The organism is Saccharopolyspora montiporae (genome assembly GCF_015209505.1).
GTDB classification, from domain to species: Bacteria; Actinomycetota; Actinomycetes; order Mycobacteriales; family Pseudonocardiaceae; genus Saccharopolyspora; species Saccharopolyspora montiporae.
In genome coordinates this window covers 56,636-112,618 of the sequence record NZ_JADEYC010000005.1, presented here as the reverse complement: position 1 = coordinate 112,618, position 55,983 = coordinate 56,636, and the positions used below count along the sequence as shown (strand labels likewise).

53 protein-coding genes and 1 pseudogene (2 of these 54 only partly in view) are annotated in these 55,983 nt (G+C 71.6%); 18 read left to right on the top strand and 36 right to left on the bottom strand.

What is annotated here, in order from left to right; translation table 11 throughout:
- Positions 1–807, top strand: partial view of a hypothetical protein gene (locus IQ251_RS02910; RefSeq protein WP_193926840.1) — the 3' portion only. It extends 210 nt beyond the left edge of the window; 807 of the gene's 1,017 nt are visible here — the last part of the coding sequence; the start codon falls outside the window, past its left edge; its stop codon occupies positions 805–807.
- A 191-nt stretch (positions 808–998) separates the two neighbouring features.
- Here the strand turns inward: IQ251_RS02910 and IQ251_RS02905 are convergent, their stop codons facing one another.
- Positions 999–2,072 (bottom strand): Rv2578c family radical SAM protein, encoded by a 1,074-nt coding sequence (locus IQ251_RS02905; RefSeq protein ID WP_193926839.1) that lies wholly within the window; start codon positions 2,070–2,072, stop codon positions 999–1,001.
- Between the two features lie 495 nt (positions 2,073–2,567).
- Between IQ251_RS02905 and IQ251_RS02900 the strand changes: the two genes are divergently transcribed.
- Both IQ251_RS02900 and IQ251_RS02895 read left to right on the top strand, forming a co-directional pair.
- Complete coding sequence (locus IQ251_RS02900) at positions 2,568–3,764, top strand: YibE/F family protein (RefSeq protein ID WP_228046019.1); 1,197 nt, start codon at positions 2,568–2,570, stop codon at positions 3,762–3,764.
- A 51-nt stretch (positions 3,765–3,815) separates the two neighbouring features.
- On the top strand, positions 3,816–4,295 hold the full coding sequence (locus tag IQ251_RS02895; RefSeq protein WP_193926838.1) for a hypothetical protein: 480 nt from the start codon (positions 3,816–3,818) through the stop codon (positions 4,293–4,295).
- Between the two features lie 2 nt (positions 4,296–4,297).
- On the opposite strand, the gene IQ251_RS02890 is transcribed toward IQ251_RS02895, so the two are convergent.
- Genes IQ251_RS02890 through IQ251_RS02880 form a run of 3 tightly spaced genes read right to left on the bottom strand, consistent with a single transcriptional unit; the run spans position 4,298 to position 6,911 of the window.
- Positions 4,298–4,930, bottom strand: coding sequence for a hypothetical protein (locus IQ251_RS02890; protein WP_370591180.1), 633 nt, complete (start codon positions 4,928–4,930; stop codon positions 4,298–4,300).
- Entirely contained in the window at positions 4,930–6,210 is a 1,281-nt protein-coding gene (gene hisS / locus IQ251_RS02885) for a histidine--tRNA ligase (protein WP_193926836.1), read from the bottom strand. Before hisS ends, IQ251_RS02890 begins: the two co-directional genes overlap by 1 nt.
- 20 nt (positions 6,211–6,230) lie before the next feature.
- On the bottom strand, positions 6,231–6,911 hold the full coding sequence (locus IQ251_RS02880; protein WP_193926835.1) for an MBL fold metallo-hydrolase: 681 nt from the start codon (positions 6,909–6,911) through the stop codon (positions 6,231–6,233).
- A gap of 233 nt (positions 6,912–7,144) precedes the next feature.
- Here IQ251_RS02880 and IQ251_RS02875 point away from each other — a divergent pair, with 233 nt between their 5' ends.
- The gene (locus IQ251_RS02875) at positions 7,145–8,029 is read left to right on the top strand and encodes a peptidylprolyl isomerase (protein ID WP_193926834.1); all 885 of its coding nucleotides are present in this window, start codon (positions 7,145–7,147) and stop codon (positions 8,027–8,029) included.
- 46 nt (positions 8,030–8,075) lie between these two features.
- Here IQ251_RS02875 and IQ251_RS02870 read toward each other — a convergent pair whose 3' ends face one another.
- The 9 genes from IQ251_RS02870 to IQ251_RS02830 form a co-directional block, all read right to left on the bottom strand.
- Complete coding sequence (locus IQ251_RS02870; RefSeq protein WP_193926833.1) at positions 8,076–10,394, bottom strand: RelA/SpoT family protein; 2,319 nt, start codon at positions 10,392–10,394, stop codon at positions 8,076–8,078.
- 175 nt (positions 10,395–10,569) lie between these two features.
- Complete coding sequence (locus IQ251_RS02865; RefSeq protein WP_193926832.1) at positions 10,570–11,097, bottom strand: adenine phosphoribosyltransferase; 528 nt, start codon at positions 11,095–11,097, stop codon at positions 10,570–10,572.
- Between the two features lie 30 nt (positions 11,098–11,127).
- Positions 11,128–12,387: a protein translocase subunit SecF gene (secF, locus tag IQ251_RS02860; RefSeq protein ID WP_193926831.1), complete on the bottom strand. Its 1,260-nt coding sequence runs from the start codon at positions 12,385–12,387 to the stop codon at positions 11,128–11,130.
- Positions 12,384–13,964, bottom strand: a complete 1,581-nt coding sequence (secD, locus tag IQ251_RS02855) for a protein translocase subunit SecD (RefSeq protein WP_193926830.1) — start codon at positions 13,962–13,964, stop codon at positions 12,384–12,386. The genes secF and secD overlap by 4 nt, the downstream gene beginning before the upstream one ends.
- 278 nt (positions 13,965–14,242) lie before the next feature.
- Positions 14,243–14,626, bottom strand: coding sequence for a preprotein translocase subunit YajC (gene yajC / locus IQ251_RS02850; protein WP_193926829.1), 384 nt, complete (start codon positions 14,624–14,626; stop codon positions 14,243–14,245).
- Between the two features lie 145 nt (positions 14,627–14,771).
- Positions 14,772–15,821, bottom strand: coding sequence for a Holliday junction branch migration DNA helicase RuvB (gene ruvB / locus IQ251_RS02845; RefSeq protein WP_193926828.1), 1,050 nt, complete (start codon positions 15,819–15,821; stop codon positions 14,772–14,774).
- A 5-nt stretch (positions 15,822–15,826) separates the two neighbouring features.
- A complete protein-coding gene (ruvA, locus tag IQ251_RS02840) occupies positions 15,827–16,432 on the bottom strand; it encodes a Holliday junction branch migration protein RuvA (RefSeq protein ID WP_193926827.1) in 606 nt (201 codons plus the stop codon).
- Positions 16,433–16,507: 75 nt separating this feature from the next.
- Complete coding sequence (gene ruvC, locus IQ251_RS02835) at positions 16,508–17,092, bottom strand: crossover junction endodeoxyribonuclease RuvC (RefSeq protein WP_193926964.1); 585 nt, start codon at positions 17,090–17,092, stop codon at positions 16,508–16,510.
- A 107-nt stretch (positions 17,093–17,199) separates the two neighbouring features.
- Complete coding sequence (locus IQ251_RS02830) at positions 17,200–17,700, bottom strand: DUF4262 domain-containing protein (RefSeq protein ID WP_193926826.1); 501 nt, start codon at positions 17,698–17,700, stop codon at positions 17,200–17,202.
- Positions 17,701–17,909: 209 nt separating this feature from the next.
- On the opposite strand from IQ251_RS02830, the gene IQ251_RS02825 reads away from it, so the two are divergent.
- Entirely contained in the window at positions 17,910–18,479 is a 570-nt protein-coding gene (locus tag IQ251_RS02825) for a DUF5655 domain-containing protein (protein ID WP_370591167.1), read from the top strand.
- Between the two features lie 60 nt (positions 18,480–18,539).
- On the opposite strand, the gene IQ251_RS02820 is transcribed toward IQ251_RS02825, so the two are convergent.
- From IQ251_RS02820 to IQ251_RS02805, 4 genes are read right to left on the bottom strand one after another with little or no spacing between them, the layout of a single operon-like run.
- Positions 18,540–19,289: a YebC/PmpR family DNA-binding transcriptional regulator gene (locus IQ251_RS02820; RefSeq protein ID WP_193926825.1), complete on the bottom strand. Its 750-nt coding sequence runs from the start codon at positions 19,287–19,289 to the stop codon at positions 18,540–18,542.
- Positions 19,290–19,322: 33 nt separating this feature from the next.
- Positions 19,323–19,937, bottom strand: a complete 615-nt coding sequence (gene pdxT / locus IQ251_RS02815) for a pyridoxal 5'-phosphate synthase glutaminase subunit PdxT (RefSeq protein ID WP_193926824.1) — start codon at positions 19,935–19,937, stop codon at positions 19,323–19,325.
- An 18-nt stretch (positions 19,938–19,955) separates the two neighbouring features.
- Entirely contained in the window at positions 19,956–20,264 is a 309-nt protein-coding gene (locus IQ251_RS02810) for an AzlD domain-containing protein (protein WP_193926823.1), read from the bottom strand.
- Positions 20,261–20,962: an AzlC family ABC transporter permease gene (locus IQ251_RS02805; protein ID WP_193926822.1), complete on the bottom strand. Its 702-nt coding sequence runs from the start codon at positions 20,960–20,962 to the stop codon at positions 20,261–20,263. Before IQ251_RS02805 ends, IQ251_RS02810 begins: the two co-directional genes overlap by 4 nt.
- Before the next feature lie 70 nt (positions 20,963–21,032).
- Between IQ251_RS02805 and IQ251_RS02800 the strand changes: the two genes are divergently transcribed.
- Entirely contained in the window at positions 21,033–21,593 is a 561-nt protein-coding gene (locus IQ251_RS02800) for a helix-turn-helix domain-containing protein (protein WP_193926821.1), read from the top strand.
- Positions 21,594–21,609: 16 nt separating this feature from the next.
- On the opposite strand, the gene pdxS is transcribed toward IQ251_RS02800, so the two are convergent.
- The gene (gene pdxS / locus IQ251_RS02795) at positions 21,610–22,518 is read right to left on the bottom strand and encodes a pyridoxal 5'-phosphate synthase lyase subunit PdxS (protein WP_370591166.1); all 909 of its coding nucleotides are present in this window, start codon (positions 22,516–22,518) and stop codon (positions 21,610–21,612) included.
- Between the two features lie 191 nt (positions 22,519–22,709).
- Here pdxS and IQ251_RS02790 point away from each other — a divergent pair, with 191 nt between their 5' ends.
- Positions 22,710–24,806 carry an elongation factor G-like protein EF-G2 gene (locus IQ251_RS02790; RefSeq protein ID WP_193926819.1) on the top strand — a complete coding sequence of 699 codons (2,097 nt, stop codon included), beginning with the start codon at positions 22,710–22,712 and terminating at the stop codon, positions 24,804–24,806.
- 4 nt (positions 24,807–24,810) lie between these two features.
- On the opposite strand, the gene pgsA is transcribed toward IQ251_RS02790, so the two are convergent.
- On the bottom strand, positions 24,811–25,413 hold the full coding sequence (gene pgsA / locus IQ251_RS02785; protein WP_193926818.1) for a phosphatidylinositol phosphate synthase: 603 nt from the start codon (positions 25,411–25,413) through the stop codon (positions 24,811–24,813).
- 180 nt (positions 25,414–25,593) lie between these two features.
- Here pgsA and IQ251_RS02780 point away from each other — a divergent pair, with 180 nt between their 5' ends.
- Positions 25,594–26,130, top strand: coding sequence for a YceI family protein (locus IQ251_RS02780; protein ID WP_193926817.1), 537 nt, complete (start codon positions 25,594–25,596; stop codon positions 26,128–26,130).
- Positions 26,131–26,200: 70 nt separating this feature from the next.
- On the opposite strand, the gene IQ251_RS02775 is transcribed toward IQ251_RS02780, so the two are convergent.
- From IQ251_RS02775 to IQ251_RS02760, 4 genes are all read right to left on the bottom strand, one after another.
- Positions 26,201–26,773 (bottom strand): HIT family protein, encoded by a 573-nt coding sequence (locus tag IQ251_RS02775; RefSeq protein WP_193926816.1) that lies wholly within the window; start codon positions 26,771–26,773, stop codon positions 26,201–26,203.
- Positions 26,770–28,785, bottom strand: a complete 2,016-nt coding sequence (gene thrS, locus IQ251_RS02770; RefSeq protein WP_193926962.1) for a threonine--tRNA ligase — start codon at positions 28,783–28,785, stop codon at positions 26,770–26,772. The genes IQ251_RS02775 and thrS overlap by 4 nt, the downstream gene beginning before the upstream one ends.
- A 154-nt stretch (positions 28,786–28,939) precedes the next feature.
- On the bottom strand, positions 28,940–31,030 hold the full coding sequence (locus tag IQ251_RS02765) for a putative bifunctional diguanylate cyclase/phosphodiesterase (RefSeq protein ID WP_193926815.1): 2,091 nt from the start codon (positions 31,028–31,030) through the stop codon (positions 28,940–28,942).
- 4 nt (positions 31,031–31,034) lie between these two features.
- Positions 31,035–31,844: an SAM-dependent methyltransferase gene (locus tag IQ251_RS02760; protein WP_193926814.1), complete on the bottom strand. Its 810-nt coding sequence runs from the start codon at positions 31,842–31,844 to the stop codon at positions 31,035–31,037.
- Between the two features lie 369 nt (positions 31,845–32,213).
- Between IQ251_RS02760 and IQ251_RS02755 the strand changes: the two genes are divergently transcribed.
- Both IQ251_RS02755 and IQ251_RS02750 read left to right on the top strand, forming a co-directional pair.
- A complete protein-coding gene (locus tag IQ251_RS02755; RefSeq protein WP_193926813.1) occupies positions 32,214–33,566 on the top strand; it encodes an FAD-dependent oxidoreductase in 1,353 nt (450 codons plus the stop codon).
- A 118-nt stretch (positions 33,567–33,684) separates the two neighbouring features.
- Positions 33,685–35,145: an aldehyde dehydrogenase (NADP(+)) gene (locus IQ251_RS02750; protein WP_193926812.1), complete on the top strand. Its 1,461-nt coding sequence runs from the start codon at positions 33,685–33,687 to the stop codon at positions 35,143–35,145.
- Positions 35,146–35,147: 2 nt separating this feature from the next.
- Here IQ251_RS02750 and IQ251_RS02745 read toward each other — a convergent pair whose 3' ends face one another.
- Positions 35,148–35,975, bottom strand: coding sequence for a putative RNA methyltransferase (locus IQ251_RS02745; protein WP_370591165.1), 828 nt, complete (start codon positions 35,973–35,975; stop codon positions 35,148–35,150).
- A 62-nt stretch (positions 35,976–36,037) separates the two neighbouring features.
- Between IQ251_RS02745 and IQ251_RS02740 the strand changes: the two genes are divergently transcribed.
- The 3 genes from IQ251_RS02740 to IQ251_RS02730 all read left to right on the top strand — a co-directional run bounded on the left by IQ251_RS02740 (position 36,038) and on the right by IQ251_RS02730 (position 38,913).
- A complete protein-coding gene (locus IQ251_RS02740; protein WP_193926811.1) occupies positions 36,038–37,459 on the top strand; it encodes a lipase maturation factor family protein in 1,422 nt (473 codons plus the stop codon).
- Positions 37,460–37,711: 252 nt separating this feature from the next.
- On the top strand, positions 37,712–38,221 hold the full coding sequence (locus tag IQ251_RS02735; RefSeq protein WP_193926810.1) for a hypothetical protein: 510 nt from the start codon (positions 37,712–37,714) through the stop codon (positions 38,219–38,221).
- Between the two features lie 140 nt (positions 38,222–38,361).
- Complete coding sequence (locus IQ251_RS02730; protein ID WP_193926809.1) at positions 38,362–38,913, top strand: hypothetical protein; 552 nt, start codon at positions 38,362–38,364, stop codon at positions 38,911–38,913.
- Positions 38,914–39,503: 590 nt separating this feature from the next.
- Here IQ251_RS02730 and IQ251_RS02725 read toward each other — a convergent pair.
- The 5 genes from IQ251_RS02725 to IQ251_RS02705 all read right to left on the bottom strand — a co-directional run bounded on the left by IQ251_RS02725 (position 39,504) and on the right by IQ251_RS02705 (position 44,313).
- Positions 39,504–39,977, bottom strand: a complete 474-nt coding sequence (locus IQ251_RS02725) for a VOC family protein (protein ID WP_193926808.1) — start codon at positions 39,975–39,977, stop codon at positions 39,504–39,506.
- An 80-nt stretch (positions 39,978–40,057) separates the two neighbouring features.
- On the bottom strand, positions 40,058–41,287 hold the full coding sequence (locus tag IQ251_RS02720; RefSeq protein ID WP_193926960.1) for an SAM-dependent methyltransferase: 1,230 nt from the start codon (positions 41,285–41,287) through the stop codon (positions 40,058–40,060).
- A 20-nt stretch (positions 41,288–41,307) separates the two neighbouring features.
- Positions 41,308–42,687 carry an FAD-binding oxidoreductase gene (locus IQ251_RS02715; protein WP_193926807.1) on the bottom strand — a complete coding sequence of 460 codons (1,380 nt, stop codon included), beginning with the start codon at positions 42,685–42,687 and terminating at the stop codon, positions 41,308–41,310.
- 218 nt (positions 42,688–42,905) lie between these two features.
- The gene (locus tag IQ251_RS02710; RefSeq protein WP_228046017.1) at positions 42,906–43,880 is read right to left on the bottom strand and encodes an adenylate/guanylate cyclase domain-containing protein; all 975 of its coding nucleotides are present in this window, start codon (positions 43,878–43,880) and stop codon (positions 42,906–42,908) included.
- Positions 43,861–44,313 carry a universal stress protein gene (locus IQ251_RS02705; RefSeq protein WP_193926805.1) on the bottom strand — a complete coding sequence of 151 codons (453 nt, stop codon included), beginning with the start codon at positions 44,311–44,313 and terminating at the stop codon, positions 43,861–43,863. Before IQ251_RS02705 ends, IQ251_RS02710 begins: the two co-directional genes overlap by 20 nt.
- Before the next feature lie 370 nt (positions 44,314–44,683).
- On the opposite strand from IQ251_RS02705, the gene coaA reads away from it, so the two are divergent.
- Entirely contained in the window at positions 44,684–45,616 is a 933-nt protein-coding gene (coaA, locus tag IQ251_RS02700) for a type I pantothenate kinase (RefSeq protein ID WP_193926804.1), read from the top strand.
- Between the two features lie 134 nt (positions 45,617–45,750).
- Here coaA and IQ251_RS02695 read toward each other — a convergent pair whose 3' ends face one another.
- Positions 45,751–47,376: a PucR family transcriptional regulator gene (locus IQ251_RS02695; protein WP_193926803.1), complete on the bottom strand. Its 1,626-nt coding sequence runs from the start codon at positions 47,374–47,376 to the stop codon at positions 45,751–45,753.
- A gap of 169 nt (positions 47,377–47,545) precedes the next feature.
- Between IQ251_RS02695 and pruA the strand changes: the two genes are divergently transcribed.
- Complete coding sequence (pruA, locus tag IQ251_RS02690) at positions 47,546–49,174, top strand: L-glutamate gamma-semialdehyde dehydrogenase (protein WP_193926802.1); 1,629 nt, start codon at positions 47,546–47,548, stop codon at positions 49,172–49,174.
- A gap of 34 nt (positions 49,175–49,208) precedes the next feature.
- Positions 49,209–50,138 (top strand): proline dehydrogenase family protein, encoded by a 930-nt coding sequence (locus IQ251_RS02685; RefSeq protein ID WP_193926801.1) that lies wholly within the window; start codon positions 49,209–49,211, stop codon positions 50,136–50,138.
- Between the two features lie 434 nt (positions 50,139–50,572).
- On the opposite strand, the gene IQ251_RS02680 is transcribed toward IQ251_RS02685, so the two are convergent.
- The 6 genes and pseudogenes from IQ251_RS02680 to IQ251_RS19585 all read right to left on the bottom strand — a co-directional run.
- Positions 50,573–50,815, bottom strand: coding sequence for a hypothetical protein (locus IQ251_RS02680; protein ID WP_193926800.1), 243 nt, complete (start codon positions 50,813–50,815; stop codon positions 50,573–50,575).
- A gap of 112 nt (positions 50,816–50,927) precedes the next feature.
- Positions 50,928–51,704, bottom strand: coding sequence for an enoyl-CoA hydratase (locus tag IQ251_RS02675; protein ID WP_193926799.1), 777 nt, complete (start codon positions 51,702–51,704; stop codon positions 50,928–50,930).
- 77 nt (positions 51,705–51,781) lie between these two features.
- Positions 51,782–54,016 (bottom strand): heavy metal translocating P-type ATPase, encoded by a 2,235-nt coding sequence (locus IQ251_RS02670; protein WP_193926798.1) that lies wholly within the window; start codon positions 54,014–54,016, stop codon positions 51,782–51,784.
- 36 nt (positions 54,017–54,052) lie between these two features.
- The gene (locus tag IQ251_RS02665) at positions 54,053–54,256 is read right to left on the bottom strand and encodes a heavy-metal-associated domain-containing protein (protein ID WP_193926797.1); all 204 of its coding nucleotides are present in this window, start codon (positions 54,254–54,256) and stop codon (positions 54,053–54,055) included.
- A 153-nt stretch (positions 54,257–54,409) separates the two neighbouring features.
- Entirely contained in the window at positions 54,410–54,868 is a 459-nt protein-coding gene (locus tag IQ251_RS02660) for a MarR family winged helix-turn-helix transcriptional regulator (RefSeq protein WP_193926796.1), read from the bottom strand.
- A gap of 37 nt (positions 54,869–54,905) precedes the next feature.
- Positions 54,906–55,271: pseudogene (locus IQ251_RS19585) on the bottom strand (hypothetical protein); the annotation flags it as partial.
- A gap of 223 nt (positions 55,272–55,494) precedes the next feature.
- Between IQ251_RS19585 and IQ251_RS02655 the strand changes: the two are divergent.
- Entirely contained in the window at positions 55,495–55,893 is a 399-nt protein-coding gene (locus tag IQ251_RS02655) for a pyridoxamine 5'-phosphate oxidase family protein (protein ID WP_193926795.1), read from the top strand.
- Positions 55,893–55,983 carry the 5' portion of a precorrin-6y C5,15-methyltransferase (decarboxylating) subunit CbiE gene (cbiE, locus tag IQ251_RS02650; RefSeq protein ID WP_193926794.1) on the top strand. 1,112 nt of this gene lie beyond the right edge of the window, so the window shows 91 of its 1,203 coding nt (coding positions 1–91); the start codon lies at positions 55,893–55,895; its stop codon lies off the right edge, out of view. The genes IQ251_RS02655 and cbiE overlap by 1 nt, the downstream gene beginning before the upstream one ends.

The window sequence follows — 55,983 nt, the reverse complement described above, 5'->3', positions numbered from 1 at the left end:
GCGCTGAGCTACTGGCAATCGGGCCGCCGCCGCCCGGAACGGCCGGATTCCCTGCTGGCACTGCGTGAGTTGGAAAACGTGCTGTCCGTTCCGGACGGATCGTTGTCCGCACTGCTGGGGCCGCCGCGCCCGCGCGGGCGCACCCGGCAGGCGGTGTCCGACGCCCCGCCGCTGAGCTCGTTGTGGGCGGAGAACGCATCGGCCGAGGAACTGCTCACCAAGATCGATACGACGCAGGACAGCCAGCTCACCAGGTTGAACCACCACGACATCGTGCACGTCGACCGGTCGGGTGAGCTGACCAGGATCCGCACCCGAAAACTGGTGCGGTCGGAGGCGAACGGCGTCGACCGCTGCGTGATCATGTTCGACGGGGCGTCCACTTCGGACACCGATCCGGTGATCCGGCCGATCCGGTCGGTGCGGTTGGGCAAGGTCCTCACCGATCACGCCCGCGATCTGGTCGTCGCCGAGCTCGTGTTCGACCGGACGCTGGAGCGCGGGGACACGGTGCTGTTCGAGTACGAGATCGCCGACCCGCCGACGCCGGAGAACGAGGTGGAGCACAGCTTCGCGCGGCTGTTCCGGCTGCCGGTGCGCCAGTACGTGGTGGAGTTGCAGTTCGATCCGGCGCATCCGCCGCGGCGCACGGAGAGCTACGTGGGCGATTCGACCACTCAGGAGATCGAACCGCCGAAACCGCTCGTGGTGGACCGGTTCGGCCGCACGCACGCGGTGGCACTGGACTTCGGGATGGGCGTGTTCGGGGTGCGCTGGGATCCGGACCTGGGCGATTCCGGGCGGTGATCACGCCCCGGGTTCGGGATTCCGTCCCGAGTTCAGGATTTCCGGGCGCCGCGGGCCGGATGCGCCCGCGGGCGGATACCCGCGGGGGCGGAATTGTCCGGTGCGACACGCGGGAACGGTACCGTGCAACCGCCCGCGATCGGCCGGACTCGATTCCCGGTGCGCGATGAATCGGACGTGCGGAGTGGAATTCAGAGCAGGCTGAGCTGGGCGGCCTCCGAAGTGGACTCGGCGGGCGGCTGCGGCCCCACCGCGCGGAATTCTCCGCCGGGATCCGGGTGCCGCTCGTGGTGGCGCTGCTGAGCTTCGGCTACCGCGGCCAGCACTTCGCGCTGGTACGACTGCGGCGCGTAGGAGCGGTCCCGGTACAGCCGGGAGTACAGGTCGAGCAGGTCGGGCCGCGTCTCGGTGAGCCACTTGCGGTACCACTCGCGCGCCCCTGGCCGCAGGTGCAGCACGATCGGCGTGATGCCGGTCGCTCCCGCCTCGGTGAGCGCGGCGACGGTCTCGTCGATCTGCTCGGCGGAGTCGCTGAGCCCGGGCAGCACCGGGGCCATCAGCACCGAGCAGCCGATACCGACTTCGACGAACTGCCGGACGACGTCCAGCCTGCGCAGCGGGGACGGCGTGCCGGGTTCGACCTCGCGCCACAGCTGCTCGTCGACCGAGCCGATGGACACCGCCACGGAGACCTCGCAGCGCTGCGCGGCCTGCTGGAACAGGTCCAGGTCGCGCAGGATCAGCGTGCCCTTGGTGAGCACCGAGAACGGGTTGGCGCGGTCGCGCAGGGCGCCGAGGATCCCGCGCATCAGCCGGTAGCGGCCCTCCGCGCGCTGGTACGGGTCGGTGTTCGTGCCCATCGCGATCGGATCGCCTCGCCAGCGCGGATGCGCGAGTTCCCGGCGCAGCAGTTCCGCCGCGTTGACCTTGACCACGATCTTGCTGTCGAAGTCGTGGCCGGCGTCCAGGTCCAGGTAGGTGTGCGTGCCGCGCGCGAAGCAGTACCGGCACGCGTGCCCGCAGCCGCGGTACGGGTTGACGGTGTGCGCGAACGGCACGTGCGACTCCCCCGGGACCCGGTTGATGATCGACTTCGCCCGGATCTCGATGGCGTAAGCGTCCTCGGTGCCGGACTCGATCGGCACCGGGTCCGGCAGGCGCAGACCGCCCCGGCCGCCGCCGCGCGCCACCTGCGGTTCCGGCAGGTCCAGTGGCAGCTCGGCCGCGGCCGCCGGAGGCGCTACCCGCTGCTGTTCCCAACGCATGACCCTATTCGAACACGGATTCGAATCCTTGTCGAGCTGCTCCACCCTCCCGAGTGACCCGCAGGGAGGCGGTGCAGCCGGCCGGGCAATCGGCCGCGATGGGCGAGGAAGTCGCCCGCAACACCGCGGACGCGGCCACCACTTCACCGGGATCCGCGCGCTACACAAGCAGGATGGCGCTTTCGACGTGTGGCTGCTGACCGGTCGAACCGCGCCGTGGGAGCAGATCTGGTCCGAACGCCGCTCGCTGGACGTCGACTGACCGCACCCGCGAGCACGCACCCGCAGTTGTCCATAATCGTCCGCGTGACCGACAGCAGCCAGACCGGAAACGGGAACACCCCGCCGCCCGGACGCCGGCGGCCACGCGCACCCGGATCCGCGCGGCCGTCCGTGAACACCGGCGCCGGCACACCCGCCGAAGCCCCCTCCGCCGGTCACGGTCACGGACATGGGCGCTCGGCAGCACCGGCCTCGCGGCAGGCCAAGCGGCTCTTGGCGGCGCTGCTGATCCCGTTCGCGCTCGCCGTGGTGGCCGGGGCGGCGCTGCTCTACCCCTACGGCGAAAACCCGCGCGGCGGAACGGACCTCGGGTTCGGGCAGCACCCGGTCAACGCCACCGTGCAGTCGGCGACGGCCAGCTCGTGCACGCAGGACCCCTCCGGGAGCGGCTGCGCCACGCTCGGGGTGCTGATGCAGGACGGACCGCGTCCCGACACGCAGATCGAGCTGCTGGTACCCACCAGCGATCCGGGGATTCCGCGGTTCGCCGTCGGCGACGACATCGTGCTCAGCTACGCGGGATCGGACCCGGCCGAACCCTCCTCCTACGAGGTGGTCGACTACCAGCGCGGCGCACCGCTGCTCGTGCTCGGGCTGGTGTTCGCCGCCGCCGTGGTGGTGCTCGGCCGGATGCAGGGCGTCCGGGCGCTCACCGCGCTCGGGATCAGCTTCCTCGTGCTCGTCGGGTTCGTGCTGCCGGCGATCCTGGCCGGGCAGGCCCCGCTGCTGGTGGCCGTGGTCGGCGCGGGTCTGATCATGTTCGCGGCGCTGTACCTCACGCACGGGTTCTCCGCGCGCACCTCGACCGCCGTGCTCGGCACGCTGCTGAGCCTGGCGCTGATCGGCGCGCTCAGCGCGCTGTTCGCGGCCACCGCGAAGCTCACCGGGCTCGACGAGGAGGCCTCCGGACTGCTCGGCGCGCTCGGACCGGGCATCGACACCCGCGGACTGCTGCTGGCCGGCATCGTCATCGGTGCGCTCGGCGTGCTCGACGATGTCACCGTCACGCAGACCAGCGCGGTCTGGGAGCTGCGCAGCGCCAACCCCGCGCTCAGCTGGCGCCAGCTCTACCGGGCGGGGCTGCGCATCGGTCGGGACCACGTCGCCTCCGCGGTCAACACCCTGGTACTCGCCTACGCAGGTGCCGCGCTGCCGCTGCTGCTGGCGTATTCGCTGTCCGGCAGCGGTTTCCAGCAGGTCATCACCACGCAGGCCGTCGCGCAGGAAGTGGTGCGCACCCTCGTGGGCAGCATCGGGCTGGTGGCGGCCGTGCCCATCACCACCGCGATCGCCGCGGCCGTGGCGGTGCGCGAACCCGCGACGCCGCAGCCCGCGCAGCCGTCCGTGGCCGACCGGATCGGTGAAGCCGCCGCGGGCAGCGCGGGCACGGCGATCCTGCGCCGCAGCTGAGCTCGACCGAAGGACTGTCGAGCGGCGGCCGGGTCCAGCAGACTGGCGGCCATGCGAACGCGAGCCGACACCGGCGCACCGTTACCCGCCCTCGCCACCGCGGCCACCGCCCCGGTCGTCCTGGTCAGCGGGCTGGTCACCGCGGGCGTGCGGGCCGCGCGGGAAACCGGGGCCGTGCTGTCCGCGATCCAGAGCCTGCCGGACCTGGTCCGGGCACTGGACCGGCTGGCACCGGCGGCCGATGCGCTGGCGCAGCTGGCCGAGGCCCGCAGCACCCTCGACGAACTCGCCGCACAGGTCCGCCACCTGCCGGAAACGCTGGAACAGCTGCGGATGCTGCACGAACAGGTCGTGGCGGTGGCCTGCGACCTGCGCGCACTCGAACCGGAGATCCAGGGACTGGCCGAGACCACCGCCGCGTTGGACGAGTCGATCCGGGTGCTGGCCGGTGCGCTCGGGCCGCTGCAGGGCACCACCGAGCGCGTCGGGCGGCTCGTCGACCGGTTGCCGGAACGCCGCAGGCGGCCGTGAGCTCAGCCGTCCAGTTCGGCGACGAACCGGGCCACCGCCTCGGGTTTGAGCTGCTGCGCCACCCGGCCCTCCGGTGCGAGCGAAGCCAACCGGTACAGCGGGCGGTCCGGGGCGCCGTCACCCCGGGCTTCGGCGCGCAGCTGCGCCACGATCAGCTCGGAGAGCACCAGCGCCTGCGCACTCCCGGTAGACGCCAGCGCGTCCGCGAGCCTGCGCAGCTCGTAGATGCCCAGCTCACGTCCCCCGGTCCCGGCGTACATCGCCAGCGAGACGGTCAACGCGCGGCGGGACCGCCCGCGCACCAGCAGGTTCACCGTGCGGGCGCCGCGCAGGTCGGTGACGATCACGTCCAGCCGCTCGGCGCTGCCCAGCGCAACGCTGCGGGTGCCCAGCGCGCGCACCGACACGGTGCCGTCCTGCAGGAACGTCGTCTTGCGCGCCTCGGTGACCGCCAGCAGCAGGAACGGCAGCGCGATCACCAGCCCGGCGATCGCGAACCCGGTGACCCCGGCGAACAGGCCGAAAACACCGCCCACCGCGGCACCCAGCACGACCGCCGCGATCGCGACGTTGCGCGCGCGGGTGCGCACCGTGCTGCGGTCGAGCAGGTTGAGCTCGATCCGGCCCTGGTCGATCACGGCGCCACCTCGGACGCACCGGACACCGCCGCGCGGATCTCGTCCACCGCGGAGTCCAGCGCGATCGGGCGCTGCTCCCCGCTGCCGAGGTCCTTGAGCTGGGCGGAGCCCTCCTCGATGTCCCGCTCGCCCAACACCACCGCGTACCGGGCGCCGGAGCGATCGGCCGCCTTCATCGCGCCCTTCAGCCCCTTGCCGCCGTAGGAGAGGTCCACCCGCACCCCGGCCGCGCGCAGCGCACCCGCCACCGACACCAGGCGCCGCTTGGCCGGCTCGCCCAGCGGGACGCAGTACACCTCGCAGCGCGCCTGGTCGCCGACGGACAGCCCCTCGGTCCGGCAGGCCAGCAGCGTGCGGTCCACGCCCAGCCCGAACCCGACGCCGGAGAACTCCTGCCCGCCCAGTTCGGCCATGAGCCCGTCGTAGCGGCCGCCACCGCCGATCCCGGACTGCGAACCGAGCCCGTCGTGCACGAACTCGAACGTCGTCTTGGTGTAGTAGTCCAATCCCCGCACCAGCCGCGGGTTCTCGGTGAACGGCACCCCGAGGTCGGCCAGGTGCGCCTTGACTGCCTCGTAGTGCTCGCGGGCCGTGTCGGAGAGGTGGTCGATCATCAGCGGGACGCCGGTGAGCTGCTCCTGCACTTCCGGCCGCTTGTCGTCGAGCACCCGCAGCGGGTTGATCTCCACCCGGTTGCGGGTGTCCTCGTCCAGCGACAGGCCGCGCAGGAACTCCTGCAGCCGGGCGCGGTATTCGGGTCGGCAGGTCTCGTCGCCGAGCGAGGTGAGCTCGATGCGGTGCCCGGTCAGCCCCAGCCGCCGGTAGCCCTCGTCGGCGACGGCGATGACCTCGGCGTCCAGCGCCGGGTCGTCCACCCCGATCGCCTCGACGCCGACCTGCTGCAGCTGGCGGTAGCGACCGGCCTGCGGGCGCTCGTAGCGGAAGAACGCGCCGCCGTAGTACAGCTTCACCGGCAGCTGGCCGCGGTCCAGGCCGTTCTCGATGACCGAGCGCATCACGCCCGCGGTGCCCTCGGGGCGCAGCGTGACCGACCGGCCGCCGCGGTCGGCGAAGGTGTACATCTCCTTGCTGACCACGTCGGTGGACTCGCCGACGCCGCGGGCGAACAGCGCGGTGTCCTCGAACAGCGGCAGCTCGATGTAGCCGTAACCGGCCCGGCGGGCCGCGTCGGCGAGCGTGTCGCGGACCGCGAGGAACCCTGCGGATTCGGGCGGGTAGTACTCCGGGATGCCCTTGGGGGCGGTGAACGTGCTCATGCCGGTTGGTTCAGTCCTCGTCAGGAGAAGGCGCCGGGCGCGGGCAGTTCCTGCAGGAACGGATTGCTCGCGCGCTCGCGCCCGATGGTGGTCGTGGGCCCGTGGCCCGGCAGCACGACGGTCTCGTCGTCCAGCGGCAGCAGCGCGCTCAGCGAGCGCTGCATCTGCGCGTGGTCGCCGCCGGGCAGGTCGGTGCGCCCGATGGCACCGGCGAACAGGGTGTCCCCGGCCAGCAGCAGCCGGCCGCCCTCGTCCGTTCCCGCGCCGAACAGCACCGACCCGCCGGTATGGCCCGGGCTGTGCGTGACCTCGAACCGCATCCCGGCCACGTCCAGCTGCTGACCGTCGGCGAGATCGCGCACGTCGTCCGGGACTTGCGCGGCCGGACCGTCGCCGAACAGCTCCTTGCCCGCCGGACCGAGCGCGGCGCCCGGATCGTCGAGCATGTACCGGTCGGCCGGGTGCACCCAAGCGGGGCAGCCGTGCTCGGCGGTCACCGGTCCCGCGGAGAGCACGTGGTCGAAGTGCCCGTGCGTGAGCAGCACCCCTTCCGGGGTCAGCGAGTACTTGCGCACCTGCTCGCGCACCGGGTCGGCCGCGTCCTGGCCGGGGTCGACGATGACGCACGGCTCGCCCTCGCCGCGCGCGATGAGGTAGCAGTTCGCCTGCAGCGGCCCTGCCGGGAACCCGAGGACAAGCACGGGACGCGACCTTTCGTCGGGGTTGGGCTGGCGCAACGCCCGGGCCCGCGGGCCCGGCGAGGCGGATCGATCCACCCTAGGTTATCGCGCTCGCCCCGCCGTCCGGTGCTGTCCCCGCCGGATCCCGCCCCAGGGCAGGGGCCGACGCGCCGCGGGCTGGAGATCCGCTGCGGCCGCGCACCCCATAAACTCCGCACGAGATCGGTCCGCCGAATTCCGGGGAGGGAGCAGCTTTGCCCAGTAGCGAAGGGCCCAGCAACGGGGGAACCAGCAACGGGGGAACCAGCAGCGGGGGTCCCGGCAACGAACAGCGCCGCCGGGATGCCAAGCGCACGCTCGAAGACCGGCTGGCGCGGCACGCGCAGCAGGCGAAGCGGCGGCGCGTCATCACCGCGGTCGTGGCGGTGGTCGCAGTGGTGGCCGTCGTGGTCGGCGTCGTCTACCTGACCCGCGGCGGGGACGCTCCCGCCGCCGAGGGCGACGGGGCCGCGCAGCAGCCCGCTGCCGATCCCGGGGGCCCGTGCTTCACCCCGAGCCAGGACGGGGCGGCGAAACCCGTCGAGTCGCCCGAGGATCCGGACCCGACCCCGGCCGAGGGAACGGTCCCGGTGTCGCTGGACACCAGCCAGGGCGAGATCGGGCTGACCCTGGACCGCGCACAAGGACCTTGCGCGGTGCAGAGCTTCCAACACCTGGTGCAGGCGCAGTACTTCGACGACACCGCCTGCCACCGGCTCACCACCGGCGAGGGCCTCAAGGTGCTGCAGTGCGGCGATCCGACCGGCTCCGGCAGCGGCGGGCCCGGATACGCGATGCGCGACGAGCCGCCGCAGGACCTGGCCCCGGCCCCCGCCCCCTACGACCGGGGCGGAGCCGTCGTCTACCCGCGCGGCACGCTGGCCATGGCCAAGTCCGCGCAGCCGAACAGCGGCGGCAGCCAGTTCTTCATGGTCTACGAGGACTCCTACCTGCCGCCGGAGTACACCGTCTTCGGCCGGATCGACGAGCCGGGCCTGCGCGCGCTGGACGGCGTAGCGGAGGCCGGCGCCGAAGGCGGCCAGTCCGACGGCGCGCCCCAGCGGCCGGTGCAGATCGCCACGGCGCAGCTCCGCAACTGAGCAGCTGGTCCGGGGTCGCCCGCGGGAGGCCCCGGACCGCCGCAGGTCAGGACGCCGAGGTGACCCGGTAGACGTCGTAGACACCCTCGATGTTGCGCACCGCCTTGAGCACGTGCCCGAGGTGTTTCGGGTCGCCCATCTCGAACGAGAACTTGCTGACCGCCACCCGATCCTTCGAGGTGGTCACCGAGGCGGACAGGATGTTCACCCGCTCGTCGGCCAGCACCTTCGTCACGTCGGACAGCAGCCGGTGCCGGTCCAGCGCCTCCACCTGGATGGCGACCAGGAACACCGAGGACGCCGACGGCGCCCAGTGCACGTCCACCAGCCGCTCCGGCGCCTTGCGCAGGTCGTCGGCGTTGGTGCAGTCGGTGCGGTGCACGCTCACGTAACCGCTGCGCGTGACGAACCCGAGGATGTCGTCGCCGGGGACCGGGGTGCAGCAGCGCGCGAGCTTCGCCCAGACGTCGCCCGCGTCCTGCACCACCACACCCGGATCGCCGCTGCTCTGCCGCTGCTTGCCGCGCAGCGTGGACGGGGTGGAGCGCTCGGCGATCTCGTCCTCGGCCTGCTCGGTGCCACCGATGAACGCGACCAGCCGCTGCACCAGGTGCTGCGCGGAGATCTGCCGCTCGCCGACCGCCGCGTACAGGGCGGTCACGTCGACGTAGTGCAGCTCGCGCGCGACCGCGCCCAGCGTCTCGGCCGAGACCAGCCGCTGTACCGGGAGCCCGAGCCTGCGGATCTCCTTCGCGATCATGTCCTTGCCGGACTCGATCGCCTCCTCGCGGCGCTCCTTGGCGAACCACTGCTTGATCTTGGTCTTGGCGCGCGGCGAGGCCACGAAGGACAGCCAGTCCCGGCTGGGCCCGGAACCCTCCGCTTTGGACGTGAAGATCTCCACGACCTCGCCGTTCTCCAACTTGCGCTCCAGGGCGACCAGCCGGCCGTTGACCCGCGCGCCGATGCAGCGGTGCCCGACCTCGGTGTGCACCGTGTAGGCGAAGTCGACCGGGGTGGACCCGGACGGCAGCGTGATCACATCGCCCTTGGGCGTGAACACGAAGATCTCGCGGGTGGCCAGGTCGTAGCGCAGCGACTCCAGGAACTCGCCCGGGTCGGCGGCCTCGCGCTGCCAGTCCAGCAGCTGGCGCATCCAGGCCATCTCGTCGACCTCGACGCCGCCTTGACCACCGCCGTTGCGCCCCTTGGTCTCCTTGTAGCGCCAGTGCGCGGCGATGCCGTACTCGGCGGTGCGGTGCATCTCGTGCGTGCGGATCTGCACTTCCAGCGGTTTGCCCTCGGGACCGATCACCGTGGTGTGCAGCGACTGGTACACACCGAACCGCGGCTGGGCGATGTAGTCCTTGAACCGCCCCGGCATCGGCTGCCACAGCGCGTGCACCACGCCCATCGCCGCGTAGCAGTCCCGGATCTCGTCCACCAGGATCCGCACGCCCACCAGGTCGTGGATGTCGTCGAAGTCGCGGCCCCGCACGATCATCTTCTGGTGGATCGAGTAGTAGTGCTTCGGCCGTCCCTCCACCTTGGCCGCGAGCCGCGCGGTGTCGAGCTGCTGGGAGAGCTCGTCGATGACGGTGCGCAGGTAGGTGTCCCGGGACGGCGCCCGATTGGCGACCAGGCGCACGATCTCGTCGTACTTCTTGGGCTGCAGGATGGCGAAGGCCAGGTCCTCCAGCTCCCACTTGATCGTGGCCATGCCCAGCCGGTGCGCGAGCGGGGCCAGCACTTCCAGCGTCTCGCGGGCCTTGCGCGCCTGCTTCTCCGGCGGCAGGAAGCGCATGGTGCGCATGTTGTGCAGCCGGTCGGCGAGCTTGATCACCAGCACCCGCGGATCGCGGGCCATGGCGATGACCATCTTGCGGATGGTCTCGGCCTCGGCCGCCGCGCCGAGTTTGACCTTGTCCAGCTTGGTCACCCCGTCGACGAGGTGCGCGACCTCCTCGCCGAAGTCCTCGCTGAGCTTGTCCACCGAGTAGTCGGTGTCCTCCACGGTGTCGTGCAGCAGCCCGGCGATCAGCGTGGTGGTGTCCATGCCGAGTTCGGCCAGGATGGTGGCCACGGCCAGCGGGTGCGTGATGTAGGGGTCGCCGGACTTGCGCTTCTGCTCGCTGTGCTTGTCCTCGGCGACGTTGTAAGCGCGCTGCAGCAACCCCAGATCGGCCTGCGGGTGCAGTTCGCGGTGCACCGTGGCCAGTGGTTCGAGGACTTGTTTGACCTGCGCTCCGCGCTGCGCGGTGATCCGCCTGGCCAGCCGGGCGCGCACCCGCCTGGTCGCGGACGCGGGACGCGGCTCGGCGACCTCGTCGGTCGTCGAGGCCGGGGAATCGACGTTCTGGCTCACCACACGCTCCCGGGCAGGTCGTATCCGTCCCAGGTCCGGGGTTGAAGGACCCGAACACCGAGAATAACGCCGCGCCCGACCCGGACCTTCCCAGGGACACGTGTGACGCGGCCGGCGGTCGGTTCGTGCGGCGGACCGCCGGCGGCCGTTCACCCGCGCCGATCACGCGAGCGCATCACACCTGCAGCAGCGCCTCGACCGGTTCGCCCGGCAGGTTGCGGCGCCCTCGGAGCGCGGTCAGTTCGAGCACCACAGCGGCCGCGGCCACCTCGGCGCCCGACTGGCGCACCAGGGAGCAGGCCGCGCCGAGCGTGCCGCCGGTGGCCAGGACGTCGTCGACCACCAGCACCCGCTGCCCGGCCCGCAATGTGTCCGCGGGCAGTTCGAGGGCGGCCGTCCCGTACTCCAGCGCGTAGTCGATCCGGTCGGCCACGGCGGGCAGCTTGCCGGGCTTGCGCAGCCCGATGACTCCGGTGCCGAACGCCTGCGCGACCGCGGCGCCCACCAGGAATCCGCGCGCCTCCACCCCGGCGACCACGTCGAACTCGGCGCTGCGGCCGAGCGCGGACACCACGGCGCCCAACGCCGGACCGCTGGCCAGCATCGGCCCGATGTCGCGGAACAGCACACCGGGCTCCGGGAAGTCCGGAACCTCGCGGACGAGGGCCGCGGCCTCGCGCAGCGCGCCGTCGGTCTCGTCCATCACCTGCACAGAAATGGCCTTACTCCTCGCTCAACGCCGCTTCTTGCCCGAAGGGCGCCCCGACTTCCCCGACGGGCGGCTCTTGGCCGACGGGCGGTTGCCGCGCTTCGGTCCGGCGTCGCGAGCGGACCGGCCGGACGAGGCCATGGCGACCTCGGACCCGCCGGTGGCCGACGATCCGGCCGCCGACGGTGCCGAGGAGCTCCCGGAAGAGTCGTCCCCGGACGCGTCGGACTCGCCGCCCGTGCCCCGCTCGCGACGCTGCAACACCTTAGCCCTGTGCTCTCGGTATTTGGCGTCGCGCATTTTGAAGTCGACGAGCAGCGGGGTCGCCAGCAGGATCGACGAGACGACACCGGCGATCATGCCGATGAGCTGCACCAGCGCGAGGTCGCGCAGCATCCCCACGCCCAGCAGGCCTGCGCCGACGAACAGCAGCCCGGCCACCGGCAGCAGCGCGATGATCGAGGTGTTGATGGAGCGCATCAGCGTCTGGTTCACCGCGAGGTTGGCGGCTTCCGGATAGGTCCGGCGGGTCAGCCCCAGCAGGCCGCGGGTGTTCTCCCGCACCTTGTCGAACACCACGACGGTGTCGTAGAGCGAGAACCCGAGGATGGTGAGCAGGCCGATGACGGTGCTCGGCGTCACCTCGAAGCCGATCAGCGAGTAGATCCCCGCGGTCACCACGACGTCGTGCAGCAGAGCGACCAGCGCGGCCACGGCCATCCAGCGTTCGAAGTAGAACCCGAGGAAGATCGTCACCAGCACGATGAACACGCCGAGCGCGATGAGCGCCTGCTGGGTGATCTCGCCGCCCCAGGTGCCGCTGACCGCGCTGTCGCTGATCGCCTCGGCGCTGGGTGCGCCGTTCGGCCCGATCGGCTGCAGCTCGCCGAACAGCGACTCCTTGACCTGCCCGACCTGCTCGGCGTTCAGCGACTCGGTGCGGATCTGGATGGTCTCGCCGCCACCAGAGCCCACGACCTGCACCGTCTCGGCGGGCCGGCCCAGCGCGTCCTGGAAGGCGTCCTGGACCTGGTCCACCTCGATCGGGCCCTGCACGCCGGTGGCGGGCATCTGGATCTTGGTACCGCCTTCGAAGTCGATACCCAGGTTGAAGCCCTTCAACCCGAGCGAGGCGATGCACACCAGTACCAGCAGCGCGAAGCCGATGTACCAGCGCTTCCGCTTGCCGACGATGTCGAAGTAGCCGTTGCCGAGGTAGAGGCGCTGCGTCCAGGGGAGGTGCTCGCCACCCCGTTCGGTGGGTTCCGGAGTCGTCACGGTCACGCTCCCTTGCCGGTCGTTGCGGCCTTGCGGGCGGCGCGGTTCTTGGCGCCGAGGCGGTGCGCCGATCCGAGACCGGACACCGACGGCTGGGACAGGAACTTGTTCTTCGAGGCCATCGCGACCAGCGGGTGGGTCACCAGGAACACCACGATCAGATCCAGGACCGTCGACATGCCCAGCGTGAACGCGAAGCCCTTCACGTCGCCCACGGCCAGCACGTAGAGAACCGCTGCGGCCAGGAAGCTGACCGCGTCCGCGGACAGGATGGTGCGGCGCGCTCGAATCCACGCGCGCGGCACCGACGATCGGAACGTGCGGCCGTCGCGTATCTCGTCCTTGAGGCGTTCGAAGAACACGATGAACGAGTCCGCGGTGATGCCGATGGCGATGATGAACCCGGCCACACCGGCCAGGTCCAGCGTGAACCCGACCCAGCGACCGAGCAGCACCAGCACGCCGTAGACGATGCCGCCGGACAGCACCAGGGACAGGATCGTGAGGATGCCCAGCAACCGGTAGTAGGCCAGGCAGTAGATGCCGACCAGGATCAGCCCGATGGCACCGGCGATGAGCCCGGCTTCCAGCGAGGCGATGCCCAGTGTCGCGGACACGGTTTCGGCCTCGGACTGGTCGAACGCCAGCGGCAGCGACCCGTACTTGAGGATGTCGGCGAGGTTCTGCGCGCTCTGCTGGTTGAACTGCCCGGAGATGCTCGCGTTCCCGCCCGGCTGCGGTTCGTTGACCTCCGGTGCCGAGACCACTTCGGAGTCGAGCACGAACGCGGCCTGCTGGCCGACGTTGGCGGAGGTGAAGTCCGCCCAGGTCGTGCCGCCCGCGCTCTTGAAGTCCAGGTTCACGGTCCAGCCCGGCGCGCCGCCCTCCGGCTGCGGCGGCGTGGCCTGCGCATCGGCGATCTCCTTGCCGGGCAGGAACACCGGCTCCAGCAGGTACTTCTGCGCGTTCTCCTGATCGCAGGTGACCAGCGGGAGGTTCGGGTCGTCGTTGCCGCGCAGCGGGTCCTCGGCCGAGCAGTCCAGCGCCTGCAGCGCCTGCATCTGCACGCCGGGATCCGTGCTCTGCCGGGTCTGCTTGGCCTCCTCGATGGCCTGCTGGTCGCCGCCCGGCGCCGCCTGCTGCGGTGCGGTCGGGGCCGGGCCGCCGGGCGGCTGCCCTTCCGCGGGAGGTTGCTGCTGCTGAGCGGGCAGCGCGGTGGCCACCTTGCGGAAGTTGAGCTCGGCGGTCTGGCCGAGCTGCTTGGCCTGCTCGCTGCCCTCGCCGGGAACGGTGATGACCAGGTTGGAGCCGTCCTGGGCGACTTCCGAGCCGCTGATGCCCATCCCGTTGACCCGCGTCTCGATGATCTGGCGGGCCTGGTCGAGGGATTCGTTGGTCGGCGGCTGGCCATCCGGGGTGCGGGCGGTCAGCGTGACCCGGGTTCCGCCCTGGAGATCGATCCCCAACTTGGGGGTGGGCTTGCCGTCACCGGTGAAGAACACCAGTCCGTACAGGACCAGCACGATCATCCCGAAGATCGTGAGGTAACGCCCTGGGCGGATCTGCCCGCTCGGAGGTGCCACGACGCTCGGATCTCCTGTCCACGGTCTGCATCACGTCGGCGCCGCCGCCGGCACCAGTGCTCGGCACGCGATCACCGCAATCCGCGGCCCAGTCTGACAGGCGCCACCCGCGGCGAAGACGAGCGGGTGCGGACGGTGCGTGGACCTCCGATCACGCACCGGGGTTCCGCGACGACCGTGCGCGCACCGCCGGGTGAGCCGGGAACCGGCCGCAACCGCTCCGGCCGGCACCGGTTCGGCATGCCGCCCGGTCGCCGCTGCCCGGCGGGGTCTGCGGGTCAGTTGGCCTTGGACTCCTCGGTCTTGGACTCCTCGGTCTTGGACTCCTCGACCTTGGACTCCTCGACCTGCGCCGGCTCGGCGTCGACGACGTCGGTGCTGTCCGCGGTGGCGTCCTCGGCCTGCTCCGGGTTGACCTTCTCCCGGATCGCCTGGCGCACCCAGGTGGTACGCACGCCGGCGGCGATTTCGAGCTCGATGGTGTCCTCGGCGGTGTCGACGATCGTGCCGAACACTCCGGAGGTCGTCATCACCCGGTCACCGGTGGCCAGCGAGTTCTGCAGCTTCTGCTGCTCGGCGACCGCACGCTTCTGCTTGCGCGCCTGCAGGAACAGCGGCACCGCGAGCAGGACGATCAGCAGCGGGAAAAGCAGGGAATCCATCTTGCTCCGTTCGACCGGGCGCCGGTGTGCGCGCCGATGCGGCGATCCGCACGACCGCGCCCGAATTGTTTCGGATGTTCAGTACCCCCAGTGTGCCAGTCCGCACCGGGGTGGCGGGCACCCTACTCCCCGCGATCACGGGCGGTCACTCCCCGAAACCGACGGCCTGCGATTCGCCGGGGGCGGTGTCCGGGGCGGCGAGGCCCAGGTGCTGCCAGGCGGCGACCGTGGCCATCCGGCCGCGCGGGGTGCGGGCGAGCATCCCGGCGCGCACCAGGTACGGCTCGCACACCTCTTCGACGGTGGTTTGCTCCTCGCCGACCGCCACCGCCAGCGTGGAGATGCCGACCGGGCCGCCGCGGAACGAGTGGACCAGCGCGGCCAGCACCGCCCGGTCCATCCGGTCCAGGCCCTGCTCGTCCACGTCGTAGACGGCCAGCGCGGAGCGGGCGATCTCCCGGTCGACCCGGCCATCGGCGCGCACGTCGGCGAAGTCGCGCACCCGGCGCAGCAGCCGGTTGGCGATGCGCGGTGTACCGCGGGAGCGCCGCGCGATCTCGCGCGCGCCGTCCTCGGCCAGCCGTACGCGCAGGATCTCGGCGGAGCGGCGCAGCACCAGCTCCAGCTCGTCGGGCGCGTAGAACTCCATGTGCCCGGTGAACCCGAAGCGGTCGCGCAGCGGACCGGTCAGCGCTCCGGACCGGGTGGTGGCCCCGACCAGGGTGAACGGGGCGATCTCCAGCGGGATGCTGGTCGCGCCGGGACCCTTGCCCACGACGATGTCCACCCGGAAGTCCTCCATCGCCAGGTAGAGCATCTCCTCGGCCGGTCGCGCGATGCGGTGGATCTCGTCGATGAACAGGACGTCGCCCTCGGCGAGGTTGGACAGCATCGCGGCGAGGTCGCCGGGCTTCTCCAGCGCCGGTCCGGAGGTGACCCGGATCGCGGAGCCGAGCTCGGTGGCGATGATCATGGACAAGCTGGTCTTGCCCAGCCCGGGCGGACCGGAGAACAGCACGTGGTCGGGCTGGTCGCCACGTTTCAGCGCCCCGTGCAGCACCAGTTCCAGCTGTTCGCGCACCCGCGGCTGGCCGACGAACTCGCCGAGCTTGCGCGGCCGCAGGCTGGCCTCGACGTCCTGGTCACCGGCGCTCTGCTGCGGGGTCAGCGCGACGGACGGATCTTCCTGGTCCATCCCGGTCACCGGGGCCCGAGCACGGCCAGCGCTTTGCGCAACACTGCCGACGTCTCCAGCGCCGCGCCGTCGCCGGCCAGCACTTCTTCGACGCTCTGCTCGGCCTGCTTGGCGGAGAACCCGAGGCCGACGAGGGCTTCGGCGACCTCGGCGCGCACCTGCCCGTCGCGGGGCGGCGCGTCGGCGGCCGCGGCCGGTGCGGTGCCGGACAGCACGCCGACCTTGTCCCGCAGCTCCAGCACCAACCGTTCGGCGCTCTTCTTGCCGATGCCGGGCACCTGGGTGAGCACGGTGAGGTTGCCGTCGGACAGCGCGTGGCACAGCTGGTCGGGGCTCAGCACCGCCAGGGTCGCCAGCGCCAGCCGGGGCCCGACGCCCGAGGCGGTCTGCAGCAGCGCGAACAGGTCGCGCGATTCGGCATCGGCGAACCCGTAGAGGGTCAGCGAGTCCTCCCGCACGACCAGCGAGGTCCACACGTGTGTCTGCTCACCGGTGCGCAGCCCGCCCAGCGTCGCGGGCGTGGCGTGCACGGCCATGCCGACGCCGCCGGTCTCCACCACCGCGTGGTCCAGCCCGACGGACAGCACCTGCCCGCGCAGCGACGCGATCACCGTGCGCTCACTCCTCTCGCTGCTCAGCGGCCGATTCCGGATCCGCCGCCGGACCTGTCGTGATCGGTGCGGACACTACCGGCCTCCGCCACCGCGTCCGGTACCGCGCTGCGCGGACTTGAGCCGGGCCTTGTGCGCGCGGGCCAGCTCCGCGGCGCGGGCTTCGGCCTCGGCGAGCCGGGAGGCCATCGGCGCGCGCCACAGGTGGCAGACCGCGAGCGCGAGCGCGTCGGCGGCGTCGGCGGGCTTGGGTGCGGCATCGAGGCCGAGGACCCGGGTGACCATGGTGGTGACCTGCTTTTTGTCCGCGCGCCCTGATCCGCTGACGGCGGCTTTGACCTCGCTGGGCGTGTGGAAGGCGACCGGGAGGCCGCGCCGCGCCGCGGCCAGCGCGACCACGCCGGAGACCTGGGCGGTGCCCATGACACTGCGCACGTTGTGCTGGCTGAACACCCGCTCGATGGCCACGACCTCGGGGTGATGGGTATCCATCCAGCGCTCCACGGCATCGGCGACCGCGGCCAGCCGGTCCGGCAGCTGCCCGTCCGCGGGCGTGCGCGCGACGCCGACGTCCACGCAGGTCACCGAGCGGGAGCGGCCGCCGTCCACCACGCCCAGCCCGCACCGGGTCAGCCCAGGATCGATCCCCAGCACTCGCACGATGCCACCCGTCCTCGCCGATTCGGTGCGCACCAGCCGGTCGGTGAACACCCGTTCGAATCGTATCGGATCATGTGCGATGGGCGGCGCCCGACACGCCGGGACGGTCAGGGGCCGTCGCTGCCCGGGGTCCAGCTCTCCGGGCGGCCGGTGCCGGTGAGCACCGGCTGGTGGGTGGCGAACCCGCGCGGGGCGTCCGGCTGCCACGGGAAGCGGCCTTCGTTCGGCGAGGACGCGATCAGCTGCACCGCGGGGAAGTCGTCGTCGCCGTAGACCAGCACCGCACTACCCAGGAACTCCGGGTAGTAGGGCTTGGCGACCTTCTCGAAGGTCACGGGGCAGTCGGACAGGAATCCTTCGTAGAGGGTGCCGGGCGCGAACCGCTCGCCGCCGCCGGAGCGCTGCACGTAGGTGTCCACCACCGCGTGCGCCACGTCGCGGGGCAGTCCGATCACCACGACCTCGGGCCGCCCGAACCGGCGCCACGCGCCCACGGAGAACGCGTAGGAGGAGCCGCGGTCATCGGCGGGGACGTGCACGACGGCGGCCCCGTGCCGCTCGGCGGCGTCCACGAGCCGCCTGCGCAGTTGCTCATCGCTTTCGGCCACGGCGACATTCTGCCCGCAACGCAGGTCGCGACCCGATCCCCCCACCCGGGTACGGGGACACAATGGACACCCGCTGCGCTCCGAGCACGAACCCGCGCGGACCGTGCGGGGATCGGGCGGGTCCCGTGCCGACGACCCGGCGGGAGGGGAAGAGCAACGGCCCCCGCGGTCCGCTCGCCACACCCGCAGGACGTGGCTACCGTACGGGTGTGGCGACCCGGTCCTGGCAAGAGATGCGCGAGTGGCAGGTCGCGCTGCTGGAGCGGGCCACCGGTCACACCCTCGCGACGTGGAACGCCAGCGTGCGCGAAGCCGACCCCGCCGACGAGGCGGCGCTGCGCGACTGGCTGCGGGAACGCGGGGTCACCGGGTACGCCCAGATGCTGCTCGTGCACGAGCACTTCGGCTACCCGGAGTTCTTCACCCGCACCGGCGAGGAGCTCATCGAGCGGCAGTACGCCGACCGCCCGGCGCTGCGCCCGGTGTTCGACGCGGTGATCGCCCGGCTGCCCGAGGTCGGTCCCGCGGTGACCGTGCAGACCCGCAAGACGTACGTCTCGCTGCTGACCCCGCGGCGCACCTTCGCCGTCGTGGCCGCCGACACCAAGAGCCGGGTGGACGTGGGGCTGAGGTTCGCCGACCTTCCCGCCGACGACCGCCTGCTGCCCGCAGGAAGCCGCTGGAGCGGCGCGATGACCGCGCGGTTCCCGCTGACCGACGTCGAGGACGTCGACGAGGTCGTGGGGTGGCTTCGGCAGGCGTACCGGGACAACGAGTGACCGGCGCACGCCGGTCCAGGTCGGCCTCCCCGCGCCTGGTCGGGCGCGGGGAGGGGCGGGTCAGCCGACTTCGGCGAGGACCTCGTCGCTGACGTCGAAGTTCGAGTAGACGTTCTGCACGTCGTCGCAGTCTTCCAGCGCGTCGATCAGCTTGAAGACCTTGCGCGCGCCGTCGGCTTCCAGCGGGACGTTCACCGAGGCCAGGAAGCTGGTCTCCGCCGAGTCGTACTCGATGCCCTCGGCCTGCAGCGCCTTGCGCACGTCGACCAGGTTGCTCGGCTCGGTGAGCACCTCGAACGACTCGCCGAGGTCGTTGATCTCCTCGGCACCCGCGTCCAGCACCGCGCCCAGCACGTCGTCCTCGCCGAGGCCGTTCTTCGGCAGCAGGACCACGCCGCGCCGGCTGAACAGGTAGGCGACCGACCCGGCATCGGCCATCGAGCCGCCGTGCTTGTTCATCGCGGTGCGCACTTCGCCGGCCGCGCGGTTGCGGTTGTCGGTGAGGCATTCGATCAGCACCGCGACGCCGTTGGGCGCGTAGCCCTCGTACATCACGGTCTGCCAATCGGCGCCGCCCGCCTCTTCACCGGCCCCGCGCTTGCGGGCGCGCTCGATGTTGTCGACCGGCACCGAGCTCTTGCGGGCCTTCTGCATCGCGTCGTACAGGGTGGGGTTGCCCTCCGGGTCCCCTCCCCCGGTCCGCGCGGCGACCTCGATGTTCTTGACCAGCTTCGCGAACAGCTTGCCGCGTTTGGCGTCGAGGGCGGCCTTCTTGTGCTTGGTGGTGGCCCACTTGGAGTGGCCGCTCATCATTCCTCCGTCGTTCTGCGATCGCGCCGCGACTCAGCGCGCGCGGACGATCTGCACGAAATGCCGGTGCACCAGCTCATCCCCGCCGACCAGCTCCGGGTGGAAAGCGGTGGCGAGCACCGGCCCCTGCTGAACCGCGACGATCCTACCGGCGCGGTCCACGTCGTCAGCGACCTGCGGTCCTGCTGGCGCGGTGGCCAGCACCCGCACGCCCGCGCCGACCCGCTCCACCCAGGGTGCCCGAATGAACACGGCGCGCACCACATCGCCCGCGAACTCCAGGTCGGCCTCGAACGAATCGACCTGGCGGCCGAAGGCGTTGCGCCGGACCGACACGTCCAGCGCCCCGAGCGGGCGCAGCGCTCCACCGCCGAGCACCTCGGACGCGAGCAGGATCATCCCCGCGCAGGAACCGTAGGCCGGCATGCCCCCGGCGAGGCGTTCCTGCAGCGCAGCGGTGAGGTCGAACGCGTCCAGCAGCCTCGCCGCCGTGGTGGACTCCCCGCCGGGCAGCACCAACCCGCGCACCGCGGCGAGCTCCTCCGGGCGGCGTACCGGGCGCGGGTCGGCCCCGCTGCGTTCCAGGGCGGCCAGGTGCTCGTCCACGCCGCCCTGCAGCGCGAGGACCCCGATCTCGGGTCGTGCCATCGAATACCCCTCGATTCGTCACGCCACGCCGGCCAGGCGCAGCAGCGCGGTCGCCCCCGCCGCGGCCAGCACGACCACCACCAGCGGGGCGCGGCGCCAGGCCAGCACCCCGCCCAGCGCCACTCCGCCGAACCGGGCCCAGCCCGCGGGCTCGCCGGATTCGAACACCGCGCTGGTGGCCACGAAGCACGCCAGCAGCACCACCGCCGCCACCGACAGCAGCTGCTCGGTGCGCTCGGAGACGGTGATCCGCCCGCGCAGCAGCGGTCCGGCCAGTCGCATCGCGTAGGTGCCCGCGGCCAGCGCCAGCAGCACCCCCGGCGTCATGCCCGCCTCCTGCGCAGCGCAGCGGGCAGCGGAGCGGCCGCCGCGACACCGACCAGACCGGCCACGACCGGCAGCCCCTCCGGCAGCACCGGCGTGCTCAGCAGGGCCACCGCGACACCCACCAGCACCGCGCGCAGCGTCGGCCGGTCGGACAGCTTGGGCACCACCAGCGCCAGCAGCGCCGCGGGCAGCGCCGCGTCCAGGCCGAACGCCTCCGGGTCGCCGATGCCGGTGCCCAGCAGCCCGCCGAGGAACACCGACGGGGCCCACGCGCAGTACAGCGCGATCCCGGTGGTCCAGAACGCGCGCCGCCGCTGGGCCGGGTCGTCCTGGGCCAGCGCGAAGGCCACCGACTCGTCCACCAGCAGGTGGCTGCCCACCAGCCTGCTCGGCCAGCCGCGATCGAGCACTCCGCCGATGGCCAGTCCGAACGGCAGGTGCCGGGCGTTGAGCAGCAGTCCGCCGACCACCGCGGTCAGCGGCGCGGCACCGGCGGTGAGCAGGCCGACCGCCATGAACTCCGAGCCGCCGGCGAACACCACCGCGGCGGTGAGCGTGATCAGCCACAGCGGCACCCCGCTGCTGACCGCGATCGCGCCGAGCGAGGCGCCGACCACGGCCATCGCGACCGCCACCGAGAGCACATCCCGCAGCAGCGGATCCCGCAGCGCACCGGGTGTTCGCTGTAACGTCTTCATGTTCGTTATGCTGAACGCAGCGCACACTGTTCGTCAAACCGAACGAACGTACCGACGGATCGGACCGCCTATGGGTGAGCAGGAGAACGCCCCGCTGGAGATCATCGCCCGGTCGCTGCGCCGCGAGCGCGACCGCGCCGGACTGTCGCTGTCCGAACTGGCCAAACGGGCCGGGGTGGCGAAATCCACGCTCTCCCAACTGGAATCGGCCACCGGCAACCCCAGCGTGGAGACGTTGTGGGCGCTCGGCGTCGCACTCGGCGTCCCGTTCAGCACCCTCGTGGAACCCCCCGCGCCACGGGTGCACGTGGTCCGGTCCGCCGAACTGAACACCGTCCGCTCCGAACGCTCGCCGTACGCCACGGCACTGCTGTCCACCGGGCGCACCGGCAACCGCCGCGACCTCTACGCGCTGGAACTCGAACCCGGCCCCGCCCGGTACGCCGAAGCGCACATCCCCGGCACGGTCGAGCACGTGGTGCTCACCGCGGGCCGCGCCGAGATCGGACCCCAGGACGCCCCGGTGGTGCTGGAACCCGGCGACTACCTGTCCTTCGCCGGCGACGAACCGCACCGGTACGGCGCGCTCGCCCCCGGCACCAGGGCGGTGCTGGTCATGGAACACCCCTGACCAGCACCGCAACGGATCACCAGCCGCGCTGCGCGTAATGCTGGTCCACAGGCAGCGCCGAGCGCTCGCTGCCGGACATGGGCTCGCCGAGCCCGGCGGAGACCTTCGCCAGCAGCTCCGGATCGTCGTGGAAGGTGGTCGCCTTGACGATCGCCGAAGCCCGGGCGGCCGGATCCCCGGACTTGAAGATGCCGGACCCGACGAACACGCCCTCGGCCCCGAGCGAGCGCATCATCGCCGCGTCCGCCGGGGTGGCGATCCCGCCCGCGGTGAACAGCACCACCGGCAGCTCGCCCGCCGCGGCGACCTCCTCGACCAGCGCGACCGGCGCGCCCAGCTGTTTGGCCGCCGCGTGCAGCTCGTCGGGCGGCAGCACCGACAGCCGCGCCAGGTCCGCGCGGATGCGGCGCATGTGCCGAGTCGCCTCCACGACGTCCCCGGTGCCCGCCTCGCCCTTGGAGCGGATCATCGCGGCACCCTCGGAGATCCGCCGCAGCGCCTCACCGAGATCGGTCGCCCCGCACACGAAAGGCACGGTGAACTCCCGCTTGTCGATGTGGTTCGCCTCGTCGGCCGGCGTGAGCACTTCGGACTCGTCGATGTAGTCGACGCCGAGCGCCTGCAGCACCCGCGCCTCGGTGAAGTGCCCGATGCGGGCCTTGGCCATCACCGGGATGGACACCGCGTCCACGATGCCGCGAATCATGTCCGGATCCGACATCCGGGCCACTCCGCCCTGCGCGCGGATGTCGGCGGGCACCCGTTCCAGCGCCATCACCGCCACCGCACCCGCGTCCTCGGCGATCCTGGCCTGCTCCGGCGTGACCACGTCCATGATCACGCCGCCCTTGAGCATCTCGGCCATGCCCCGCTTCACCCCGGGAGTCCCGGTGCGCGGGCCCGACCCCGTTCCGGTCGCCGTCACCGCTGATCGCCTCCACTTCGCACGTGCGCACCGGACCTCCCGGTGCGCGGCGAGCGTAGGCAGCGGGCCGCGGGCCGGGCACGATCCACTGGCGGCTCGTTCCACCAGGCCACTCGGCGGCGCCCTTGCGACCCCGCGGCCGAAGGTGTGTGCTCGGTGACACGTCCGCTGTCCCCGGCTCGGGAGCCGCCATGAGCAGCAAGCGCAACGGGGCGGACCGCGGCGCCGCTCCCACCGACCCGGCGCAGATCCGCAACGTCGCCCTGGTCGGCCCGCCCGGCTCCGGGAAGACCACGCTGGTCGAGGCGCTGCTCGAACGCACCGGCACCATCCCGCGCGCCGGATCCGTCGAAGCGGGCACGACGGTCTGCGACCACGAACCGCCTGCGGTGCAGCAGCAGCGCTCCATCGGCACCGCGGTCGCCGCCCTGCAGCACGGCGGGGTCAAGATGAACCTCATCGACACCCCCGGTTACGTCGACTTCGTGGGCGAGCTGCGGGCCGGGATGCGCGCCGCGGACGCCGCGCTGTTCGTGGTCACCGCCGAGGGCGTCGACCCGGTCACCGATGCGCTGTGGCAAGAATGCGCGTCGGCGGGGGTGCCGCGCGCGGTCGTCATCGCCCGGTTGGACCGCGCGCGGGCCGACTTCGACGCCGCCGTGCAGGCCTGCCGGGACTCCTTCGGTTCCGGGGTGCTGCCGCTCTACCTGCCGCGCCACGACGACGAGGGGCACCCGAACGGGCTGGTCGGGGTGCTCACCGGTCAGCTGCGCGACACCGGGGGCGCACCGGCGGGCACCGAGGACGCGGAGCGCACCGCCGCGGCCCGGGACGAGCTGGTGGAGGCGATCATCGCGGGCAGCGAGGACGAGGCGCTGCTGGACGCCTACCTGGCCGGGGAGCCGATCGCCGAGGAGGTGCTGATCCGGGCCCTGGAGACCGCGGTGGAGCGTGGCGCGATGCACCCGGTGCTTCCGGTGTGCTCGGCGAGCGGGTTGGGCCTGGCCGAACTGCTGGACGGGGTGGTGCGCGGGTTCCCCTCCCCACTGCGCAGGCGCCCGCCGCTGGCCACCGATCTCGCCGGGGAACAGCTGCGGGAACTGGCGGCCGATCCCGAGGCGGCGCTGGCGGCCGAGGTGGTGCACACCTCGGCCGACGCGTACGTGGGGCGGGTGTCGCTGGTGCGGGTGTTCTCCGGGACGCTGCGCCCGGACCGGCAGGTGCACGTGGCCGGGCGCGGGATGGCCGAGCGCGGGCACCCCGACCACGACGCGGACGAACGGCTCGCGCACCTGTACTCACCGCTGGGCGCGACGCTCACCGAGGTCGAGCAGTGCGCGGCGGGCGACATCTGCGCGCTGACCAAGCTCGGCTCCGCCGAGACCGGCGACACCCTCGCCGATCCGCACGATCCGCTGCTGGTCGAGCCGTGGCCGATGCCGGAACCGCTGCTGCCGGTGGCGGTGACCGCGCACGACCGCAGCGCCGAGGACGCGCTGGCGCGCAACCTGAGCCGGCTCGCGGCCGCGGATCCCGGACTGCGGTTGGAACGCGACGACGAGACGCACCAGCTCGTGCTGTGGTGCACCGGCGAAGCGCACGCCGAGGTGGTCCTGCAGCGGCTGCGCGAAGGCGGCGCCGAGGTGGACACCGAACCGGTGCGCGTCCGGCTGCGGCAGACGTTCGCCGGTCCCGCCTCCGGGCACGGCAAGCACGTCAAACAGTCCGGTGGGCACGGCCAGTACGCGGTGGTCGACGTCGAGGTGGAACCGCTGCCGCGCGGCTCCGGCGTCGAGTTCGCCGAACGCGTGGTCGGCGGGGCGGTGCCGCGCCCGTTCATCCCGAGCGTGGAGAAGGGGGTGCTGGCCCAGGCCGCCCGCGGCCTCACCGAGGGCATGCCGCTGGTGGACGTGCGGGTCACGCTCGTGGACGGCAAGGCGCACAGCGTGGACTCCTCGGACGCGGCGTTCCAGGCGGCCGGTGCCGCCGCGGTCAAGGCCGCGGCCGCCACCGCGGGGCTGCGCACGCTGGAACCCGTGGACGAGGTGGTGGTGCGGCTGCCGGACGAGCACCTGGGTGCGGTGCTCGGCGACCTGTCCGGCAGGCGCGGCAAGGTCGTGGGCACCGCACCGCAGGACGCGGGCTGGACCGTGGTGCGCGCGCACGTGCCCGCCGAGGAGCTGGAACGCTACGCGGTGCGGATCCGATCGCTGAGCTCGGGCAGCGCCAGCTTCACCCGCCGCTTCGACGGTTACGAGCCGGCCCCGGACGAACCCGCCGGGCGGTAGCCGGTCAGGACTGCTGCGGCTCGTGCACCGACACCAGGCGCTGCACGACGGTGAACGCGGTCAGCGCGGCCAACAGCCACACCGCGATGTCCAACACGTACGGCACGCCCAGCCCGTGCAGACCGGTGCCCACCAACAGCATGATGAACCGCTCGGCCCGCTCGGCCAGTCCCGCACCGACGTGCAGCCCGTTGGCCTCGGCGCGGGCTTTGACGTAGGAGATCACCTGCGCGCACACCATGCCGATGAGCAGGCCGAGCCCCAGCGTGCGGTCGCCGTCGACCACGAGCGCCCACCACACCAGCGACCCGAACAGCACCCCGTCCACGAGCCGGTCGCAGCTGGCGTCGAGCACCGCGCCGAACCGGGAGGCGGCCCCGCCCGCGCGAGCCATCGCACCGTCCAGCAGGTCGAACAGCAGGAACACCGTCACCAGCACGGTGCCGGGGAACAGCTGTCCGCGCGGGAAGAACCACAGCGCCGCGGCGCCCGCCAGGACCGTCCCGAGCACCGTGACCGCGTTCGGGGACAGCCCGAGCCGGACCAGGACCGCGCCCAGCGGATCGGTCAGCCGGGACAGGGACGCGCGCGCGAGGATGTTCAGCATCGCCGGGAGAGTCAGCCGCCAGTAGCGAGAAGTGGGTGTGCCGGGACGAGATTAGCCCCCGGCGATCGACATCAGGGCGCCGACCTGCCGCGCGGCGGTTTTCGGTGAGTTCGGGCACATCCGGAATCAGTTGAAAGTTCAAGCGTGTTGAGCCGGGTGGACCAGCAACCCCGGCGAGGTATGGGAGCGACCGTGACCACTACGCAGATCCCCGGCTACGTGCAGGCCACCTGGGACATCGACAGCGTGCACTCCGAGGTGGAATTCACCGTCCGGCACATGGGCGTGGGCAAGTCCCGCGGCCGGTTCGGCTCCTTCCGCGGCGAGATCGTCACCGGTGAGACGCTCGAGCAGTCCTCGGTGACCGCCACCATCGACGCCACCTCGGTGGACACCGGCAACGCCGACCGGGACGCGCACCTGCGCAACAGCGACTTCCTGGATACCGACCGGTTCCCGACCGCCGAGTTCCGCTCCACCGGCGTGCGCCGGGACGGCGAGGACTACGTCATCGACGGCGAGTTCACCCTGCACGGGGTGACCAAACCGGTGTCGCTGACCACCGAGCTCGGCGGATTCTCCGCGGAGGGCCTGCTCGGCCTGTCCGCGAAGACCACGATCAACCGCACCGATTTCGGCGTCGGCCCGGACGGCGGCGCGATGGTCGGCGAGAAGGTCACCATCACGCTGGAGATCGAGGCTCAGCTGCGCAGCTGAGGCGAGCCGGCACCGGGGCGGGGACGCATCGCCCCGGTGCGGCCGTGTTCGCCGACGGCGAACAGAGCCGTCAGTCCACTTCGGACCAAGCGTCGGCGAGCAGCTGCCGGGTCTCGCCGAGCAGCTGCGGCAGCACCTTGGTGTGCCCGATGACCGGCATGAAGTTCGAATCCCCGCCCCACCGCGGGACGACGTGCTGGTGCAGGTGCGCGGCGATGCCCGCACCGGCCACCGGGCCCTGGTTGAGCCCGATGTTGAACCCGTGCGGGGCCGAGACCCGGCGGATCACCTGCATCGCGTGCTGGGAGTACTCGGCGACCGCCGCCGTCTCCTCCCGCGTGAGGTCCGGGTAGTCGGCCACGTGCCGGTACGGCAGCACCATCAGGTGGCCCGGGTTGTACGGGTAGAGGTTGAGGATCGCGAACACCAGCTCGCCGCGGGCCACGATCAGCGTCTCGGCGTCCGGACGCCCCGACTCCAGCAGCCGGCAGAACGGGCAACCCTCGCTGTCCTCGCCGACCGGCTTGTTCTCGCCCTGGATGTAGGCCAGCCGGTGCGGCGTCCACAGCCGCTGCAGCGAATCCGGGACGCCCACCCCGTCCTGCGCGCTCAGCTCGACGCCATCCTGCTCCGGCCCGCTCACGCCAGCTCCGACCGGAAGGTGTCCGCGGTCGGCGAGGTGTTGTCCCGCCGCCGCACCCAGCGGGTCAGCGCGGCGACCGCGTCGTCGGCCGGCACCTCGTTGATCTGCGAGCCGTCCCGGAACCGGAACGACACCGCACCGGCCTCGACGTCCTTGCCGCCGGCCAGCAGCAGGAACGGCACCTTCTGCGTGGTGTGGTTGCGGATCTTCTTCTGCATCCGGTCATCGCTGCGGTCGACCTCGACCCGCAGCCCCTCCGCGCGCAACCGCTGCGCCACCTGCGCCAGGTGCTCGGTGTGCTCGTCGGCGATCGGGATGCCCACCACCTGCACCGGCGACAACCACGCGGGGAACGCCCCGGCGTAGTGCTCGGTGAGCACGCCGAAGAACCGCTCGATGGAACCGAACAGCGCGCGGTGGATCTTGATCGGCCGCTGCTTGCTGCCGTCCGGCGCGGTGTACTCCAGGCCGAACCGGTCCGGCAGGTGGTAGTCGACCTGGATCGTGGACATCTGCCAGCTGCGGCCCAGCGCGTCCCGCGCCTGCACCGAGACCTTCGGGCCGTAGAAGGCCGCGCCGCCCGGATCCGGCACCAGGTCCAGCCCGGAATCCTGCGCCGCCTCGCGCAGCGCCTCGGTGGCCACCCGCCAGCTCTCGTCGTCGCCGACGTACTTCTCCTCGTTGCGGGTGGACAGTTCGAGGTAGAAATCGTCCAGCCCGTAGTCGCGCAGCAGGTCCAGCACGAAGCCCAGCAGCGACTTCAGCTCGTCCTGCAGCTGGTCCGGGGTGCAGTAGATGTGCGCGTCGTCCTGGGTCATCCCGCGCACGCGGGTGAGACCGTGCACCACACCGGACTTCTCGTAGCGGTACACCGATCCGAACTCGAACAGCCGCAGCGGCAGTTCGCGGTAGGAACGCCCCCGCGAGCGGTAGATGAGGTTGTGGAACGGGCAGTTCATCGGCTTGAGGTAGTAGTCCTGGCCGGGCTTGCGCACCTCGCCGTCCGCGTCCAGCTCCTCGTCGAGGTGCATCGCGGGGAACATCCCGTCCGCGTACCAGTCCAGGTGCCCGGAGGTCTTGAACAGCGCGTCCTTGGTGATGTGCGGCGAGTTCACGAACTCGTAGCCGGCTTCCTCGTGCCGCTTGCGCGAGTAGTCCTCCAACTCGCGCCGGATGGTGCCCCCCTTGGGGTGGAACACCGGCAGACCGGAGCCGACCTCCTCCGGGAAGGAGAACAGGTCCAGCTCGGCACCGAGCTTGCGGTGGTCGCGGCGCTCGGCCTCGGCCAACCACTGCTCGTACTCGGCCAGCTTGTCCTTGGACTCCCACGCGGTGCCGTAAACGCGCTGCAGCTGCCGGTTGTTCTGGTCACCGCGCCAGTAGGCGGCCGCGACGCGGGTCAGCTTGAACGCCGGGATGAACCGGGTGTGCGGGACGTGCGGACCGCGGCAGAGATCTCCCCAGACGACCTCGCCGCGCCGGTCCACGTTGTCGTAGACGGTGAGCTCACCACCGCCGACCTCCATCACCTCGCTGGTGTCGACCTCGGACTTGAGGTCGACGAGTTCCAGCTTGTACGGCTCGCCGGCCAGCTCCTGCTGCGCCGCCTCCACCGAATCCAGCCTGCGCCTGCGGAACTGCTGTCCCGACTTGAGGATCTGCTTCATCCGCTTCTCCAGCGCCTGCAGGTCCTCCGGGGTGAACGGGCGCTCGACGTCGAAGTCGTAGTAGAAGCCGTCCTGCACCGGCGGGCCGATGCCCAGCTTGGCGTCGGCGAACAGGTCCTGCACCGCTTGGGCGAGCACGTGCGCCGCGGAGTGCCGGATGACGCTGCGCCCCGCCTCGCTGCCCGCGGCCACCGCTTCCACCTCGGCGTCAGCTTCCGGCACCCAGGTCAGATCGCGCAGGTCGCCGTCCTGGTCGCGCACGACCACCACGGCTTCCTCTCCGTTGGACGGCAGCCCCGCCTCCGTGACGGCCGAACCGGCCGTAGTGCCCGCCGGAACCTTCACCCGGGGCGCTTGCTGGCTTTGGGAAGGCAGAACGGACACGACTACTCCTCGAACGGTGCCGGTGACGCCCGGCGCGGATGTGCTTCGCACCCCGATGCTATCCGCCACCGGTGAACGACTTCCGCGCAGCACCGCCGCGGCGCGGTGGCCGGCTTCACAGCAGCGCCTGCTCGATCTCCATCGCCGAGGCCGGTCCGCCGGTGCACGGTCCCTGCACGGCCTGCACGCCCAACAGCTCCAGCCGTTTGGCCTGCTCCTCGGTACGTACACCGGCCGCCACCACGGGCAGGCCCAGCAGCCGCGCGGACTCGGCGAAGCTGCGGACCAGGTGCTCGTCCAGCGGATCGGGACCGTCCGGTTCGGCGAAGCTGTCCAAGTACGAGCCGGCCAGCTTGACCGCGTGCACCGGCAACCGCCGCAGCCGGGCGAGCCGCGTGTGGTCGCGGCCGAAGTCGGCGATGCCGACGTTCAGCCCCATGTCGGCGAACACCTCCACCGTGTCCACCCGGTCGCCGAACTCGTCGAACATCGCCGCCTCCGGCATGCCCAGCGCCAGCGCCGCCGGTTCCATCCCGGTCCGGTCCAGGATCCGGCGCACGTCGCCGACCAGTTCGGGCGCGCGGCAGTGCCGGGCCGTCAGGTCCAGCGCGGCGACCGGGGCCGCGGCGCCGACCCGCTCGTTCCAGCGCACCGCGTGCTCGCAGACCCGCTCCAGCGCCCAGCCGCCGAGCCTGCTGATCAGCCCGGTCTCCTCGGCCAGCTCCAGGAAGTGCTCCCCGCCGAGCTCGCCCAGCTCCTCGTGGTCCCAGCGCAGCACGGCTTCGGCGGCGATCATCTTGCCGGTGGCCAGCCACACCACCGGCTCGTACTCCACGAACAGCTCGTTGGTCTCCAGCGCGCCGGGCAGGGCGGCGGAGAGCTTGAACCGCTCGCGGGCCGCGGCGTTGTGCTCCGGGTCGAACAGCACCCACTGCGCCCGCCCCTCGGTCTTGGCCCGGTACAGCGTGATGTCCGCATCGCGCAGCAGCTGGTCCGGTTCGCTGCCGGCCACCTCGCGCTCCACCACGCCGGCGCTGGCGGTCGCGCTGAGCTCGTGCGACCCGACCCGCACCGGGCGGGTCAGCTCGCCCAGCATCCGCTCCACCAGGTCCAGCAGGTCGGTGACCCCGGTCGAGTCCGGCACCAGCACGACGAACTCATCCCCGCCCATCCGCGCGGCGACAGCGCCCTCCGCCGCGGCGAGCGTGTTGAGCCGTTGGGCCACCGAGCGCAGCAGATCATCACCGATGGGATGGCCCAAGCTGTCGTTGACCGCCTTGAACCCGTCCAGGTCGAAGTAGCACAGCCCCACCCTGCGGCCCGGATGGCTCGCCGCGAGCGCCTCGTCCATCCGGGTTTTGAGCAGAGTCCGGTTGGCCAGTCCGGTCAGCGGGTCGTGCGTGGCCTGCCTGCGGAACTGCTCCTGGAGCATGTGCCGCTCGGTGATGTCCTCGTAGAGCAGGACCTGGTAGCTCGGCGCGCCGTCGCCGTCACGCACCAGCGAGGCCGACAACTGGGTCCAGATGTGGCTGTCGTCGCCGGTGGTGAATCGGGTGTCCAACTGGAACAGGTCGTCGACCCCGGCGACCAGGGACACGTCCAACCGCTCCAGCTCCGGCAGCCACGCCTCGTCGACCAGCGCGAAGATGCTCTGGCCGACGAGGTCCTGGCCGGTGCTGCGGAAGATCCGGTTCATCGAGGCGTTGACCTCGTCGATCCTGCCGTCCAGCCCGGCCACCGCGATGCCCAGCGCCGAGGAGGCGAACACCGCGCGCGACCGGGCTTCGCTGGCGCGCAGCGCTTCCTCGGCCGCGTCCCGCGCGTGCAGCACCGCCTGCTGGATGACCTCCTGCTGGTCCAGCGTCTGCTCGCGCAGCGCGCCCGCGTAGCCGGCCGCGACCGCGCCGAGCAGTTCGAGCAGCTCGCCGGGCGGCAACGTCCGGAACCCGGGCAGCTCCGCACCCAGCACCTGCAGGGTGCGCGCCAGCACCGCGGCATTGGTGAAATGCACGTCCACCAGGCGCGCGCCGATCCGCTCGGCGGCCGCGCGGGTATCACCGGGGGCGTCGAGGAGCGCACCGAGGCACTCGTCCAGGAACAGCTCGATGTCCTGGCGCGATTTGGCGACGTAGCTGGTGTGGATGACCGCGCGCGTCCACCTGCGAACGGCTTCGCCGCGCGCGGCGTCGGGCTCCGGACCGGTCATCGCGTCACGCCTTACGGCCCATTGCGCCGTACACGATCGACTTCTCCGGCTCCTCGGGCACGTCCTCGTCGGAGTCCGGGTGCCACTCCGGCACGTACACCACGCCGGGCTCGACGAGCTCGAAGTCGGAGATCAACTCGGCGACCCGGTCCCGGTCGCGGAGGGTGACCGGGTTGGTGCTGTTCTTGTACAGGTTGACCAGCGTCTCGACGCCCTCCGGGTAGTGGTCCCCGGTGACGTGCGAGAAGCCGAGGAAGCTGCCGGGCGCCAGCGCTTCGTAGTAGCGGCGGATCACCGATCCCGGGTCCGCGGAGTCCGGCACGAAGTGCACCAGCGCGACCATCATGACGCCGATGGGCTTGTCGAAGTCGAGCAGTTCGGCGGCCTCCGGGCTCTGCAGCACCCGGTCCACGTCCTCCAGGTCGGCCTGCACCACCCGGGCGTTCTCGTCGCCCTCCAGGATGGTGCGCGAGTGCGCGACCGCCACCGACTCGTTGTCCACGTACAGCACCCGAGCCTGCGGATCGGCTTCCTGCGCGATCTCGTGCACGTTGCCCGCGGTCGGGATCCCGGAACCGATGTCGAGGAACTGGGTGACGCCCTGCTCGATGCAGTAGCGCACCGCGCGGCGCAGGAATGCCCGGTTGTTCTGCGCGACCTCCTTCACGTTCGGCACGACCTCCAGCACCTTGCGGCCGAGCTCGCGATCGGCGGCGAAGTTGTGCGCACCACCGAGGTAGAAGTCGTAGCAGCGCGCTGCGCTGGGCTTCTCCAGGTCCACGTCGCTCGTGATCCAGTCGGGTCGCTGCTGCATGTGCCACCTTCCGCGTCGCTCGTCGAGCTGCCGGCACCCGGCGCCGGGCGCCGGGCGTCGGGGGGGTGAGGCGCGCTCCGGCCGCCGGGGCTTTGATCAACCCGGATCGTAGTGTCACGCAGCGAACGCGGTCACGTACGTGGGGTACGGGGGCCGAGGTCGTTGCCGAAGTGGTATGAGCATTCTCACCGTCCGCGACCCGCCCGCATCGCGGGATCGCGAATAAGGGGAACCTAAGCTGGCCGGGTCCGGGTTTTCACCCGAGTTCCCGCGGGCGCCGATGCCCGCGCCCACCGGGGTCACGGGTGCGCCCGGGCGTGCCCGTCGCACGAGAACGGCACAACGATCAGCCAGCGAGTAGGAGAACGCATGACCCGCCCACTGCGAGTAGCGATCGTCGGGGCCGGACCGGCCGGCGTGTACGCCGCCGACATCCTGACCAAGTCGGAAACGCAGGTGGACATCGACCTGCTCGATCGGATGCCCGCACCCTACGGTCTGATCCGCTACGGCGTGGCGCCCGACCACCCCCGCATCAAGGGCATCATCAGCGCGCTGCACCGGATCATGGAAAAGCCCGAGCTGCGCTTCCTCGGCCAGGTCGAGTACGGCGTGGACATCAAGCTCGACGACCTGCGCCGGCACTACGACGCGGTCATCTTCGCCACCGGTGCGGACCAGGACCGCGGGCTGGACATCCCGGGCATCGACCTGGAACACAGCCACGGGGCCGCGGAGTTCGTCTACTGGTACGACGGCTACCCCGAGTCGCCGCGCGATTGGACGCTGGACGCCCAGCAGGTCGCGGTGATCGGCGCGGGCAACGTCGCGCTGGACGTGGCCCGGGTGCTGGCCAAGCAGGCCGACGACCTGCTGCGCACCGAGATCCCGGACAACGTCTACGAGGGCCTGCGCGACTCGCAGGTGACCGATGTGCACCTGTTCGCCCGCCGCGGCCCGGCGCAGGCCAAGTTCACCCCGCTGGAGCTGCGCGAGCTCGACCACCAGGACGACGTCGAGATCATCGTGCACCCGGAGGGCTTCGAGCTCGACGAGGCCAGCGAGCAGGACATCGCCTCGAACAACCAGACCAAGAGCATCGTGAAGACGCTGCAGGACTGGGCGCTGCGCGATCCCAAGCACGACACGTCCCGCCGGCTGCACCTGCACTTCCTGCGGTCGCCGGTGGCCGTGGAGGGCACCGAGCGCGTCGAGGCGTTCAAGACCGAGGTCATGGAGCTGACCGGCGACGGCAACGTGCGCGGCACCGGTGAGTACGAGACCTGGCCGGCGCAGCAGGTCTACCGCGCCGTGGGCTACCTGAGCTCCCCGGTCACCGACATCCCGTTCGACAACGCCGCGGGCACCGTGCCCAACGACGGCGGGCGGGTGCTGGACCTGGACGGCGAGCGCCTCGCCGGTGTTTACACCACGGGCTGGATCAAGCGCGGCCCGGTGGGGCTCATCGGGCACACCAAGGGCGATGCGCTGGAGACCATCAACAACCTGCTGGAGGACCTCGACTCGCTGGGCGAGGCCGAGGCGCCGGAGCGGGAATCGATCATCACCCTGCTCGAAGAGCGCGACGTCAGCTACACCACCTGGGAAGGCTGGGGCCGGCTGGACGCGCACGAGCGCGCGCTGGGCGAGGAGCGCGGCCGCGAGCGGCTCAAGGTCGTCGAGCGCGCGGACATGGTGCGCATTTCGCGCGGCGAGAGCTGACCTGCTCGAAACACCCCGAACGCCCCCGGCAGGTCCGGGGGCGTTCGTGCGCGCGGGCGCGGTTGTGACAGGTACTACCGTGGCGGGTATCGATCAGCGCCCGGCAGGAGGAACCCACGTGACGGCCACCGACTCCATCCCGGACACGACCGGAGCCGAACTCGACGCCGCGCTGCAGCGCGCGAACCGGGCCGCCGAGGAGATGTGCGCGCAGCCGCCCGCCGGACGGGCCCGCCAGCTGCGCGCGGCCGCCGACGCGCTCGACGCGGCCGCCGCGGAACTGGTGGACCTGGCCCGCGCCGAGTCGAACCTCTCCGAGGCGCGCTTGACCGGCGAGCTCGCCCGCACCACCTTCCAGCTGCGGTTGTTCGCCGAAACCGCCGATTCGGGCGAGTTCCTGCACGTCGTGCTGGACCGCGCTGACCCGGACTTCCCGCTGGGCCCGAAACCCGACCTGCGCCGGATGCTGCTGCCGCTGGGGCCGGTGCTGGTGTTCGCGGCCAGCAACTTCCCGTTCGCGTTCTCGGTGGCGGGCGGTGACACCGCAGCTGCGCTGGCCGCCGGATGCCCGGTGCTGGTCAAAGCACACCCGGGCCATCCGGCGTTGTCACAGCGCACCGCGGAGATCGTCGGGGAGGCACTGCGCTCGGCCGGTGCGCCGGAGGGCGCGTTCGACGTGGTGTTCGGCTTCGAGACCGGCTCGAACGCGCTGCAGGACCCGCGGATCCGCGCGGCCGCGTTCACCGGTTCCGTGCCCGCGGGACGGGCGCTGCACGACATCGCCGCGGCCCGACCGGATCCCATCCCGTTCTTCGGCGAGCTCGGCAGCCTCAACCCGGTGTTCGTCACCCCCGGCGCGGTGCGCGCCCGCGGTGCCGACATCGCATCCGGATACGTCAACTCCTACTGCGGCAACGCCGGGCAGCTGTGCACCAAACCGGGCCTGCTGTTCCTGCCCGCCGGGCACGGGCTCGGCGAGGCGCTGGTCGGGCATGCCCGGGACGCCGCGGCGCACCCGATGCTCAACGAACGGCTGCACGAGGGCTTCGAGCAGCGCAGGCGCGAGGCGACCGAGGTCCCGGGCGTGCAGGTCCTCGTGGACGGGGACGCTGCCGGACCGTCCCCGACCCTGCTGGCTGCTTCGGTGGACACCCTGCTGGAACACCGCGAAGCCCTGTTGGCGGAGGCGTTCGGCCCGCTGTCCATCGTGGTGGAATACGACTCCCCGCAGGAGGCCAACCGGGTCGCCGAGGCGTTCGCGGGCAACCTGACCGCCACCGTGCACGCCGAGGACGACGAAGCGGGGCTGGTCGGCGGGCTGGTGCGCCGGTTGCGCGAACGGGCCGGCCGGGTGCTGTTCAACGGCTGGCCGACCGGAGTGGCCGTCTCACCCGCGATGCAGCACGGCGGGCCGTACCCCGCGACCACGGACGCGCGATTCACCTCGGTGGGCACCGCCTCGATCGAACGCTTCCTGCGCCCGGTGACCTACCAGAACGCCCCCGCCGGAGTGCTGCCCGAACCGCTGCGCGACGACAACCCGTGGAACATCCCGCAGACGGTGCACCAGCCGGGCTGAGCTCAGCGGCGTGCGAAGACGTGCACCCGCACGTCCGCGGTGACCTCGACCGGCTCCGCGGCAGCGGCCAGCTGCTCGCGCGCGGCCTGCCCGCTGCCGTGGAACGCGTTCGGGCCCATGCCCACCAACGCGGCCGCCGCGTCCCGGTCCAACCGCATCCGGAAACCGACCTCGCGTTCGGCAACCGGCTCGAACAGCTCGCCCAGCTGCTCGTCCAGCCGTTCCCGCTTGCGCCGGTCCACGCCGAGCAGGCCCAGCTGCGCCACGAGCTCGGCGAGGTGGTCCGGTCCGGGCACGACGACCACCAGCCGCCCGCCCGGCTGCAGCACCCGGTGCATCTCCGCGGCGTTGCGCGGGCTGAACACGTCCAACACCGTCGAGATCGCCCCGCTGCGCACCGGCAGCCCGTGCCAGGCATCGGCCACCGCGGACCCGATCGCCGGGTGCGCCTTGGCTGCCCGGCGGGCCGCGTACTTCGACACGTCCAGCGCCACCCCCACCGAGCCGGGCAGCGCGTCCAGCACCCGGGCGAGGTGGTGACCGGGTCCGGCGCCGATGTCCAGCAGCGCCGTCCCGGTCGCGGATTCGGCGACCGCGGCCGAGATCGGCGCGTAGTGCCCGGCTTCCAAGAACCGGGCCCGTTCGGCGACCATGGCCGCGGTGTCCCCGTCGCCCGCGCGCCGCGCCCCGGTCAGCAGCGACACATAACCCTGGCGGGCGATGTCGAACGCGTGCCCGGACGAGCAGAGCAACCCGGCCGGGCGGGAGGTGAACGACCCCCCGCAGTGCGGACAGGCCAGCAATGCCTGCACGTCGTCGCGCACGCTCACCTCCCGCACCGCAGCATCGGAGGAAATTCTAGCCGCGCGACCTGCAGGGACGGTGCAGACCCTTGGGCTTGGAGTGGTTGTCGGCGCCGGACTACTGGTCCGCGCGCTTCGCGGTGCAGCACCTGCTCGCGCTGGCCTACCTGACCGCGTTCCTGGTCGCTGCGCTGCAGTTCCGGCCACTGCTCGGCGAGCGGGGCATGACCCCGGTGCCGCGCTTCCTGGCCCGGGTACCGGCCCGGCGCTCACCGAGCCTGTTCCACCTGCACTACAGCGACCGCACGTTCTCCGCGGTGGCCTGGACCGGGGTGGTCGGCAGCGGGCTGGCGCTGGTGGGCGCGGCTGATCTGGTGCCGTTGTGGGCATCGGTGCTGTGGTGGCTGCTGCTGTGGGTGCTGTACCTGTCGATCGTCAACGTCGGGCAGATCTGGTACGCGTTCGGGTGGGAATCGCTGCTGCTGGAGGCCGGTTTCCTCGCCGTGTTCCTCGGGCCCGCGCACATCGCCCCGCCCGCGGTGGTGCTGTGGCTGCTGTGCTGGCTGCTGTTCCGAGTGGAGTTCGGCGCCGGGCTCATCAAGATCCGCGGGGACAGCTGCTGGCGCGATCTCACCGCGCTGCACCACCACCACGAGACCCAGCCGCTGCCCGGGCCGCTGAGCCGCTGGTTCCACCTGCTGCCCGGGCGCGCGCACCAGGTGGAGGTGCTGGCCAACCACTTCTCCCAGCTGCTGGTGCCCTTCGCGCTGTTCGGCCCGCAACCGGTGGCGGGTGTCGCGGGGCTGGTCGTGCTGATCACCCAGGGCTGGCTGGCGCTGTCCGGCAACTTCGCCTGGCTGAACCTGCTGACGATCACGCTGTCCTTCGCCACGATGGGCTCCTGGCTGCTGGGGCCGGTCACCCCGTCTCCCCCGCCGCTGCAGGATCCGCCCGCCTGGTTCGCGATCCTGGTGCTCGCGGTGGGCCTGGCGGTCGTGGTGCTGTCCTACTGGCCGGTGCGCAACATGCTCGGCCGCGGCCAGGTGATGAACCGCAGCTTCAACCGGCTGCACCTGGTCAACACCTACGGGGCGTTCGGCTCGGTGTCCCGCACCCGCTACGAGGTGGTCCTGGAAGGCAGGCGCGGCGACGAGCCGTGGCAGGAGTACGGGTTCCGCGCCAAGCCCGGCGATCCGCATCGGCGCCCGCCGCAGATCGCGCCGTACCACCTGCGGCTGGACTGGGCGATGTGGTTCCTCCCGCTGGCCCCCGGCTACGGCCGCACGTGGCTACCGGGACTGCTGCGCGCCCTGTTGCGCGGCGACCGGCAGGTGCTGCGCCTGCTGCGGCACGACCCGTTCCCCGGCAGCGCTCCGGACGAAGTCCGCGCCCTGCTGTACCGCTACCGCTTCACCACCCGAGCCGAACACCGCGCCACGGGGTCCTTTTGGGCGCGCGACGAGGTCACCGAGTACCTCCCACCCACCACCCCGCACGACCTCGGCGACTGACCGGCGGGACGGCCCGCGATGCAGCGGGTGCCAAGATGCAGCCGTGCCGAAATGCGGCAGTGCCGAACAGCGGTGTTGCGCACCCCAGTCATCCAACAACACCGCGAAACGGCCACGCCATCGGGCAGACTGACGCGGAACCTGCAATCGGGAGAGTGCCTGATGGCTCGCAGCAGGCAGGATCCAGATGACTGACTGGCGGATCAACGAATGATTCCTACACCTCCCCCATCTCGGCGCCACCAACGCCCCATGTACCTGGAGTTCGCGCCGATTTCAGCCGAGGTTGCCCAGCGGATCCGCGTCGTGTCCCGCGCGGTCGGGCATCCGTCGATCGTCGTGGCCGTCATCGCCGGTATCCTGATCGTCTCGTTCGGCCTCCTGCTGTCGTTCAAGTTCGATCCGATCATGATCTTCACGGTCATCATGGGCTTGTTGTCCAGCCTTTTCGCTCTATTCTCCGGGATCACGCTGGTCAAGGGTCCGCATTACGTCAAAACCGGGGACCTCAACGTGACCTACGCTCGACAAAGCCGACGCCTGCTGCTCATCTTCTGGATCGCGACGATCGTCCCCACCGGTATCGCGGTGCTGTTCTCCGTGCCACGCGGTACCGATGCGTTCTTCACACCGGCATTCCTGGGGTATTTCGCGCTGTTGTGGGTGCCGTTCGCCACGGCACTGATCGACATGCTCGTCGGCATTCCCCTGCTCAAGCCGCCCGACCAGTTGGTCCAGCAGTACGGAGGTGCACAGCGTTGACGTTCCCCCCTCCCGCACCACCCCCGCCCCAGAATCGATATCACCAGCCGCCGCATAGTGGCCCTCCGGAGAAGAAGTCGCTCCCGCGGTGGGTGTTGTTCACCGTTATCTCGTTATGTGCAGCCTCGATCGCGCTTAGCATGATCGCGATCCTGTTCCCGAAGTGGCCGAGCCTGTTTCCGTCCGCGCCGAGCTATACCGCTGCGCCCGACCCGTGCACAGCGGTGCCGCAAGAGACCATCGCCGGGATGTTCGGGCCGAATCAGCCCGCACAGCCGAACACCGACGACACCTCGATCGGCAACGAGCAACAGCTCAGCTGCGCATGGAACCCGACGACCGAGCAAGCCGACGCACTGGGTCGATACAGCTACTTGACCGTGGAAGTCACCGCCCACTCCGGAACGAACGGCCGTGCGGACTTCGAGTCCGTCGATAACGATTTCCGGTACTTCGACAAGTCGAACCCGACCGCGATTCCCGGGATCGGCGATCGGGCCGCGGCGGTGCACGAAGAACACGAGGTCCGCGTCCTCGCCTCCCGCGCCAACCTCACGGTCGACGTCCGCTACGACTCGGTCAACATGCGGCCGGAATCCCCTCGCGAGACCCCGATTCCACGCGAGCGACTCGATGCCGAAGCCCACCGGGTGACCCGGCACGTCCTCAACGCAGCCGGAGCTCCGAGTTAGCGCTCGGTCGTCGCCGTTGCGCGGACCTCCCCCCGTCGTGCACGCCGCCGCGAGATCGGCTTCGATCCAGCGGCCCGCAGCGAGGGAGCACCATCGCCACCGGGTCAGTGCACGGTTTCACTCCCCGCGCGAGACCGAGCGCAGCGCAGCGCCGCGGCGGCCAGGAGCACCAACGATCCCAACAGCGCGCTGATCGGCAGCGCGGCGAACTAGGCGTGCAACCCGGCGTGGTGCAACAGGGTTCCGGCGATGGTCGAGCCGACGGCGTTGCCCAGCAGGACGATGTTGATCAGCCACGCGAACACTCCAGTTGTCTCCGCCCCGATCACTCCAGCCGCGCGGATCCCGTACGGCTCCGGCGAAGCAGCAGCAGGCTGCCACCCCACAGCGTCCCGCCCGGGACCTCCCAGCCGCACCCTCGTCCCGGCGGAAGCCACGACCACCCGGCGGTGCCGTAGTGCGACGACGTCGGCGTCACGCGTTGCGGTCGGTGAGCGCGAGCAGTCGAGCTCTGATCGCGCTCAGCATCGCTCGGGCAGTGACGGTGAACGGCTCGGCTCCTCCGACACAAGGAAGCCCGCCCGGGTCGGTCAGGCGTTCTCCAGGGTGGCGATGTCGAGCTTGCCCATGTCCAGCATCGCCCGGGTGACGCGATCGGCGCGGTCGGCGTCCGAGTCGATGAGCAGCTCGAACAACCGGACCGGGGTGACTTGCCAGGACAGGCCGAACTTGTCCTTGAGCCACCCGCACGGCCCGAATTCGCCGCCTTCACCCAGCTTCTCCCACAGCCGGTCCACCTCGTCCTGCGTGTCGCAGGCGATCTGGAACGACACGGCCTCGGTGAAGTGGAACATCGGCCCGCCGTTGAGCGCCACGAATTCCGTTCCGGCCAACCGGAAGCGCACCACGAGCACCGTTCCCGGCTCGCCCGGCCCGGTCTGGCCGGTGTACTGCACCTGCACGATGCGCGAGTCCTCGAAGATCGATGTGTAGTGCTCGGCCGCCTGTTCGGCTTGGCCGTCGTACCACAGGCACGGCACGATCTTTGCCGCGATCCGTTCCATGACCTCTCCCTCCGTCGCGGTCGACGATTCCGCACGAAGGGGAAGACCACCGGCCGGGCCGGAACTCATCGCACCGCGCGTCACCAGTCCGGGCGAAGCGGCATCCGGGCGTCGGTGTCGGCCAGGCGCACGCCGAGCACCTGGTGCAGCTGGACCATGTCGCGTTCGAACCCGAGCCGGCAGGCCGCCATGTACAGCCGCCACACCCGGGCGCGCTGCGGACCCACCTCACGCACCGCCCGCGACCAGTTGGCGTCCAGGTTGCGGCACCAGTCGCGCAGGGTCAGCGCGTAGTGCTCGCGCAGGTTCTCCTCGTGGCGGACCTCGAACCCGTGGTCGTTCATCACCGAGACCAGCTCACCGACCGGCTCCAGCTCACCGTCCGGGAAGACGTAGCGGCTGATGAACTTCCCGGCGCGGTTGCCGTGGCTGCCGTCGGGACGGGTGATGCAGTGGTTGAGCAGCCGCCCGCCCGGGCGCAGCTTGTCATGCAGCGCCGAGAAGTACGCCGGCAGCTGGGACTGCCCGATGTGCTCGGTCAGCCCGATCGAGGCGATCGCGTCGAACTCGGTCTCGGCGACATCGCGGTAGTCGAGGTGGCGGACCTCGGCCAGATCGGCCAGACCGCGCTCGGCGATGGTCTTCTGCGCCCACTGCGCCTGCCGGCGGGACAGGGTCACGCCCAGCGCCCGCACGCCGTACTGCTCGGCGGCGTGCATGACCATCCCGCCCCAGCCGCAGCCGATGTCGAGCAGCCGCATCCCGCTGGTCAGGCCGAGTTTGCGCGCGACCAGGTCGTGCTTGGCCTCCTGGGCCCGTTCCAGCGAGGCGTCCTGCTCCGGGTAGACGGCGCAGGTGTAGGCCATCGACGGGCCGAGCACCCACTCGTAGAAGCGGTTCGACACGTCGTAGTGGTGCGAGATCACTTCGCTGTCCCGGTCTTTGGAGTGCCGCCAGCCGTGCGGGCGGTGCTCGACGTCGGGTACGCGCACCGGCCACCACAGGCGCTGGCCGAGCAGCTTGACGGCCAGTTCGCGGCGCAACTGCGGGGAGATCCCGTGCAGCGTGACGCTGCCGAACCCGGACAGCGCCGCGTACATGTCGCCGTGCACGTCGATGGCACCGCTGACGTAGGCGCGGGCGAGCCCGAGCTCACCGGGCGAGGACGCCAGGTGCGCCAGCGCCAGCGGGGACTTGATCTCGATGCGTGAGGGGCAACCCTGCGGACCGGTCCGACTGCCGTCGAACGCCCGGATCTCGACCGGGATGTCCTCGCCGAGGACCCGCGTGATCACATGTGCCCAGCCCATGACGTTCCCCTTCCTCGACATCACTTCTCCCGCACGCACTTCTCGTACAGCCCGGGCAGGCGGCCGTCCGGGTCGTAGCGGTCCTTGAGCTTCTGGTATGCGGGCTTGTTGTAGAGCTGCCAGAACTCCTCGGGCTCGTAGTAGGAGGTGGAGTACAGCGACTTGTGCCCGCCCAGCTCGCGCACCACGCGCTCGATCGCGCGGTTGTACTTCCCGGGCGCCTCCCCCGCCCGCAGCGGCACGCTCGACCAGAACCCGACGTTGACGTAGAGCGCGTCCGGATCCATCGGGTACAGCGGCCAGCCCTCCTCGTCGCGCAGCTGCACCGGGCACAACCACACCGGGCTGATGCCGGTCTCGGCGTGGAAGAAGTCCAGGAACTCGGCCAGCCGGCCGACCGGGATCTCCACGTCCTGGATCACCGGCTCGTTGCCCGCGCCACCGCGCAGCGCGGAAATCCGGTCGGTGAGCGCGTATTTCCGGTCCAGGGCGACCAGCCGCCGGTAGACGTCCGACCGGCGGTAGCGGGCGGGCCACAACCGGCGCACCAGCGGGCGTTGCACGCCCAGGGCCCGCGAGCACCAGAACCAGTCGGTGTCCCAGCGCCACAGGTAGTCGTGCGCGGTCAGGTAGTCGGAGCTGCGCTGCTGCACCGAGCGGTAGTAGATCTGCTGACCGGTGTAGTCGCCGGTGAACGGGGCGCTGTCCACGAAGGACGCCAGCGTGAGGTACTGCTCGCCCGGTCCGAACACGGTGCCGTCGACGAAATCGACCTGCTCGCCGTCGTATTCGCGGTCGGTGCAGATCTGCGCGATGGCCTGCGCGCACTCGTCCGCGGTACCGAACCGCAGGTGCCGCAGGTGCACGTACGGCCGGACCGGCTCCAGCTCGATCTCCAGCCGCAGCGCGTAGCCGAGCGTGCCGTAGGAGTTCGGGAATCCGCGCAGCAGCTCGGCGTGCTCGTTGTCCGGGCGGGCCGTGACGACGCTACCGTCCCCGGTGAGGATCTCGGCTTCGCGCACGGCTTCGTGCGGCAGGCCGTTGCGGAACGAGCTGGATTCGATGCCCAGACCGGCCACCGCGCCGCCGAGGGTGATCGTCTTCAGCTGCGGCACGACGGTGGGCATGTGCCCGGTGGGCAGCAGCGCGGCGACCAGGTCCTCGTAGGTGGTCATGCCCTGGACCTGGGCGGTACCCGCGGTCCGGTCGATGTCCAGCACCCGGTTGAACCGCCCCACGTCCAGCCCCGGGCCGGAGGCGGCGCCGCGGAACCGGAACAGGTTGGAGGTGGGTTTGGCCAGCCGGACCGGGGCGCCGCGCGGGATCCGCTCGTACTGCCCCGCCAGTGCGGCGACGTCGTCGGAGTGGGTTCGTTCCGGGTCTGCTCGCCGATCGGCCATGCTTCGACTCTATTGCGGCCCCGGGCGCCGGGCATCCCACCGGACGTGCCGAACACCGCTCCGCATACCGGACCTAACGGACATTTCGTCGATCAGGTGCGACGGCGCCCATCACACCATCGCGCGAAATCGCAGGTAATCGGGCGCTCACCCCTTCTCACCTGGACAATTGCTTGCTGCAAGCAAAGTCAACAGGACTTTGATCACACCTGTCCGCATCAACCGCCCGCGCGGCGCACCGCCCACGCGCGCAACCCCCGGAACCCCTGCACCTTCGTGGGCCCCACCGAGGTCAGCCGGTAGTCGTCCAGCCCGCGCAGCGACCCCGCCAGCTCGCGGTCCACGAGCACCGAGGCGGGCCGGGCCACCGAGGTGAGCCTGCTGGCGATGTTGACCGTCGAGCCGTAGACGTCGCCGAACCTGGCCAGCACGGTGCCCTGCGCCAGCCCGATGCGCAGCGGCGGCAGCTTCTCGGCGGCGGCGATCTCCTCGTTGAGGGTCAGCGCGATCTCCGCGGCGTCGGCGGCGTTGTCCGCGACGAACAGCACCTCGTCGCCGACCGTCTTCACGATCCGCCCGCGGTGCTCGGCGACCACCCCGGTGGCCAGCTCCTCGAACCCGTCGATGAGCCCGGCCAGTTCCAGCTCGGTGAAATCGCGAATCAACCGGGTGTAGCCGACGAGGTCGGCGAACCCGATCACCTGCACCCGCTCGTCCCCGTCGTCCCCGCGCTCGGCCAGTTCGCGAGCCGCGGTAGCGGCCAGGTGCCTGCGCCACACGTAGTTCTGCAGCCGCTCCATGACCGGCAGGATCGCGCCGGCGAACTGCGCGGTCGTCGGGATGTCCGAGGCGAACTGCTCGCCGAGCAGCGTGCGGAAGATGCCCACCTGCCACTCGGCGAGCCGGGACATCGTCTGCGCCAGCGACCTCGCCACCGCGGTCTCCAGCTCGGTGGGGATCACCTGCGCCGAGACCAGCTCCACCAGGGCGCGCAGCGCGGCGACGTCGGCATCGGCGAACACCACCGCGTCCTCGTCCACGTGTGCGAAGCCCATCGCCTGCCACAGCTGCTCGGCGCGCTCCAGGTCCACACCGGCCGCCTCGGCGACCTCGTGCTTGGTGAACCGGGGGCGCCCGCCGAGGATGGTCTCGTCGACGTGCCGGTCGCTCGCGTCAGCGGGCGGTTCGGACAACGAGCACATCGCATTCGGCGCGCCGGGACACCTCGGAGGGCACCGACCCCAGGATCCGGCCCTTCAACGTGTTGAGCCCGCGGCTGCCCACCACCAGCAGCTCCGCGCGCTGTTGGTCGGCGGCGTCGAGCAGCGCGCCGATGGCCTCACCGACCACGGCCAGCGTTTGCACCTCGCCGGCCCCGGCCGTCGCGGCGGCATCGGCGGCCTCGCGCAGCCGGTCCTCGGCCGGAGCCGACCCGACGACCTGGAACGCCTCGTCGCCCAGCTCGTCCTGCGCCTGCTCCACCTCCCGGGAACTACTGGGCTGGTAGGCGCACACGATCACGACCCGGGCGCCCGAACTCCCCGCGACCTCGGCCGCCCGGGAGACCGCGCGCAGCGACGGCGGGGAGCCGTCGGTTCCGACGACGACAGTGCGATAGGTGGACATGCAACTCCCACTTCCCGAAAGCAGCTACCGACGATCCGCCGGACACCGGCGTGGAACACTAACGAGCTCCCGGCTCCCCGGTCACGCGTCGCGATCGGCGAGGCCGCGATGTGCCGCGATCGCAACCCCCCGGTGCCCCGTGCTGTGATCCGGACCGAAGGTACCCGGTGCCCAGCGCGCCGATCCACGGTTCCGCGCGGTCGTCGAGAAGGAGCGCGAGCCGGCCCCGGTGCCGCGATCGATCAAGGTGTTCCCTGGGTCTCAGCGTGCAGTGGATCACAGCGCTGCGCGGGGGCGACGTCCTACTCTCCCGGAGTCGGCGGTCGCTGCGGCGACCGGTGCTGCTGTGCCTCAACGCCGAGGGGTGCTTGTGACGCGCGTCCGCGAACTGAGCCCGTACGTCGAACTGCATCGCGCTCAGTGGCGCGAACTGCGCGATTCGATGCCGCTCCCGCTGTCCGAGGACGAACTGGTCGCGCTGCGCGGCCTCGGGGAACCCGTCGACCTCGACGAGGTCGCCGACGTCTACCTCCCGCTGTCCCGGCTGATCAACCTGCAGGTCGCCGCCCGGCAGCGGTTGCACGAGACCAGCACGACCTTCCTCGGCGACGAGACCCAGCGCAGCAAGGTCCCGTTCGTCATCGGCATCGCGGGCAGCGTCGCGGTGGGCAAGTCGACCACCGCGCGGATCCTGCGCACCCTGCTCGCCCGCTGGCCCGACCACCCGCGGGTCGACCTGGTCACCACGGACGGCTTCCTGCACCCGAAGGCCGAACTGGTGCGTCGCGGGATCATGCACCGCAAGGGCTTCCCGGAGAGCTACGACCGGCGCTCGCTGCTGCGGTTCGTCACCGAGGTCAAGTCCGGATCGCCGGAGGTCAGCGCACCGGTCTACTCGCACCGCGCCTACGACATCCTGCCGGACGAGCGGCAGCTGGTGCGCCAGCCGGACATCCTGATCGTGGAAGGGCTCAACGTCCTGCAACCGGGTCCGAGCCTGTCCGTCTCGGATCTGTTCGACTTCTCGCTCTACGTCGACGCGCACACCGAGAACATCGAGCGCTGGTACGTCGACCGGTTCCTGGCGCTGCGCGGCACCGCCTTCGCCGACCCCGACTCGCACTTCCACCACTTCTCCGCGCTGCCGGACGAGGAGGCGCGTGCCGAGGCGAAACACCTGTGGCGCACGATCAACGAACCCAACCTCGTGGACAACATCCTGCCCACCCGCCCCCGTGCGACCCTGGTGCTGCGCAAGGACGCCGACCACTCCATCAACAAGGTCCGCCTGCGCAAGCTCTGACGGTCGGCTGCGCCCGATCATCGTCGGGCGCGGCACGGGACGCGAGCGCCGTGCACCGCTCCGACGATGACGCCATGCCCGGCAGGTGGTGACCGCGGCGGATTCCCCGTCCCGAAAGCCTTTTCCCGCGTTCTCTAGCCGCGCCGAGGCCGGTGGGCGAGCAGCAGTTGCAGGTGGGCGTTGAGCCGTTCGACCGGGTCGGCCAGGCCGATATCGGCCAGCTCCGCGGCGCGGCGCATTCGGTGGCGCAGCGTGTTCGGGTGCACGTGCAGTCGCGCGGCGGCGGTGCGGACGTCGCCGAACGACTCCAGGTAGACCAGCAGCGACCGCGCCAGGTCCGATCCGTGCTCGGCGTCGTGTTCGCGCAGCCGCTGCACCCGCACGTCGCGGAACCGCTCGTCGGCGGCCATCCGGTCCAGCACCTCGCCGACCAGCACCTGCGCGCGCACGTCGGCGAGGGTGGCGATGTCCCCGGCCCCCGCGCCGTGGCCCAACACGTCCAGCACCCGGTCGGCCTCGGCCCGCGACTCGGGCACCGCGTGCAGCGCGGGCACCACCGCACCCACTCCCGCCCGCACCCGCGCGCCCCGGGACCGCTCGGCCGCGGACGCGACCTCGCGCGCCAGCCCCAGCACGGCCGACTCCGGTTCACCGGCGGGCAGGTCCGGCAGCAGCGCGTAGACGCGCGAGCCGATCGTGGTGACCAGGGCGCTGCGCCGGTATGCCGAAGCGTGCACCGCGATCAGGCCGGCTAGCTCGGTGCGCTGCAGTTCGAGCTCGGTGCGCTCGGACCCGGGCTCCTGCCCGCCCGGTGCGAACACCACCACTGCCGCGGGCCGGCCCGGCTCGGCACCGATGTTGCCGGCCACCGAGTCCGCGTCGATCCGGCCCTCCAGCAGCCCCGCCAGCAGGTTCTCCCGGAACCGCGGGCCGGCCGTGGCCTCGCTGCGCTGCCGGATCAGCTGCAGCGCGGCCACCCGCGCTGCCCCGAGCAGCGCCCGTTCCGCGCCCTCGGCCAGCGGCTCGGACGCCTGCTGCACCCAGATCGTGCCGAGCGGACGGCTGCCCGCGTGGATGCCGATGGCCAACCGCCGCCGGACACCCAGGTCGGGGCGCTCCTCGACGGGCACGACCTCCTCACCGCGGCGCAGCCGCTCGTACACGCCCCACTCGCGCAGCATCGCCAGGTAGCTCTCCGGACCGCGCCTGCCCAGGATGGACAGCCGGCGCAGCTCGTCCACCTGCTCGTCGGAACGCGAGTAGGCCAGCACCCGGCTGGTGGTGTCCTCGATGCTGACGATGCCGCCGGTCGTGTCGGCCAGGGTCTGCGCCAGCGCGAACAGGTCATCCAACGCCTCGGCGGCCTCCGCACCACCGGCCCGCGCGTCGTCCAGGGCACAGCGGGCGAACGAGGCCAGCCGCTCCCAGCGGACCTGCGGACGCACACCCAGCAGCGCCACCCCGGCATCGGTCGCGGCGTCCCGCAGCGCGCGGGCATCGGCGTCCGTGGCCGCCTTCACCGCCACCGCACCGGCACCGTCGGCGGCCGCCGACCGGACCAGCCGCTGCGCCGCCCGGCCCCGCGCACCGATCACCAGCACGAGCGCATCCTCGGCGCCGCCCGCGTCCTCCTCCGGATCCAGGATCAGCACTTCGCCGATCCCGACGTCGAACCCGCGGGGCGCGGCCAGCACGTCCACCAGCGGCTCGCCGACCGCGATCAGCAGCCGGCGCAGCGGTACTCCCGCGGTATCGCGCATGGTCGAACCCCTGTTCCGCACCGCTCGGCGTCACCGGAACGGGTTGTCCAGCACGACGAACCGGTCCGGGCAACGGTAGCCGATCGCACAATCACGCCAGGGCCGTCGAACTCCTAATCTCACGGCATCACCCGCGCAGGGCGGCAGTCTCGCAAGGAGGCAATCGGTCATGGACGCCATCACCTCGGTCCCCGCGCCGTACAACGAACCGGTGCGCGGCTACGCCCCCGGCTCGACCGAGCGCGACGCGCTGCAGAAGCGCCTCGCCGAGCTCGAATCCGAGCAGCTCGACCTCACCTGCACCATCGGCGGGCAGCAGCGGATGGCGGGCGGCGCGCGGTTCGACGTGGTGCAGCCGCACGACCACCGGCACGCGCTCGGTACCTGCGCCCAGGCCACCGGCACCGACGTGGCCGACGCGGTGCGCGCCGCCGAGAACGCCGCGCCGGAGTGGGCCGCGACCCCGTTCGACGAGCGCGCCGCGGTCCTGCTGCGCGCCGCCGATCTGCTGTCCGGCCCGTTCCGGGACACGATCAACGCCGCCACCATGCTCGGCCAGTCCAAATCCGTGCAGCAGGCCGAGATCGAGGCCGCCTGCGAGTTCGCCGACTTCCTGCGGTTCAACGCGCACTACGCGCGGCAGATCCTGGCCGAGCAGCCGCGGTCGGTGCCCGGCGAGTGGAACCGGATGGACTACCGCCCGCTGGACGGGTTCGTCACCGCCATCACCCCGTTCAACTTCACCGCCATCGCCGGGAACCTGCCCTCCGCTCCGGCGCTGATGGGCAACACCGTGGTGTGGAAGCCGACGCCGACGCAGCAGTTCGCCGCGCACTTCACCATGCGCCTGTTCGAAGCGGCCGGGCTGCCGCCCGGGGTGATCAACCTGGTCACCGGGGACGGGCAGGCGGTCAGCGAGGTGGCGCTTTCGGACCCGGGCTTCGCGGGCCTGCACTTCACCGGATCCACCGGCACATTCCGGAAACTGTGGCGCACCATCGGCGACCACCTCGACGAGTACCGCTGCTACCCGCGGATCGTGGGCGAAACCGGCGGCAAGGACTTCGTCGTCGTACATCCCTCGGCGCACCGGGCGCAGCTGGCGACCGCGTTGGTCCGCGGGGCTTTCGAGTACCAGGGCCAGAAGTGCTCGGCCGCCTCCCGCGCCTACGTGCCGCGCTCGGTCTGGGACGGCGGGCTGCGCGAGGAACTGGCCGATCTGGCCCGCACCGTCCGGTTCGGCGACATCACCGACTTCGGCAACTTCGGCGGCGCGGTCATCGACGCGAGGGCGTTCGCCAAGCACCGCGCGGCGCTGCAGCGCGCCGAGCGGGAGCCCTCGCTGGAGGTGCTGGCCGGCGGCGGCTGCGACGACGCGACCGGGTACTTCGTGGATCCGACGGTGCTGGTCGGCACCGATCCCGGCGACGAGGCGTTCACCACCGAGTACTTCGGGCCGATCCTGGCGGTGCACGTCTACGAGGACGCCCGGTATCCGGAGATCCTCGACGTGGTCGACTCGTCCAGCCCGTACGCGCTGACCGGGGCGGTGTTCGCCACCGACCGCGCCGCGATCGAGCTGGCGCACCGGCGGTTGCGGCACGCGGCGGGCAACTTCTACGTCAACGACAAGCCCACCGGGTCGATCGTGTCCCGCCAGCCGTTCGGTGGCAGCCGCGCCTCGGGCACCAACGACAAGGCGGGCTCGCTGATGAACATCCAGCGCTGGACCAGCCCGCGGGCGATCAAGGAGACCTTCGACGCGCCGATCGCGCACACCTACCCGCACATGGGCTGACCGGGCGGAAAGCCCTCGTACGACGGGAGATCGCATGCTGCGCAACGCTCTGCTCGCCGCCGCCCGCTCGACCGCGGTGCGCGGTCTCGTGGAAGCCAACCCGCTCACCGGCGCCGCAGTCCGCCGGTTCGTGGCCGGTACCGGCGCGGCCGATGCGGTGCGCGCGGCCGACGAGCTGCGCGGGCTCGGGCTGACGACCACGCTGGACCACCTCGGGGAGCAGGTGGCCGACGCCCGGCAGGCCGCCGCGACGGTCGCCGCCTACCGGGAGGTGCTGCACGCGCTGGCCGAGGCGGGACTCGCCGGCTGCACCGAGGTTTCGGTGAAGCTCTCCGCGGTGGGCCAATTCCTGCCGGTGGACGGGGAGAAGACCGCGCTGGACAACGCGCGGGCGATCTGCGAGGCGGCCTCGGCCGCGGGCACGACGGTCACCCTGGACATGGAGGACCACACCACCACCGATTCGACGCTGGGTATCCTGCGCGATCTGCGGGTGGACTTCCCGCAGGTGGGCGCGGTGGTGCAGGCGTACCTGCACCGCACCGAGCAGGACTGCCGCGATCTGGCCGCGGGCGGTGCGCGGGTGCGGCTGTGCAAGGGCGCCTACGCCGAGCCCGCTGCGGTGGCCTTCCAGCACCGCGCCGCGGTCGACCGCTCCTACGTGCGGTGCCTACGGGCGCTGATGGGGGGAACGGGCTATCCGATGGTGGCCACGCACGACCCGCGGCTGATCGCCATCGCCGGTGAGCTGGCCGAGCGGGCGGGCCGCGGACCGGACGGGTTCGAGTACCAGATGCTGTACGGGATCCGGCCGGACGAGCAGCGGCGTCTCGCCGCGCGGGGGCATCGGGTGCGGGTCTACGTGGCCTACGGCGACGAGTGGTACGGGTACTTCATGCGCCGGCTCGCCGAACGCCCGGCCAACCTCGGGTTCTTCCTGCGGTCGGTGCTCACGCGCGGCTGAGGCCGGTTCGGCGTGTCCGACCACTGTGGATAGCCGCTCGGCGGCCGGTTCCTTATTCGGAAACCTGCGACAATAAGGAATTCTCTTCCGGCTTCTCCTGCGCACGCGATCCGGATCACGTGTGCCTTGCTCCAGAAGGCGCCTCGCCCACCCCAGCTGACCGGGCGCACGAACACCTCCGGACGACGCGGCATTCACCACCTCTACGAACTCACCGTCGTCGAGACAGCATGCCCGACCCCCACACACGACGATCAAAGAGTCCGATCAAGGTGCATCGATGAGCCACCGAGATCATCTTCTGTACGACGGCGGGCACCCGTGCTGTGGCTGCCGTGGGCGGACACCGACCCGATGGAACGTCCTCGCGTTCTCCCGCACGGTCTACCCGGGCTACGAGGCGAAGCCGGACGCCGCGTGACACCGGCGGTCCGTCACGTGGTGGCGGCCAGCGAGCGCAGCAGGCATCCCACGCACGGCGCGCCGGTGCGCGGGTCGGCGGGCTCCACCCGCTGCGGCTCGAACCGGCGCCCGCACCAGGACAGCAGGTCCGGCCCCGCGTGCGGGTACCGCTGGTGCAGCACGCGCGCGTGCACGGGCACGCCGGGATCGCCGACGCGGAAGTAGGCGGTTCCCTGCTGGTCCGGCACCAGCGCGCCATCGGTCTCCTGCGGCACCGTGCACCTCCTCGCGGCCGGGGGCCGCTGCGCGAATCGGTCCGGGCCATCCTGACCGCCCCGCCGTCGCACCGGCATTGACCGGAAAAGGTGATCTTGTCGTTTCCGCAGGTCAGCGAGTTCTCTTGCGCTGCAGGAACTCACCCATCCGCTGCTGGGGCTCCCCGGTGTCGAAGGCGTCGCCGAACGCCGCGACGCTGTGCTCGACCGCGCGGTCCACCGGTAGTTCCTCCCACGCGCGGAGCAGCTCCTTCTGCTTGCGCAGCGCGGCGGGCGGCAGGGCGGCCAGTCCGCCCGCGGTGCGCGCCACGGCGGTGTCCAGCTCCGCCTGCCCGACCACCTCGTCCACCAGGCCCCAGGCCAGGGCGGTGCCCGCGTCGACGCGGCGCCCGGTCAGCATCAGCGATGCGGCCCGCCCGGACCCGACCAGCCGCGGCAGCAGCGCGGCGTGGATCACCGATGGGATCCCGACCTGCACCTCCGGCATGCCGAACCGCGCCCCGTCGTCGCTGATCCGCAGATCGCACGCGGCGGCCAACTCCAGACCGGCGCCGAGGCACCAGCCGGAGATCCGCGCCACCACCGGAGCCGGGAACGAGCGCACCGCCTCGCACAGCGCCGCCAGCCCGCGGATGAAGACCTGCGCGGAATCCCGGTCCAACTCGGACATCTCGGCGATGTCGGCTCCGCCCACGAAAGCGTTCTCCGCGGCACCGCGGAGCACGAGAACGCGAACGCGGGAATCGCCGGAAAGAGCGGAAATCGCCGCGGTCACCTCTCGAATCGCCGCCGTACCAACGATGTTCAGCGAATTCGCGCCGCGCACCGTCACCGTCGCCACACCCGCATCGTCCACATCGGTCACCGCGTGCCGCTCCGCGTCGCCCATGGATCTCCATCCGCCGAGACATCGCTTCCGGCACGGATCCTCACCGACCCGACGCGAGCGGTCAACATCCCGGCGGATCAGCCGGTCCGGCGCCCCTTGCCGAACCGGCGCAACCGCAGGCTGTTGCTGACCACGAACACCGAGGAGAACGCCATCGCCGCCCCGGCGATCATCGGATTGAGCAGGCCGGCCGCCGCCAGCGGCAGCGCCGCCACGTTGTAGGCGAACGCCCAGAACAGGTTGCCTTTGATGGTGGACAGGGTGCGGCGGGACAGCCGGATCGCCTCGGCCGCGGAACGCAGGTCGCCCCGGACCAGGGTCAGGTCCCCGGCCTCGATGGCCACGTCCGTGCCGGTGCCCATCGCCAGCCCGAGGTCCGCCGCGGCCAGCGCCGCGGCGTCGTTGACCCCGTCGCCAACCATCGCCACGACCTTGCCGGAGCGCTGCAGCCCGGTGATCACGCCGACCTTGTCCGCGGGCAGCACCTCGGCGATGACCTCGCCGATGCCGACCTGCTCGGCCACCGAATCTGCCACCGCGCGGTTGTCACCGGTCAGCAGAACCGGGGTGAGCCCCAGTCCGCGCAGGTCACGCACCGCCTCGGCCGAGGACGGCTTGACCGCGTCGGCGACCTCCAGCAGCGCCATCGGCGCGTCGTCCCGAGCGAGCACGACCGCGGTCCGGCCGGCTGCTTCCGCGTCGCCGAGCGCCCGCTGCAGGTCGTCGGGCAGCGGCTGGTCCAGCAGCGCCGGCCGCCCGGCCAGCACGGCCCGTCCTTCGACCCGCCCGCGCACGCCCAGGCCCGGTTCCCCGGCGAAGTCCTCGACCGCGGGCAGCTCGCCGAGTTCCTCGCGCGCCGCGGCGCTGATCGCGCGCGCCACCGGGTGCTCCGAGGCGTCCTCCAGCGCTCCGGCGATGCGCAGCGCTTCGGCCCGGTCCACGTCCCCGGTGGTGCGCACCGCCTGCAGTTGCATCCGCCCGGTGGTGACCGTGCCCGTCTTGTCCAGCACCACGGTGTCGATGCGCCGGGTGGATTCGAGCACTTCGGGGCCCTTGATCAGGATGCCCAGCTGCGCGCCGCGGCCGGTGCCCACCAGCAGCGCGGTCGGCGTGGCCAGGCCGAGCGCGCAGGGGCAGGCGATGATCAGCACCGCCACCGCCGCGGTGAACGCGGCCGCCACTCCGCCGCCGGCGGCCAGCCAGACCAGCAGCGTGCCGGCGGCCAGCGCGATGACCAGCGGCACGAACACCGCCGAGATCCGGTCGGCCAGCCGCTGCACCGCGGCCTTGCCCGCCTGCGCCTCCTCGACGAGCCGAGCCATCTGCGCCAGCTGGGTGTCCGAGCCGATCTTCGTGGCGCGCACGAGCAGTCGTCCGCCCGCGTTGACCGTCGCCCCGATGACCGGATCGCCCGGCCCCACCTCCACCGGGACCGACTCGCCGGTGAGCATGCCGGCGTCGACGGCCGAGCTGCCCTCCTCGACGATGCCGTCCGTGGCGATCTTCTCGCCCGGCCGCACCGCGAACACGTCCCCGGGCGCGAGTTCGCCCACCGGAACGCGGATCTCACCGCCGTCCCGCAGCACGGCCACGTCCTTGGCGCCCAGCTCCAGCAGGGCGCGCAGCGCTGATCCGGCGCGGCGCTTGGCGCGGACTTCGAAGTAGCGCCCGGCCAGGAGGAACGCGGTGACCCCGGCGGCCACCTCCAGGTAGATGCTGCTCGCCCCGTCGGTGTGCCGGCCGGTGAGGTCGAAGGGGTGGGTCATCCCGAGCACGCCCGCCGTGCCGAACACCAGCGCGTACAGCGACCACGCCAGCGCGGCCAGAGTGCCCAGGGACACCAGCGTGTCCATGGTGGCCGTACCGTGCCGCAGGTTGGTCCACGCCGAGCGGTGGAACGGCCAGCCGCCCCACACCACGACGGGCAGCGCCAGCACGAGCGAGACCCACTGCCAGTAGGTGACCTGCCACGCGGGCACCATCGCCATGGCCACGACCGGCGCGGACAGCACGGCCGAGACGATCAGCCGCAGGCGCAGCGGGCCGTCGTCCTGCCCAGGGGCGGACTCGTCGTCCGGCTCGGGCAGGTCGGCCCCGTACCCGGCGGCCTCGACGGTCTGCACGAGGCGCTGCGGGTCCAGGTCCTGCGGGACGCTGATCCGCGCCTTCTCGGTGGCGTAGTTGACGCTGGCCGAGACCCCGTCCAGCTTGTTGAGCTTGCGCTCCACCCGCGCCGCGCAGGACGCGCAGGTCATACCGGTGATGTCCAGTTCCAGTTCGCGGTCGGAACCGGTCTCCGCGGTGGATGTCATGGTCGTCTCCCTCGTCGCCGCCGGAGAACGCCCCGGTCAGGCCAGGGCGTAGCCCGCTTCCTCGACCGCGCTGCGGACCGCGTCGGTGCTCAGCTGCTCGGCGCTGGTGACCTGCACGTTCCCGGTCCGCACATCGACGGCCACGTCAGAGACCCCCGGCAGCTCGCCGACCTCCTCGGACACCGAGCGAGCGCAGTGCTCGCAGGTCATACCGGTGACGGTGTAGGTGGCCTCGATCATCGGTCCCTCCCGGTTCGCGCTGTGTTCCCTGCCGCCGAAACTACCCCCAGGGGGTGTCCGCGCCACCTCGGATTTATACCCCCTAGGGGTACCAGGAGCAACCCCTCCCACCACGGTTCGCGGGATGTTCCGCACGAAGGCGCGACGCCCCGGCTAGTCCTGCCGGTGCCGGTCGCGCTCCTTCTCCTCCACGGTGCGGTTGAACTCGCCGACGAGATCGCGAAACTGGGCCAACCGCTCCGGGGACCACCCCTCGGTCACTTCCGCCAGCGCGGCGCAGACTCCCTCCCGGTCGTGCGCGAGCTCCTGCCTGCCCAGCTCGGTGGGGCGCAGCTTGCGCGCGGCACCCCCGCCGGGATCCGCGAAGCGCTCGATCAACCCTTGACGGACGAGCGGCGCCACTTGGCGGTTGATGGTCGACAGGTCCAGCCGGTATGCCTGCGCGAGCTCCTTGAGCGTCATCGGCCCCGCCACCTCCAGCCGGGACAGCACCAGGTAGCCCGACCGTTCGAGCCGCTGACCGGAGCGGTACGGACCGCTGGACAGGTAGTACCGGGCGAACAGGGTGAGCTCGCGCTCCAGATCGCCGAGCGTGGGATCTTCCCCGGGCACCGCATCTCCTCCCTGGAACGAGCGGGACGGCCCCCCATCATCTCCCGCCGGTCGAGGAGGCGTGCAGCACACCGGCGCCCCCGCCGGTCCGCCCGGTCAGCGGCTGCTGGAGAACCGCCCCGGCACAGCACGAGCGGAGGGTCGGCCGGTGCCCCGCTCGCGATGACCGCCGGTCAGCCGCGGCAGTCGTGGAGCTGGCTCGACTCGCCGCCACCCTCCTGCTCAGCATCGGCGCTGCCGCCGCAAGGACCCCCGCAGCGATGCCCAGATCGGCCATCCGCCGCCCCCAACCGGTTTCGCGGCCGATCAGGCACACGGCGACGAACACCGGCAGCACCATCCACGCCTGCAGCATCTCGGTGAGGAAGCCGCAGCCGATCAGCGCGGCCGAGGCCACCCACCACCGGGTCGCCCGCGCAGCGCGCCTCCGCCGACAACCACCGGGTCAGCGCGTAGGCCGCGGTTCCCCGAACACGTGCAGGCACCCGGGCAGGGAACGTTCCTCGTTGTGGACGGGGAGCAGCTCACGCCCACCGCGGCGCGAGAGGTCGCTCACCGGCCCCACCTCGCGGTACCGGGCCGCGACTACACTCCTCCGGTCGGATCGTGCGGGGAGGAGAGCGTCTGTGGTCGACGTCGCGAGCCGGGGCGAGGCGTTCGCCGAGTTCTGGTCCGAGCGGCGCGTGTGCACGTTGAGCACGGTGCGCCCGAACGGATCGCCGCACGTCACGCCGGTGGGGGCGACGTTGGACGCGGAGTCGGGCACCGTGCGGGTGATGTGCTCGCGCACGTCCCGCAAGGCGCGCAACGTGCTGGCCGCCGACCAGGGGGAAGCCCCGGTGTCGGTGTGCCAGGTGGACGGACGCCGGTGGTCGGCATTGGAAGGCCGCGCCACGGTCCGCACCGACGCCGAATCGATCGCGGAGGCCGAGCGCCGGTACGCGCAGCGCTACCGCACCCCGCGTCCGAACGCGCAGCGGGTCGTGCTCGAAATCCGGATCACCCGCGTGTTGGGCACGGTGTGATGGTCACGGTCGTCGGCATCGGCGCGGACGGCTGGCACGGGCTCTCCGAAGCGGCGCGGGAGGAACTGCGCACCGCCGAGGTGGTGCTGG

What these genes read in the sequence shown, in the direction of transcription:
- IQ251_RS02905 (WP_193926839.1), bottom strand. Translation starts at nt 2,072, where the DNA reads ATGCGTTGGGAACAGCAGCGGGTAGCGCCTCCGGCGGCCGCGGCCGAG.
- IQ251_RS02895 (WP_193926838.1), top strand. Translation starts at nt 3,816, where the DNA reads ATGCGAACGCGAGCCGACACCGGCGCACCGTTACCCGCCCTCGCCACC.
- hisS (WP_193926836.1), bottom strand. Translation starts at nt 6,210, where the DNA reads ATGAGCACGTTCACCGCCCCCAAGGGCATCCCGGAGTACTACCCGCCC.
- IQ251_RS02865 (WP_193926832.1), bottom strand. Translation starts at nt 11,097, where the DNA reads ATGGACGAGACCGACGGCGCGCTGCGCGAGGCCGCGGCCCTCGTCCGC.
- yajC (WP_193926829.1), bottom strand. Translation starts at nt 14,626, where the DNA reads ATGGATTCCCTGCTTTTCCCGCTGCTGATCGTCCTGCTCGCGGTGCCG.
- ruvB (WP_193926828.1), bottom strand. Translation starts at nt 15,821, where the DNA reads ATGGACCAGGAAGATCCGTCCGTCGCGCTGACCCCGCAGCAGAGCGCC.
- IQ251_RS02820 (WP_193926825.1), bottom strand. Translation starts at nt 19,289, where the DNA reads ATGAGCGGCCACTCCAAGTGGGCCACCACCAAGCACAAGAAGGCCGCC.
- pdxT (WP_193926824.1), bottom strand. Translation starts at nt 19,937, where the DNA reads ATGGCACGACCCGAGATCGGGGTCCTCGCGCTGCAGGGCGGCGTGGAC.
- IQ251_RS02810 (WP_193926823.1), bottom strand. Translation starts at nt 20,264, where the DNA reads ATGACGCCGGGGGTGCTGCTGGCGCTGGCCGCGGGCACCTACGCGATG.
- IQ251_RS02805 (WP_193926822.1), bottom strand. Translation starts at nt 20,962, where the DNA reads ATGAAGACGTTACAGCGAACACCCGGTGCGCTGCGGGATCCGCTGCTG.
- IQ251_RS02800 (WP_193926821.1), top strand. Translation starts at nt 21,033, where the DNA reads ATGGGTGAGCAGGAGAACGCCCCGCTGGAGATCATCGCCCGGTCGCTG.
- IQ251_RS02790 (WP_193926819.1), top strand. Translation starts at nt 22,710, where the DNA reads ATGAGCAGCAAGCGCAACGGGGCGGACCGCGGCGCCGCTCCCACCGAC.
- pgsA (WP_193926818.1), bottom strand. Translation starts at nt 25,413, where the DNA reads ATGCTGAACATCCTCGCGCGCGCGTCCCTGTCCCGGCTGACCGATCCG.
- IQ251_RS02780 (WP_193926817.1), top strand. Translation starts at nt 25,594, where the DNA reads ATGGGAGCGACCGTGACCACTACGCAGATCCCCGGCTACGTGCAGGCC.
- IQ251_RS02765 (WP_193926815.1), bottom strand. Translation starts at nt 31,030, where the DNA reads ATGACCGGTCCGGAGCCCGACGCCGCGCGCGGCGAAGCCGTTCGCAGG.
- IQ251_RS02760 (WP_193926814.1), bottom strand. Translation starts at nt 31,844, where the DNA reads ATGCAGCAGCGACCCGACTGGATCACGAGCGACGTGGACCTGGAGAAG.
- IQ251_RS02755 (WP_193926813.1), top strand. Translation starts at nt 32,214, where the DNA reads ATGACCCGCCCACTGCGAGTAGCGATCGTCGGGGCCGGACCGGCCGGC.
- IQ251_RS02735 (WP_193926810.1), top strand. Translation starts at nt 37,712, where the DNA reads ATGTACCTGGAGTTCGCGCCGATTTCAGCCGAGGTTGCCCAGCGGATC.
- IQ251_RS02730 (WP_193926809.1), top strand. Translation starts at nt 38,362, where the DNA reads ATGATCGCGATCCTGTTCCCGAAGTGGCCGAGCCTGTTTCCGTCCGCG.
- IQ251_RS02725 (WP_193926808.1), bottom strand. Translation starts at nt 39,977, where the DNA reads ATGGAACGGATCGCGGCAAAGATCGTGCCGTGCCTGTGGTACGACGGC.
- IQ251_RS02720 (WP_193926960.1), bottom strand. Translation starts at nt 41,287, where the DNA reads ATGGGCTGGGCACATGTGATCACGCGGGTCCTCGGCGAGGACATCCCG.
- IQ251_RS02715 (WP_193926807.1), bottom strand. Translation starts at nt 42,687, where the DNA reads ATGGCCGATCGGCGAGCAGACCCGGAACGAACCCACTCCGACGACGTC.
- IQ251_RS02705 (WP_193926805.1), bottom strand. Translation starts at nt 44,313, where the DNA reads ATGTCCACCTATCGCACTGTCGTCGTCGGAACCGACGGCTCCCCGCCG.
- IQ251_RS02695 (WP_193926803.1), bottom strand. Translation starts at nt 47,376, where the DNA reads ATGCGCGATACCGCGGGAGTACCGCTGCGCCGGCTGCTGATCGCGGTC.
- pruA (WP_193926802.1), top strand. Translation starts at nt 47,546, where the DNA reads ATGGACGCCATCACCTCGGTCCCCGCGCCGTACAACGAACCGGTGCGC.
- IQ251_RS02685 (WP_193926801.1), top strand. Translation starts at nt 49,209, where the DNA reads ATGCTGCGCAACGCTCTGCTCGCCGCCGCCCGCTCGACCGCGGTGCGC.
- IQ251_RS02675 (WP_193926799.1), bottom strand. Translation starts at nt 51,704, where the DNA reads ATGGGCGACGCGGAGCGGCACGCGGTGACCGATGTGGACGATGCGGGT.
- IQ251_RS02670 (WP_193926798.1), bottom strand. Translation starts at nt 54,016, where the DNA reads ATGACATCCACCGCGGAGACCGGTTCCGACCGCGAACTGGAACTGGAC.
- IQ251_RS02665 (WP_193926797.1), bottom strand. Translation starts at nt 54,256, where the DNA reads ATGATCGAGGCCACCTACACCGTCACCGGTATGACCTGCGAGCACTGC.